This is a genomic window from Nocardia sp. NPDC056100 (assembly GCF_042266325.1).
Classification (GTDB): domain Bacteria; phylum Actinomycetota; class Actinomycetes; order Mycobacteriales; family Mycobacteriaceae; genus Nocardia.
Map to the genome: position 1 here is coordinate 396,463 of NZ_JBHJVY010000004.1, position 57,671 is coordinate 454,133.

Here is a 57,671-nt window from a genome sequence, read left to right on the forward strand (position 1 = left end):
CACCGATGTCGTCGCCCGGCACGAGATCCTGCGCACCATCTACCCGCAGACCGAACAGGGTCCGGTCCAGGTCGTGCTCCCCGCCGCGCAGGCGGTCCCGGAGTTCGAGGTGCGCACCGTCTCGGCCGATGAGGTCACCGGCGCGGTGGTGGCGCTCACCTCCACCGTCTTCGACGTCACCACCGAGGTGCCGCTGAAGGTCGCGCTGTTCCGCATCGGCTCCGACGAGTCCACGGAATATGTACTGGCACTGGCGATTCACCACATCTCCGGTGACGGCTCCTCCGTCGCGCCGCTGACCCGCGATCTGATGACCGCCTACGCCGCCCGCTCCTTCGGCGAGCGGCCGGGCTGGTCCAAGCTCGCGGTGCAGTACGCCGACTACTCCATCTGGCAGCGCGATCTGCTCGGCAGCGAGGACGATCCGGAATCGCTGTCCGCCAAGCAGGTCGCCTACTGGAAGCAGGCGCTGGCCGAGCTCCCGGATCAGCTGGATCTGCCGTCCGATCGCCCGCGCCCGGCCGTGCAGACCTTCGCCGGTGACCGGGTCGAGGTGCGCATCGATGCCGAAACGCACCGTGCGCTGGTCGATTTGGCGCGCGCCGAGGGTGCGACGCTGTTCATGGTCGTGCACACCGCGCTCGCGGTGCTGCTGGCCCGCCTGTCCGGTACCGATGACATCGCCATCGGCACCCCGATGGCCGGTCGCGGTGAGGCCGTCCTGGACGACCTCATCGGCATGTTCGTCAACACCCTGGTGTTCCGCACCCGGGTCGACGCGGGCGCGCCGTTCACCGAACTGCTGGCCCGCCAGCGCGAGACCGATATCCAGGCGTTCGCCAATGCCGATGTGCCGTTCGAGCGCCTGGTCGAGGTGCTCAACCCGGTGCGCTCGACCGCGCGGCATCCGCTGTTCCAGGTCGGCCTGTCCTTCCAGAACCTGGCCCAGTCCAGCCTGGAACTGCCCGGCCTGACGGTGTCCGGTCTGGATATCGACACCCAGATCTCGCAGTTCGACCTGCATCTCATCGCCACCGACCGATACGACGAGTCGGGTGCGCCGGTCGGCATCACCGGCCTGTTCACCTACGCCACCGATCTGTTCGATCAGGCGACCGTGCAGGGCTTCGTTGACCGCTTCGTGCGACTGCTCGGCGCGATCACCGCCGCACCGCGCACCGCGGTCGGCGATATCGAACTGCTCGCGGGTGACGAGCGCGCCGATCTGGTGCTGGCGCGCAACGCCACCGCGCACGAGGTCGACCGCTCCGCGACCCTGGTGTCGCTGCTCGATGCCACCGTGGCGGCCATCCCGACCGCCGTGGCGCTCATCGGCCCGGACGGCGAGGTGCTCACCTACGCCGAGCTCAGCGCTCGGGTGAATCGCCTTGCGCGGCAACTGATCTCGATGGGTGTGGGTCCGGAGTCCCGGGTGGCGCTGGCGCTGCGGCGTTCGGTGGATCTGGTCGTGGCCATGTACGCGGTGTCCGTCGCCGGTGGCGCGTACGTGCCGGTCGATCCGGATCAGCCTGCCGAGCGCACCGACTACATCCTGGAGACCGCGGCACCGGTCTGCGTGCTCACCAATGCCGAAGCCCGCTTCACGACCGAGGCCGCACCGCTGGTGCGCCTGGATCAGCTGACGCTGGAAACCGTTGCGGCCGAGCCGATCACCGATGCCGAGCGGGTCGCCCCGCTGCTGCCCGCGAATACCGCGTATGTGATCTTCACGTCCGGTTCGACCGGTCGCCCGAAGGGTGTGGCGCTGCCGCATGCCGCAGTGGCGAACCAGTTGCAGTGGAAGACAGCCGAGTTCGGTCTCGGTGCGGACGATGCGGTGCTGCTCAAGACCGCCGCGACCTTCGACCTCTCGGTCTGGGAGTTCTGGTCCGCGGCCGCGAGTGGTGGCCGTCTGGTGATCGCCTCGGCCGATGGTCATCGTGATCCGGCGTACCTGAACGAGTTGATGGCGCGCGAGCTGGTCACCACGCTGCACGTGGTGCCGTCGATGCTCGATGCGCTGTTGACCGAATCCGGTGGGGCACTGACCGGTTCACTGCGTCGCGTGCTCGCGATCGGTGAGGCGCTGCCCGCCACGGTGGCGCAGCGCTTCCGTGTCGCGAACCCGGCCGCGCAGCTGTTCAACCTGTACGGCCCGACCGAGGCCGCGGTCTCCATCACCAACCACCTGGTCACCGACGCCGACAAGGGTTCGGTCTCCATCGGCCTGCCCGAGTGGAACAGCCAGGTGTACGTGCTCGATGCCCGCCTGCACCCGGTCGCGGCCGGGGTCGAGGGTGAGCTGTACCTGGCCGGTGCGCAGCTGGCGCGCGGTTACTACGGTCGCGCGGATCTGACCTCGGATCGCTTCGTGGCCAACCCGTTCGCCACCGGTGAGCGCATGTACCGCACCGGTGACCTCGTTGCCTGGGCGGGCAATGGGGAGCTGGAGTACCGGGGCCGCACCGACTTCCAGGTGAAGATCCGCGGTTTCCGTATCGAGCTGGGTGAGATCGAGGCCGCGCTGCTGGCGCTGCCCGGTATCGCACAGGTCGCGGTGCTGGCCAAGTCCGATCAGCGCACCGGTGACCGCCTGGTGGCCTACCTGGTGCCGTCGGATCTCACCGCGGGCGTACAGATTTCGCAGGCGAAGGCGGCGTTGTCGGCGGGTCTGCCGTCGTACATGGTGCCCTCGGCCTTCGTGGTGCTGGACGCGTTGCCGTTGAACGTCAACGGCAAGCTGGATCGAAAGGCGTTGCCGGAACCCGAGTTCGAGACCACGGCATTCCGTGCGCCGTCCACCCCGATCGAAGAGATCGTGGCGGGCGTGTTCACCGAGGTGCTCGGTACCGAGCGCATCGGCGCGGACGACGACTTCTTCGCCCTCGGCGGTAACTCGCTGCTGGCGACGCAGGTTGCGGCCCGGCTGGGTGCGGCCCTGGACGCTCGCGTCCCGGTCCGCCTGCTGTTCGAGGCGTCCACCGTCGCCGGACTGGCCGTGAAGCTCGAGGTGCACGCGGGCAGCGGCGATCGGCAGCCGCTGGTCGCACAGGAGCGCCCGGCCGCGGTGCCGCTGTCACTGGCACAGCAGCGCATGTGGTTCCTGAACCAGTTCGACACCACCTCGGCGGCCTACAACATCCCGGTCGCGGTCCGTCTCACCGGCGAATTGGATACCGCCGCACTGCAACAGGCGGTCGCCGATGTGATCGCCCGCCACGAAACCCTGCGCACCATCTACCCGCAGGTCGACGGTGCGGCATCGCAGGTCATCGTGACCGCCGCACAGGCGGTCCCGAACCTCACCCCGATCGAGGTCGGGGCCGAGACGGTGCGCGATCGCATCGCCGAACTCATCTCCACCGGATTCGACGTGACCACCGAGGTGCCGTTGCGCGCCAAGCTGTTCCGCGTCGAAACCCCGGTCGTGGAGGAGCTCGGCGCGCACGAAGCCGCGGTGCTGGATGTGGCCGACGCCTTCGAGGCCGCGACCCTGCGCGCCGTCGGCGCACAGGCCGCCGGTGTGGTCGGCGTCCGGACCAAGGTCCCGGCCGCGCCGCTGATCGAGCATGTGCTCGTATTCGTGGCGCATCACATCAGCGCGGACGGCTGGTCCATGGGCCCGCTCACCCGCGATGTGATGATCGCGTACGCGTCCCGGGCCGCGGGTGTGCAGCCGGGCTGGGCTCCCATGCCGGTGCAGTACGCCGACTACTCGATCTGGCAGCGCGCGGTGCTCGGCTCGGAAACCGATCCAGAGAGCCTCATTTCGGGTCAGGCCGACTACTGGCGGACCACGCTGGTGGATCTGCCGGACGAGCTGAACCTGCCCTCGGATCGCCCGCGCCCCAATGCGCAGTCGTTCCGCGGCGGTAAGGTGCACTTCCCGATCGGGGCCGGACTGCATCGCGGCTTGCAGGCCATCGCGCGTGAGCAGAACGCGACCATGTTCATGGTCGTGCACGCCGCGCTCGCGGTCTTCCTGGCGCGCCTGTCCGGCACCCAGGACATCGCCATCGGTACGCCGATCGCGGGTCGCGGTGAGGCCGAGCTCGACAATGTGATCGGCATGTTCGTGAACACGCTGGTGCTGCGCACCGACGTGCACCCGGATCTGACCTTCGCGCAATTGCTCTCGAACGCCAAGGACGCCGACCTCGGCGCCTTCGCGCACGCGGACATCCCGTTCGAACGACTGGTGGAAATCCTCAACCCGGAGCGCTCCACCGCTCGTCACCCGCTGTTCCAGGTGGTGCTCTCGTTCGAGAACCTGCCGGACAGCACCTTCGAACTTCCCGGATTGCGGGTCGCCGCCGTCGATTTCGAGAACGACACCGCGAAATTCGATCTGTCGCTGACCATTACCGAGGCCGGTACCTCGGGCGAGGGCATGTACGCCGAATTCGCGTATGCCCGTGACCTGTTCGACGACGCCACGGTGCAGAAGTTCGCGCAGCGCTTCACCCGCCTGCTGGAGCAGATCACCGCGCGGCCGCAGCAGGCGGTCGGCGATCTGCAACTGCTGTCCGCGGCCGAACGCGCGGATCTGCTGTCCCGCAATGGCGCCGCGGCGGTCGAGCCCCGGACGCTGCCGGAGATCATGGCCGCGGCCGTGGCCGCCAACCCGGTCGGCGAGGCCGTGGTGTTCGACGGTCAGGTGCTCGGTTACGCCGAACTCGACGCGGCGTCCTCGCGACTGGCGCGCATGCTCATCGAGCGCGGTGCGGGACCGGATATGCGGGTGGCCGTTGCCATTCCGCGCTCGTTCGAATCCGTGCTCGCGGTATGGGCGGTGGCCAAGTCCGGTGCGGCGTTCGTACCGGTCGATCCGGCCTACCCGGCCGATCGCATCGCGCATATGATCTCCGACTCCGGTGCCATGCTCGGCCTGACCACCAATGCCGAACTGGCGGCGCTGCCGCCGGTGGCGAGCCTGGCCGGCTGGATCTCCCTCGACGACCCGATGGTCATCGCGGAGATCGAATCGCATTCGCCCGCGGCGGTTTCCGATACCGAGCGCTGGGGTGCCATCCGGGCCGCGCACGCCGCCTACGTCATCTACACCTCGGGTTCGACGGGCCTGCCCAAGGGCGTCGTCGTCACCCACGCGGGTCTGGCGAACTTCGCCCGCGAGCAGGTCGAGCGCTACCGTCTCGACTCCTCCTCGCGCGCACTGCATTTCGCCTCGCCGTCGTTCGACGCCTCCATTCTGGAGCTGTTGCTGGCGCTCGGCGCGGGCGGCACGCTCGTGGTGGTGCCGCCGGGCACCTACGGTGGCGATGAACTGGGTGAGCTGATCGCCCGCGAGCGGGTCACCGCCGGTCTCATCACGCCGTCCGTGCTGGCCTCGCTGGAACCGTCGCAGCTGGCGGGCATGGAGGTCATCATCGCCGGTGGTGAGGCGGTCTCGGCCGACCTCGTCGCCAAGTGGTCGGTGAATCCGGCTGGCCCGCGACGCTTCCACAACGCCTACGGTCCGACCGAGGCCACCATCGCGACCAATATCAGCGATGCGCTGAACCCGGGCGACAAGGTCGTCATCGGCGGTCCGGTGCGCGGTATGCGGGCGCTCGTCCTCGACGCGCGGTTGCAGCCGGTCGCCGAGGGCGTCGCCGGTGAGCTCTACGTCGCCGGTCAGCAGCTGGCGCGCGGTTACCACGCGCGTCCGGGTCTGACGTCCGAGCGCTTCGTCGCCAACCCGTACGGTGAACCGGGCTCACGCCTGTACCGCACCGGTGACGTGGTGCGCTGGACGCGCGACGCCAAGGGCGCTCCGGCCGTGGAATACGTGGGCCGCAATGACTTCCAGGTCAAGGTGCGCGGTTTCCGTATCGAACTCGGCGAGATCGACGCGGCGCTGATGGCGCACGAGACCGTGGACTTCGCGGTCACCGTGGGTCATAAGACCGAGGTCGGCACCACCATGCTGGCGGCCTACGTGCTGCCGGTCGCCGGTGCCGTCATCGATATCGCCGCGCTCACCGAGCACGCCGCCGCGCGACTGCCGGAATACATGGTGCCCACCGCCATCACGGTGCTGGATCAGATTCCGCTGACTCCGGCGGGCAAGCTGGATCGGCGCGCACTGCCCGAACCGGTGCTCGCACCGCGCGAATTCCGGGCTCCGGTCAGCGATATCGAAGCCGCCATCGCCGAGGTCTTCGCCGAGGTGCTCGGCGTCGAGCAGGTCGGCCTGGACGATTCGTTCTTCGCGCTCGGCGGCGACTCGATTCTGTCGATCCAGCTGGTGTCGCGGGCCAAGGCACGCGGCATCCTGTTCAGTCCGCGCGAGGTCTTCGAGAAGCGCAGCGTGGCCGGACTGGCCGAAATCGCTGTGCTGGGCGGAGATAACGAGCAGGAGCGGCTGGCGGAACTGCCCGGTGGCGGGGTCGGCGATATTCCGCTGACGCCGATCATGACGGCGATTCTGTCGAGTGGTTCGACGTACCAGCGGTTCTCGCAGTCCATGGCCTTGCGCCTGCCGGACAATATCGACCGGGCACTGCTGATCGGCACGCTCTCGGCGGTCTTCGACCACCACGATGTGCTGCGTTCGCGCCTGCGCGGAAACGCAACGGCGGGTTGGGAATTCGAGGCACTGCCGCGCGGCGGCGTCGACGTGGACGCGCTCGTGCATCGCGTCGAGGTCGCGGCCGATATCTCCGACGAGGAGCTGTCGCGGGTCGCGAGCGCTCAGCTCGACGCGGCCCTGGGCCGACTCGATCCGGCCAATGCCTCGATGATCCAGTTCGTGTGGTTCGCCTTCGGTGCGGGCCGCCCGGATGTGCTGCTGCTGGCCGCGCACCACTTCGTGGTCGACGGCGTGTCCTGGCGCATCCTGATTCCGGACTTCGCGGTGGCGTGGTCGCAGCTGGCCTTCGGTCAGCCGGTCGCGCTCCCGGCCAACGGCACCTCCATGCGGCGCTGGGCGCACGCCCTCGTCGATGCGGCGTCCGCACCGGAACGCGTTGCGGAACTGCCGTTCTGGCAGGGCGTGGTCGGCACCGCCGATCCGCTGCTGGGCTCGCGGGCCTTCGATCCGGCGGTGGATACCTTCGCCACGGTCGAACGCGTCGAGGTCACGGTGCCCGCGGCGGTCACCGACGCGGTGCTCACCTCGATTCCGGGGCGCTACCGCGGTGGCGTGAACGACGGTCTGCTGTCGGCGCTGGCCATGGCGGTCGCGCGCTGGCGCGGCGACGGCAGCGATGCCGCCCTCATCAAGCTCGAGGGTCACGGTCGTGAAGAGGAAGTCGTTCCGGGCGCGGATCTTTCGCGCACCGTCGGCTGGTTCACCAGCGCCTACCCGGTGCGGCTGGATCTGGCCGGGGCCGATCTCGACGATGCGTTCGCGGGCGGAAAAGCCCTGGGCCACATCGTGAAATCGGTGAAGGAGCAGCTGCTCTCGGTGCCGGACAAGGGTCTGGGCTTCGGTCTGCTGCGCTACCTGAACGCCGAGACCGCGCCGCGGCTGCGCAGTGTCGGGCAGATCAGCTTCAACTACCTCGGTCGCGTATCGACCGGTGAAGTGCCGGAACAGCTTTCGGAGCTGGGCTGGGTGCCGGTCGCCGATCTCGGGCAGCTGGACGCGGACATGGATCTCGATATGCCCGCCAACGCGACCCTGGACATCAACGCCATCGTCACCGATGGCGAGGACGGCCCGCAGCTGGGCGCGGCCTTCGCCTTCCCGACCGGGCTGCTCTCGCGCGAGCGGGTGCAGGAGTTCGCCGATCTGTTCGTGGCGGCACTGACCGCGCTGGCCGAACACGCCAGGCGGCCGGACGCCGGCGGCTATACGCCGTCGGATATGGCGCTGGTCAAGGTGACCCAGGGCGATATCGAGGTCTGGGAGCGGGCCTACCCGGCCATGACCGAGGTGTGGCCGCTGTCGCCCCTGCAGTCCGGTCTGCTGTTCCAGGCGCTCATGTCGCAGAGCCGGGAGGCGATCGACGTCTACACCATGCAGGCCGTCCTGGACCTGCACGGCACCGTGGACACCGATCGGCTGCACGCGGCCGCGCAGGCCATCGTCGACCGGTACGCGAGCCTGCGCACCGCGTTCGTCACCGATGCCGCCGGACAGGCGCACCAGGTCGTACTGGATCGCGTCGAAGCGCCGTGGAGCATCGTCGATCTCACCGATCTGCCCGAGGGCGAACGGGTTCCGCGTATGCGTGAACTCATCGACGTCGACCGGGCGCGGCACTTCGACATGGCCGCAGCGCCGCTCATGCGGTTCACGCTGTTCCGCACCTCGCCGGAGCAGTACAACCTGGTGATCACCACCCACCACATCCTGGTGGACGGCTGGTCCATGCCGTTGCTCATGCGCGATCTGCTGGTGCTGTACGCGGTGCGCGGTGATCTGTCCGCCCTGCCGCGCGCGGTGTCCTACCGGAACTACCTGGCCTGGCTGGCCGGGCGGGACCGCCAGGAATCGTTGCGGGCGTGGGCGCGTGCGCTCACCGGTGTATCCGAGCCGACCCAGCTCGCACCCGCCGGACGCGCGGACGAGCAGTACGAGGTCGGGCGGCACGTGCTCGAAATCGACGCCGAGCGCACCCGTCAGCTCAGCAAGCGGGCCGCCGAACTCAGCGTCACGGTGAACACGCTGGTGCAGACCGCGTGGGCCATCCTGGTTGGAAGGCTCACCGGCCGTGGCGATGTCGTGTTCGGCGCGACCGTCTCGGGCCGCCCCGCCGATCTGGCGGGCGTGGAATCCATGGTGGGCCTGTTCATCAACACCGTGCCCGTGCGCATTCGCATCGACGACCGCCTCACCGTGGGCGGCATGCTGGAGCGGGTGCAGCACGAGCAGGCGGATCTGCTGGATCACCACTACATCGGCCTGGCCGAGATCCAGCAACTCGCCGGTGCCGCAGCGGAATTCGACACCCTCGTGGTGTTCGAGTCCTACCCGGTCGACAAGGACGCCATCGCCGCCGCCAGCTCCATCGACGGCATGTCGGTGAACGGCGTCGGCATCAACGACGACACCCACTACCCGATGACGCTGGTGGTCATGGCGGGCGAGACCATCGAGATCTCCATGCGCTACCTGGACACCCGCTTCACCGCCGACGAGGTCGAAACCCTCGCCGCGCGCCTGAACCGGGTGCTGGAATCGCTGCTGGGTGAACCGTCCGCACTGGTCGGCGATATCGATATCCTCGATGCCACCGAACGCGCCCGCATCCTCGCCGAAAGTGCCGTCACCCCGGCGGATTCGGCGGCGGAACCGGCCCGCGTCGGTGCTCGCACCGTGGCCAATGTGCTCGCCGAAGTGGTGGAAGAGGACCCCCAGGCCCCGGCCCTGCTCGATAACGGCCAGGAACTCGCCTACCACGTCCTGGACCGCCGCTCCTCCCAGCTCGCGCGACTGCTCATCGATCGCGGTGCGGGCCCCGGCGATATCGTCGCCGTCGCCCTGCCGCGCTCCGCCGATGCGGTCGTGGCGGTCTGGGCCATCCAGAAGGCAGGCGCGGCAACGCTGTTCGCGGAGGGTCTGTCCTTCGGCGATATCCTCGCCGCGGGTGCGAACTTCGGCATCGCCCAGGACCCGGCGGCCAGCTCGGTGCGCTGGCTGGTCCCGGCCGACCCCAAGGTCCAGGCCGATCTCGCCACCCGTCCCGCCCACCCGGTCACCTACACCGACCGGGTCCGTCCCCTCACCGAATCCGATCCGGCCTTCATCTACCGCGACGCCTCCGACACCTGGGCCACCCTCACCCAGGCCGAAGCCCTCGATCGCGCCACCGCGCTGCGCACCGAGAATGAGATCGACTACGAATCGACCACATTCACGACCGCGACCGTCGGCCTGCCCGCGATAGACGAATTCCTCACCTCCGCGACGGCGGGCGCGCTGTCGGTCCTGCCCACCGAGGACCTGGCGGCCGATCTCGACGAAGGTGAAGTCACGCACTGGTTCACCACGGCCGCCGACTCCACCGACGTGGCTCCGGAAGAAGTGCGCATCATCCCGGCCCCCTAGCCGGGTAGCCGAAACGACGACGCCGGGAGGAGGACGGTCCACACGGACCGCCTCCGCCCGGCGTTCGCCATATCCGGGGGAATCGGGGATCGAACCCGGCGCGGTGCCGGTCCGTATCGTGAAGCGAGAACTTTGGCTTCGGCGGGCTTGGAGGGGTTATGACCGCAGCGGGCACTGAGTGGGCGCTCGAGCTGGGCGGATTGTTCAAGGCTTTCGGGGGACCCTGGGTGGTGGAAGGGGTCAGCCTCGCGGTGCCGCCCGGCTCGTTCTTCGGGCTGGTCGGGCCGAACGGGGCCGGGAAGACGACCACATTGTCCATGGCCGTGGGGTTGTTGCGACCGGATCGCGGGACGGCTCGAATCTTCGGAAATGACGTCTGGGCGGATCCGGTGGCGGCGAAGACCGTGGTCGGGGTGCTGCCCGATGGGCTGGCCCTGCCGGAACGGCTGACCGGGCGAGAGTTGCTGACCTACACCGGATTACTGCGCGGGATGGATAAGGCGACCGTGGGGGAGCGGGCGTCCGAGCTGCTCGCGGTGCTGGAGTTGACCGGTGCGGAGAACACCGTCGTCGTTGATTATTCGGCCGGTATGCGGAAGAAGATCGGGCTGGCCACCGCGCTGCTGCACGCCCCCAAACTGCTGGTGCTGGATGAGCCGTTCGAGGCCGTGGATCCGGTGTCGGCGGGGACCATTCGGACCATCTTGCAGCGATTCGTGGCGGCCGGTGGGGCGGTGGTGCTGTCGAGTCATGTGATGGCGCTGGTGGAGAACCTGTGCGATCGGGTGGCGGTGATCAATCGCGGGCAGGTGGTCGCGGGCGGAACCGTGGCCGAGGTGCGCGGGGAGGGGACGCTGGAGGAGGCGTTCGTGCGGCTCGTCGGCGGGCATGTGGGCGGGGAGGAGGGGCTGTCGTGGTTGGCGTCCTGATCCGAATGCGGTTGCGGCTCACGGCCAGAGCCATGCGCGAGGGGCGAGCGGCCGTGAATTTCTGGGTGGGGAGCCTGTTCGGGCTCGCCGCCGCACTGGTCACCGCGGCGTTGATCGGGTTCGCGCATGAGAGCTTTCACGGCGGAATCACCATCGCCGCAGCGCTTTTCGCGGGCTGGACGCTGGGCTGGATCTGCGGGCCGGTGCTCACCGGAAGCAGTGACGAGACCCTGCAACCGGAGCAGTTCCGGTTGCTGCCGCTGACCGATCGGCAGTTGGCGTACGGGCTGGCGGCCGCCGCGTTCGCGGGTCCGGCCGCGGTCATCAATCTGCTCGCGTTCCTCGGGCTCGCGGTCCTGGCCGGGCCGAAAGGCATTGTGCCGGTGCTGATCGCGCTCATCGGCGCGGTGCTGCAATTGATCTTCGTGGTGCTGCTGTCCCGGGTGATGGTGGCCTGGCTCGGCGCGGCCATGCGGTCGCGGCGCGGGCGGGATCTGGGCGTGCTGCTGGCGGCGCTGCTCGGCCTCGTCTACTACCCTCTCAATCTGCTGATCACCAATCTCGGTCCGGCACTGGAGAATTCGTCGGGCGGGCTGCCCACCGCGCTGCGCGCCGCACCGTCGGGCTGGGCGCCGTACGCGGTGGAATCCGCCGTACGCGGCGATGCGCTGTGGGCGGTGCTGCCGCTGTTTGGGCTGGCCGCGCTCTGCCTGGCGCTGTGGCAGGCGTGGGCGGTGCTGCTGCATCGACGGCTCACCCTGCCGCCCGCACCGGCGGGGCAGGTGCTCGACAGTTCCACCGGACTGCTGGACCGCTATCTGCCCGCCACGCCCGTCGGCGCGGTGGTCGCCAAGGAACTGCGCAGCTGGTGGCGGGACGGTCGCCGCCGGGCCGCGCTGCTGCCGCTGCTGCTCATCGGTTTCGCGCTGCCCGCGTTCCTGTCCTTCCAGAACAATGGCACCGGGACCATCGCGTTCTCGGGCGGTTTCGTGGTGTGGATGGCGACCATGGGCTCGGCGAATCTGTACGGCTTCGACGGCACCTCGGTCTGGCAGACCATCGTCACCCCGGGTGCGGCGCGCGCCGATGTGCGCGGGCGGGCCATTGCCTGGACGGTGCTGGTCGCCCCGGTCGCGCTGCTGGCCGCGGTCATCCTGCCGGGTGTGCTCGGTCAGCCGCGGCTGTACCCGTGGGTGCTGTGCACCCTGCCGGTACTGCTCGGCGTCGGCGTCGCGGTGGTGGTGTTCCTGTCCACGCACGCCGCGTTCGCGCTGCCGCCGCAGCGTGGAAATCCGTTCGCGGGCAATGGGAATCCCGGTTGTGCGAAGGTACTCATACAGTTGACCGCGGGGCTCGGGCAGTTGCTGATATCGGTCCCGGTGCTGGTGATTCTGGGAGTGGGCACGGCCCTGGACAATCCATTCGTACAGTGGGCGGCGCTACCGGTCGGTCTGATCATCGGCGGGTTAGCCGCGACCGCCGGAATCCGCCTCGCCACCACCCGGCTGGAGGCTCGCGGCCCCGAACTGCTGGCCGAGGTAAAGCCGCGCTGAGCAGCCATTTCCCTTGAACAGACCGATGATTCGGTGCTACTCGCCCGAAGTGCCCGCACCGCGCGGTATTCGGGTAGCGCACTACTGCCGCAATTCGGGCGGCGAACCCGCACGCTGAAAACGGCGAGCGGTGGACTCGGCCCCGCTCGCTCGGACAGTACTGGGAGACAGCGGAAGTGGATCAGATCCTGTATTGGAATTCGGTGGCGCTGGAATCGGACCGCGTGGCGCACACCGAAATCAAACCCGTGGAACGCGGGTCACGCGGTCCGGTAGGCAGTTCCCGGGCGCTCGCCATGGTGCACCTGGCCATGCACGACGCCTACTTCAGCATTATCGGCGCGGCACACGGGACCTGGCTGGCGTCCCCGCCGGTGGCGGCCAACGGCTCGTCCTATCAGGCGGCCATCGCGGTCGCCGCGCACAGCACGCTCACCGCGCTCTATCCGGCGCAGACCGCACGATTGGACCGGGCGTTGCGCGAGGCCGGATTACACGGACCCGGCATCGGACGGGGCGGGGCGCACGGGCAGGCCATCGGCGGCGCGGTGCTGCGGGCGCGCATGGGGGATCCCGGGCTCGGGGACCACGACTATCAGCCGGAGGTCGCGCCGACCGGTCACCGGCCCGATCCGGCGCAGCCGCGACAGGGGTATTACGCACCGCATTACGGGTCGCGCTCACGGTGTTTCGCGGTGACCGACCGCTACACACTGGACGCCCCGCCCAAGGCCAATGACGCCGCCTATCTCGCGGCGCTGCGCGAGGTGCGCGCCAAGGGCATCACCGTGGAATCCATTGCGGCACAACCGGCTCGATCCGCCGCCCGTACCCCCGATGAGAACCTCACCGCGCTGTTCTGGGCGTACGACGGCGCGAAACACATCGGCACTGCGCCCCGGCTCTACAACCAGATCGCCCGCGAACTCGCACTGGCGCAACCCAATACCGTGGAGCAGAACGCCCGGCTGTTCGCCCTGATCAATGCGGGGATAGCGGATGCGGCCATCCTGTGCTGGGATGAGAAGTACCGGCACAATCTGTGGCGGCCGATTCTCGGCATCCGCGAATACGATCCGGCCACCGGTCCCGATGCCGTGCCCGGACATGATCTCGATCCGGATTGCGATCCGTTCTGGCAGCCGCACGGCTCACCGCGCAGCAATGAGATCGCCCCGAATTTCACGCCGCCGTACCCGTCCTACCCCTCCGGGCATGCGGCGCTCGGTGGTACCGCATTCCAAATCCTCAGGCGTTTCTACGGTTTCGACGCGGACGGGCCCGACACCCTCACCAATGGCATGGGATTCGTCTCCGATGAACTCGACGGTCTGGCCGCCGACAATCGCGGCGTCGTGCGCACCCGGCATGTGCGCTGCTTCCCGGGCGGGCTCTGGCAGATGATGCGGGAGAATGCCCGCAGTCGGGTATTCCTGGGCGTGCACTGGTCTTTCGACGCCTATGCCGCCGATGCCCGGGGCGGAATGGATCTGACCCGGAATATAGGCGGCGTCCGGCTCGGTCGCGAGGTGGCCGACAATGTGTGGGCGAACGGCCTGAAACAGGATCGCGCCGCGGCCGCGCGCCTGTCCTGACCTGCGGGGTCTCCCGCTGGGGCACTCGGCCGCGCAATGGCGCGTGGCTCCGTGTGCGCCGATCAGCGATGTGCCGTCAGCGCCGCGATATCCACGGCCCCGGCCATGGCGCGGTGTCCGTCGTCATTGAGGTGCAGGCCGTCGCCGCTGTCGAATTCGGCGCGAATGAAATCGCCGGTCTCCGAATCCTGCACCGCCGCGGCGATATCGAAGACGGCGTCGAAGACATCGGTGTGGCGCAGCCAGTCGTTCACCTCGCGGCGGACCCGGATGCCTTCTGCGACACTGAGATCCGGGTAGATCACGCCCGCGAACGGGCCGATGGTGTTGGCGTAGATGGGCAGACCCGCCGCATGCGCCAGCCGCGCCAGTTCGACGTATCCGGCGATGAGTTCTTCGGCCGGAGTGGTGCCGCCGACGATCAGATCGTTGATGCCGAAGTTCGCCCACACGCCCGCCACGCCGGGCACCGAGAGCACATCCCGCTCGAAGCGATCCAGCCCGGATTCGCCGACTTCCGCTGTGACCAAACGGTTTCCGCCGATGCCCTGGTTCACGGCCCAGCCGGTGGCCAGCTTCTCATCGACCACGTCCACCGAGCGCCGGTTCGCGCCCGGGGTGGAACCGACGCCTTCGAACCAGGAGTCGCCGAAGGCCACCAGCACCGGGGCGACGGCGTCGGTCAGCACGTCGATGCCGGTGAGGAAGAAACGGGAGACGGTCTCCTGGGCGTCGGGCCAGGCGGTTTCGCCGGTCCGATCGCCGGGGACGATCCAGCCGGGCTGGGCGGGCAGGTGCGCGTAGGCGGCGAAGCCGGTCGGCTCGGGCAGGTAGAGGCTCAGTGCCAGTTCATCACCGGCGGCGACCGGCAGATGGATGGGGTCGCTTACCAGATCCGCGCCCGCCGGAACACGGGCCTCGGGGGATCCGTCGAAGCGCAGTTCGATATCGGTCTCGGCAGCGATCTCCGCGCCGCTCTTGCTCAGCGCGATGCGGGCGGCTCCGATGACCAATGCCCGGTCGGAGTACCGGTTGGTGAGTCGCACCCGCAGTTGCGATCCGGCCCCGGCCACCCGCACCACCTGGCGCAGGGACTCCGCGGCGAATTCGCGGGGCTCCGCGAGCCGGATCTGTTCGGCCGGATTCACCAGCGGTGCACGGAATCCGGCCACCCAGCGCTGTGTGCTCATCGTCTTCTCCATTTTGTTGCGGTGCGGAATATTGCGTTGGCAACAACATACTGGATTTGTTCCGCGTGTCAACTATCCGCATTGCAGTCATGTGGTTTACGCTGCTCAGCGTGGATCCCAAGCATCTGTTCGACGACCCCCGTCTCACCGCGGTCGGCCTGCTGTACGAGGCGCACGACGGTTTGCTCGCTCGGCTCGAACCGACCTGGAAGGGCAATGGACTCTCCGGGCTGGACCTGAATGCCCTGATGCGGCTGAGTCGTTCGCCCGGCCGCAAACTGCGCATGACCGATCTCGCCGTGCAGACCAATCTCTCGACCAGCGGTGTCACCCGCCTGGTGGACCGGCTCGAACGCAATGGCTTCGTCCGCCGCGAAGCGGATCCGGGCGACCGCCGCAGCTCGTACGCCGTGCTCACCGCCGCCGGGGCGACCCGCGTCGCACGGGTGCTGCCCGCGTATCTGGCAGGCGTGGAGCAGTGGTTCACCGGACTGTTCGAACCCGAACAGCTCGACGCCCTCACCGCGGCGTTGCGGGTCATCCGCGACACCACCAACCCCGAAGCCACCCACACCTCGGACTAGCGGCGCGCATCACCCGCCGTCGCTAGGCTTTTCGGCATGATCAACAGGTCGATCGACACCCCCGACGCCGACCGTTGGAACACCAATATCCAGTACCACGGCCTACTGGTCGACGCGGTGGCCGGATCCGACACGGTCCTGGACGTGGGCTGCGGCGAAGGCATGCTCAGTCGCCGTCTGCGCCAACACATCCCACACGTCACCGGCATCGACCTGCACGAGCCCAGCATCACCCTGGCCCGCACCCAACCCCCGGCGGACATCACCTACCTCCACGCCGATTTCCTGACCCACCCCTTCACCCCCGAATCCTTCGACGGCATAGTCTCGGTGGCCACCCTCCACCACATGGACCCCACCGCGGCTCTGACCCGAATGGCCGAACTCCTAAGGCCCGGAGGCACTCTCGCCCTGACCGGCCTGGCCAAACCCAACTGGCCCGCCGACCTCCCCCGAGAACTGGCGGCAGGCATCGCCTACAACTGGTACCGCTTCACCAAACCCCGCTGGGAACACCCTTCCCCCATAGTCTGGCCCCCACCCCACACCTACACCGAAATCCGCACCCTCGCCCACTCCCTCCTCCCCGCCGCCACCTACCGCCGCCACCTCTACTGGCGCTACTCCCTCACCTGGACCAAACCGCAGTAGCGCCAGAGGTTCTCGCGGATCAGAGCGCGCCGGCGGCGAGGGCGGCTTTCCAGCCGCCGTATTCGCTGATGTCCTTGGCGGTGGTGGCGGCCGCGCCGGTGCAGCTGAAGCCGGTTGTCCAGGTGGTGTCTTCGAGTTCTACCGCGCCCAGTTGCATGGGGGTGGGGAGGGTGGTGAGGAAGGTGCCGAGGGCGGCGGGGGAGAGGAGCCAGCGTTCGGCGGCTACCGAGATGCCCTGTTCGCCTTCGGGGACTCGGGTTACGGCGGGTTTGGGTGGGGTGGTGTCGAGGGCGGCGAGGCGGTAGTTGGGGGAGGTGCGGACGGGGCCTGCCCAGCGGGCTCCGAGGGTGGTGAGTTGGTGTTCCAGGGGCTGGCCGCGCAGGTGTGCGCCGAAGACGATCAGGTCTCGGACGGGGGCCACCGTGAGGGGCCAGGCGGGGGCGGGGAGGGAATCCTGCTGGGCCGCAATGAGAGTGGCGATGTCGTAGGCTACGGCGTCTTCGAAGGGGCGGGCCAGGATCGTGACGCCGAAGTGGGCGTCTCCGGCGGTGCCCGCGGGGACCGCCACCGCGCAGAGGTCGAAGAGGTTGCAGAAATTGGTGTAGGTGCCGAGGCGGGAGTTCACGGCTATCGGGTCGGCGGCGACCTCGGCGATGGTGGGGTGGCCGGGGACGGTGGGGGTGAGCAGGGCGTCCGCGCCCGCGAGGCTCGCCATGGCCCGGGTGCGCAGGCGCTCCAATTCGGCCAGGTCCGAAACCAATTGGTGGGCGGGGATATCCCGCGCGGCCTGGACGATCGAGGCGACGGTGGGATCGATGGAGTCGGGGTGAGCGTCCACGAATTCGCCTACGGCGGAGTACCTTTCGGCCACCAGTGCGCCGTTGTAGAGGAGTTTGGCGGCGGCGAGGAAGGGTTCCGGGTCGATTTCGATGATGCGTGCGCCGCGCTCGCGCAGCCCGGCGACGGTGCGTTCGAAAGCACTGTGCCACTCCGGATCCAGATCGGGCAGTTCGCTGAAGATCGCCACCACCGGATTGGGCGGGGCGGCCAGGCGGACATCGGCGGGCCAGGGGCGGTGGGGTGCGCCCGATGCCATGACGCCCATGGCGCGGTTCGCGAGTTCCAGGGTGGCGGCGAAGATGGTCACGCAGTCGTAGGAGCGGCAGGCGGGGACGACGCCGTCGGTGGCGACCGTGCCTATCGTCGGTTTGATGCCGACAAGGCCGTGCAGGGCCGCCGGGACGCGGCCGGAACCGGCCGTATCGGTGCCGATGGCGATATCGGCCGCACCGCGCGCCACCGCCACCGCGGAGCCCGAACTCGAACCGCCCGAGACGTATCCGGGGCGCGACGCGTTCTCCACCGCACCGTAGGGCGAGCGGGTGCCGACCAGACCGGTGGCGAATTGATCGAGATTGGTTTTGCCGACCACCACCGCACCGGCGGCGCGCAGCGCGGCGACCACCGCCGAATCCTGTTCCGGCGTATAGGCGTAGTCGGGGCACCCGGCGGTCGTCGCGAACCCCGCCACATCCACATTGTCCTTCACGGCCAACCGTAAACCGGCCAATGCACCGGTGGCGGAAGCGATTTCGGCCGCCACCTCGGAGTCGGGGCGGCGCTGGATCCATACGGACATGCTCGATCTCCTCTTATGCTTCGAGTTCAGGGCGTTTCGGTGAGCTCGCCCGCTTCACGCCACGAATTACGTTCCGCCGTAAAGGCTTCGGCCTGCATGGCGCGGAACGAATCGATGGACGCGGCATTGTCGGCGAGGAAGCGGCGATAGTCGGCGATCTTGAACTCGCCGTCCTCGGCCCGCAGTTCACCGCGCCCGGCGGCCACATCGGCGCGCAGGTCCAGCAGCTCTTCACCGCTCACCGGATACCAGCTGATGCGATCGAAATACCGCAGCAGCCAAGGATCTTCGCCGATACCGGTGGAGCGGTGATTCCACACCTGGGTGGTGCGGCCGACGAACTGATAGCCGCCCGGCCCCTCCATCCCGTAGATGCACAGGTACGCCCCGCCGATACCGACCGCGTTCTCCGGCGTCCAGGTGCGGGCCGGGTTGTACTTGGTGGTGACCAGCCGATGCCGCGGATCGGTCGGAGTGGCGACCGGCGCGCCCAGATACACATCGCCGAGTCCGAGCACCAGGTACTCGGCCGCGAAGACGGTATCGAAAACCTCGTCCACCGTGGCCAATCCATTCATCCGGCGGATGAACTCGATATTCCACGGGCACCACGGCGCATCGGCGCGCACACCGTGCATATAGCGGGTGATCGCCTCCCGGGTCGAGGGATCGTCCCAGGACAGCGGCAGCGAGACGGTGCGGCTCGGCACCACCAGCTGATCGGCAGAGGGCAGTTCGGCCTCCACCTCACCGAGCAGATCCAGCAGTTTGCCGGTCGGCAGGCGATCCGGATCGGTGCGCACCTGCAACGATCGCACGCCCGGGGTCAGCTCGGTGACCCCCGGTTCGGCACGCTCGAGCAATGCCTGGTGCAGTGCGTGCACGCGGGCGCGCAACTCCAGATCCAGTGTCATATCACCGTATTCGATGAGCATGCCGTCATTGCCCGCCCGGCGGTAGGTGACCGCGGTCTCGGAGCCTTCGCGGCGCGCCAGCACCCCGTCATCGCCGTCACCTCCGGCGGAGAGCACCACCGGCCAGGCCGCGCGCCGCTCGGCCCCCAGTTCACGCAGCGAGGCCGCGCGATCCGCGCGCACCGGCACGAACCGCACCTTATCGCCCGGCGTGAGCTGACCCAGCTTCCAGCGATCGGCCGCCACCACGGTCACCGGGCAGACGAAACCGCCCAGGCTCGGACCGTCCGGGCCGAGCAGAATCGGGGTATCGCCGGTGAAGTCCAGGGCACCGATGGAATACGCGGTGTCGTGGATATTCGACGGATGCAGTCCGGCCTCGCCGCCGTCCTGGCGCGCCCACTGCGGCTTCGGCCCGATCAACCGCACCCCGGTGCGATCGGAATTGAAATGCACCTCGTAATCGGTGCCGATGATCGTGTCGAAATCGCCGCGCGTGAAGAACTCCGGGGCACCGTGCGGCCCCTCGGTGACCGCCAGTTCCCAGCGCCGCGTGAACACCGGCTGATCGTCACCGGGCACCCCGGCGGTGACCCGCCCGGTTCCGCCGGGCGCGGGTACACCGTGAACGCCGAGCGCGAGGGCGTCACCGGCGGCCAAGGCCCGCCCGGTGCCGCCGCCGAACTTGCCGAGCGTGAAAGTCGAACGGCTGCCCAGGTATTCGGGCACTTCGATACCACCGGCGATCAGAATGTACGACCGCATGCCCGGACCGCGCACCATACCCACGTCCAGCACGCCACCGGCGGGCACGAGCACGCTGCGCCACTGCCGCACCGGCCCACCGTTCACCGTGACCGGTACCGGTGCGCCCGTAACGCACACCCAGGTCGGCGCATCGAACCGCAGAGCCGGTCCGCCCAGCGTGCATTCGAGCCCCGCCGCACCCTCCGGATTGCCGAGCGCCCGATTGCCGAGCCGGAACGACAGATCATCCATCGGCCCGGACGGCGGCACGCCCACGTGCCAATAGCCGATCCGCGCGGGCCAATCCTGCACCGTGGTCTGCATACCCGGCCGCACCACATGCATGGAAGCCGTTGTGACAGCGGGTAGTTCGGTATCGAGGGCGATGGCGTGCGGTTCGGGCAGCAGAGCGGTCATCGGGTCACCACCATGCGCACCGGGGTGGGGTCGAAACCATTGCAGGGGTTGTTGATCTGCGGGCAGTTCGAGACCAGCACCAGGGTGTCGATCTCCGCGCGCAGTGTGATCTTCTTACCCGGCGCGGAGAGCCCGTCCACGATGCCGAGCGTGCCGTCGGCCTCCATCGGAACATTCATGAACCAGTTGATATTCGAGACCAGATCACGCTTGCCGAGGCCCCATTTCATGCCCTCGGCGAGGAAGTTCTCCACACACGCGTGCTGATGCCGGGTGTGATGGCCGTAGCGCAGCGTATTGGATTCCTGCGAGCACGCCCCGGCGACGGTGTCGTGATTGCCGACCTCATCGGCGACCACCGTCATGAGCGCGGTGCCGCCGTCGGTGAGCAGTACGCTGCCGGTGCTCAGGAAGATATTGCGCTGCGCGGTGACGGTGGCCTGCGCGCTGTACCGCTCGGTGTGATCGTCCGCCGCGTAGAGCAGGCAGTCCACCGCCTGATTGCCGTGCAGATCGATGATCTCCAGCAGGTCCCCGGCGCGCACCACGGTCGACCAGGGGGCGCGGGCGGGTACGGTCTCATCGAGCACGACGGTGCGAGCGGCGGCGATGGTGTCCGAAGAGATGGTCATGCGATTGCCTCCAGCGTGCGTGCGTGCCAATCCAGTTCGGTGTTCTCCACCGCGCGCAGATACTCGGGATCGGAATTGAATTGCCCGGCAAGGTCTTCCGGGGCCGCCCAGGCCACCAGATCGATGTCCGTGGTCGGGGTGGGGTCGAGCGGATGCTCGGCATTGGCGAGCAGCAGCGTCACCGGCAGGTGAATGAGCAATTCCACCGCCGCACCCGCACCGGCGCTGCCGGTGGCTGTCAGCCCGCCATCGGATTCCACCCGGACACCCCGGAAGAACGAAATGGTCTGCGCGATATCGCGCGGCTCCAGTCCCTGTTTGACCCCGGCCATCCGCAGCCGGTCCCGGGCCTGTGCGGAAGTCCCGCACAGGGTGTCGTGGTGTCCGGAGGAATCCGCGACCACCGTGGCCAGCACCCGCCCCTGATCCGACAGCAGCGGATGCCCGGACCCCAGGTACGCCTGCCACGGCACCTTCACCGTATCGGCGACATTCATTCGCTCCCAGGGTGATTCGGCGCGCACCAGCAGCAGATGCGCGCAGCCCGAACCCGCCGGATCCGAGATTCGCACCCGGGTGCCCCGGCCGAGCACCACATTGGCGTAGCCGCCGGACGGAATCCGTTGTGCGAAGGTGATTTTCGCTGTTTCGACGCCTTCCGGCAGTGCCGGACCGGCTATCGCGGCGGCGGCGGCCTGCGACCTCGCATGCGCTCGCGCTCCCGAGGTGTCTGCGGTGGTTGTCATCGGTACTCCTTCCGTCGGCCGCCGCGGGCGGCCGGTGCGATGCTCTGCCGGGTGTCGCTCAGGCGGGTTGGATGATCGGCTCGGTAGCGGTGGCCGTACGCGCGGCCGTCACCAGCCGGTACACCAGCACGCCCGCCGCGACCGTCACGATCACGAAAAGCGGTGCGGCCCACTGCATCCACCAGCTGCCGCCGGTCGGGATGTAGACCTCGGCGCGCGGCCAGGCCAGATTCACCGCCATGGCGATGCCCCACACCACGGCCAGCGCGTTGATCGGAATCCCGTAGCGGCCCAGCCCGAACAGCGGTTTGCCGTTCTCGGTGGTGGCGTCATCGGCGGGCCAGCCCTTGATTCGCCGCACCAGCAGCGGCACCGTGACCAGCAGGTACGCCAGGTAGAGGGTGACGATGCAGACGCTGGCCAGGGTCGCGAAGATGGCGGCGTTGCCCAGATTCAGCACCAGCAGGCCGATGCCGAGCACACCGATCACCACCGCGGGCAGCACCGGGGTGCCGAAACGCGGGTGCACGGCGGCGAGCTTCGCGGCGAACGGCAGCTTGCCGTCCCGCGCCATGGAGAACATCAGGCGCGAGCCCGCGGTCTGAATCGCCAAGGTGCACACCGTGATAGCGCACGCCACGCAGGCGAGCACGACCTTGCCCGCCGGGCTGTCCAGCTTGGCCTCGATCACGTACGCGAGGCCGCCGGTGCTCAGCGATCCATCGGTGAGGCTCGGGGCCGCCATCAGCGCGCCGAGCAGAATGAGCCCGCCGCCGATGCCGGATACCGTCAACGCCGTCAGAATGGTGCGCGGCGCGACCTGGCGCGGATTCTTGGTCTCCTCGGAAAGCTCACCGGCGGAATCGAATCCGACCATCACGTAGGCGGCCATCAGACCGGACACCAGGAACGCGGCCCAGTACGGTCCCGGCGCGGCCTGATCGGTCTGGGTGACCACGCTCGGTCCGCGATCGGCGTGCGTGAAGAACACCGCGATCACCGCGAGCACGCCGACGATCTCGATGGTGACGCCGAGCGAATTGATCCGCGCCATCCAATCGATGCCAACCACATTGATGAAGGTGGTCACCACCAGCAGAATGCTGCCCAGCACAACGGCATTCACCGCACCGTCATGCGAGGTGAGCGCGCTGTCGGTGCCGACCAGCTGGAAACCGCTCCAGATCGTGGGCAGCACCACCTGCAGTGCGATGGCCGCCGCCGCGGCGGTGACGATCTGCGCGATGATCATCATCCAGCCCGCGAACCAGCCGACCAGCTCGCCGGCCAGATGCCGCGACCACTGGTAGATACAGCCCGACAGCGGATAGCGCGCCGCCAATTCCGCGAAGTTCAACGCCACCAGCAGCTGACCCGCGAACACGATCGGCCAGGTCCAGAAGAAGGCCGCGCCGCCGAACGAATAGCCCAGTCCGAAGAACTGGAAAATCGTGGTCAGGATGGAGACGAAGGAGAACCCCGCGGCGAACGAGGCATAGCGCCCGAGCTTGCGATGCAGCACGGGCTGATAGCCGAAGCTGGCCAGATCGGCGCTATCGGCGCTGGTCGCGCCGTTGTTCGGCGGGTGGGTGGGAACGATGGAATCGGCGGAGGCAACCATGGCGAATCCTTCGGGCGGCGAATATCTATCGATTGAAAGTTTTCCAATCCCGATCGCTCGCCCGGTGACGCCGATGTATCCGGCGGATGGCCCGCCGTAACTTCTGCATTGCCGGTATTTCTATCGAGTGACAGAAACCTCACATCGGCGCGGTAGGACAGAATGAACCGCGTGACCCAACTCGGACCTGGACGTCCCCGCCTGGAACCCCGCCGCAGGGCAGGGCAGACGCCGCGCGCCGAGATCCTCGACGCGGCAGCCGAACTGTTCACCGGCAACGGTTACGGCAGCACCTCGACCCGCGCCATCGCCGATGCCGTCGGCATTCGGCAGGCATCGCTGTACCACCACTTCGCGTCCAAGGACGACATCCTCGACGCGCTGCTCGGCGAAACCATCACCGGACCGCTGGAACTGGCCGAACGCCTGGCCATCACGGACGCACCCGCCGCCGTGCGGCTCTACGCGCTGGCTCGATTCGACGTGGACCAGCTGTGCGCCGCACGCTGGAATCTGGGGGCGCTGTACCTGCTACCGGAATTGCGCAGCGAACGCTTCGCCGCCTTCCGGGCACGGCGCGACGAACTGCGCCGGCACTACGAAATCCTGGCCGCCGCGGTCATTTCCGAGGCCGGGAACCCGACGGTGCCCGGCGCGGACCTGCTGCCGTTCCGGCTCGTCGAATCGGTCATCAATATCCGATCCGACGAGGGCGCGCCGCCGGAGTACGCCGAGCGGCTCATCCCCGACGCCATGCTCCGGCTACTCGGTTTCTCGGGCGATTTAGGTGAGACCCGCTCAGCTGCAATCGAACTCGGCTGAGCTCTCCGTCATCCCGGCATGTTTTTGGCCGGGATCCATCGGACCGGTGTGTATCCCGGCCAAAAGCGCGCCGGGATGACGAAGTGGTGGTCCTGATTCAGGACTTGCCCTTCGAGGTGCCCCACTTGAGTTCCCAGCGGTACGCCTGATCCACCGCGAGTTTGCCCCAGAAGCGGTGGCCGTCCGGCGGGCGCACGAAGACGCCCTCGCGGCGAACCACCAACTCGCCGTTCACATTCTCGATCAGCGCCAGCACCATTTCGCGGGAGTCGTCGACGCAGCCGCTGACCTCCATCTCGATGGGCGGGGAATTGCGCGGGTAGAGCGTCGCGGTGGCGTGCACGCCCCGGAAATCCTCCGCGCCCTCGTACAGCGAGGCGAACACCAGGATCCGGCGGAACTGCGCGGTGTTGTCCAGATTGATGGACAGGTTCTCGCCGCCCTGGCTCGCGCCCGTGCGATCGTCCTGATCCAGTTCGATGAACGGCGCGCGATGCAGATTGCCCATGGTGTCCAGCGGGCTGATGCAGCCCTTGGAACCATCGGTGAGCTCCCAGAAGCAGCACAGATCCAGGTCCAGGCCGCCATTGCCGCCGCGCTTGCGGCCGAACAGCCCGCTCGACGCACCCGGCACCGACCAATTCAGATTGACCCGCATGATGCCGCCGGTCGCGCCCTGCTTGGTCAGCGAGACCGCCGGGGCCTCCTTGGTGAGCGAGATCTTGCCCAGATTCACCTTGGGCTCCGCACTACCGGGACCCTGCTGGAACTGCTGCGGCGGAACCGGATTCGCGCCCTGATACGGCGGGGGCGGCGGCTGGTTCCCGCCCGGCTGGAACGGCGGCACCGGCGCGCCACCCTGCTGATACGGCGGAATCTGGTTCCCGCCGGACTGATACGGGTTCGGCGGTGCGGGATACGGCGGCTGCTGCGGCGGCTGATATCCGCCGGGCGGCGGGTACTGACCACCGGGCGGGTACTGCCCGGCCGGATCCGGATACTGCCCCGGCTGCGGCGGATACTGACCGGCGGGCGGATAACCCTGCTGCTGACCGCCAGGCGGATACTGTCCGGCCGGGTCCGGGTACTGGCCCGGCTGCGGGGCATAGCCACCGGGCGGCGGGTACTGCCCGGGCGGCGGCGGGTACTGACCCGGTGCGCCGAACTGCTGATTCTGACCCGGTGCGCCATACGGCTGCTGATCCGGGGTGGGTGCGCCGTACGGCGGTGGATTCTGGCCCGGCGCAGCGTAATTCGGCTGGGGTGCGCCGGTCTGCTGCGGCGGTGCGCCATAGGGCGGCGGGGGAGTCTGCGGCGGCACCGGCGGCGGCGGAGTCGCCTGCGACGGCGCGGCGGGCGGGGGCGTGCCGAAGGACGGCTGCGGTGCGGACGACTGCGCGGGCGCGTCATCGACGGAGATGCCGAAATCGGTTGCCAGCCCGGCCAATCCGGTCGCGTAGCCCTGACCGACCGCGCGGAACTTCCAGGCGCCCTGGCGGCGGTACAGCTCGCCGAGCACATAGGCGGTCTCGGAGGAGGCGTCGGTGGGATCGAAGCGCGCCACCTCGGCGCCGCTGCTCGCATCCACCAAACGCACGTGCAGACCGGGCAATTGGGCGAAGGTGCCGCCGTCGGCGGAGGCGGCGATGACGATGGTCTCGATCTGCGGCTCCACCTGCCCCAGATTCACCGACAGCGCGTCGACGATCGTCGGCCCCTGTCGCTTACCTTCGTGCCGGACCGCGCCGGACCCGTGCTGCGGCTGGTTGTAGAAGACGAAATCACTGTCCGAGCGGACCCGGCCGCCGGATAGCAAAAGCGCCGAAGCATCGGCGTCCGGAACGCCTGGACCCGACTGCCACCCCAGCTCGACCCGAACCGCGGACGCCGCCACCGGAACGTTGGAACCCTTCATCATCGACACGCCCTCAAACGTATCCGATTCGGACATGCGCTGTCCCGGTTCGGTCCTGGTGATCCGGTCGGCGACGCGGGTGTCCGCCCTGCCCGGCGTCAGCCCCCTGAACGCAGTGGCAAATATTCGGCATCGATCGTCTCGTTGCTCGCCGCGCCGCAGTTACCCGGTCTACTTCGGTCATTGACAGTGCTCTGAACTGGCTATTTTCCGGAAACAGGTAACCGTCTCGTCACCTTGGGCCGCTGTCCAACGGGTTGCACATACACTTATCAACGGCCATGCGGCACCTCGATGGCTACTGCGAGATACCGATTTTTCGGACGGCTGTCCCATGCGCGGCGGGAGCGACGGATGACGGAAATGCAGCTGGACCTGGGTCGCAAGAAATGGATCACGCTCGGTGTACTGGCGCTCGGGCTCTCCATGGTGGTGCTGGACGGCACCATCGTCTCGGTCTCACTGCCGGTCATCATCGATCAGCTGAGTTTGAATTTCACCCAGGCGCAATGGGTTACCAGCATCTACGCGGTGGTGCTGGCCGCACTGCTGATCACCGCCGGGCGACTCGGCGACCGCTTCGGGCGGCGCAATATGTTCGCCCTCGGCGTGCTGATCTTCCTGATCGGCAGCGTGCTCTCGGCCTCGGCGACCAGCGCCTGGCCGCTGCTCTGGGGACGCGTCGTACAGGGCATCGGCGCGGCCGGTGTCATGCCGGGCACCCTGGCCACCATGAACGCGCTGTTCCGCGGCCGGGACCGGGTCATCGCCTTCGCGGTGTGGGGTTCGGTCATCTCCGGTGTGGCGGCCATCGGACCGCTGCTCGGCGGTTGGCTCACCACCTCGTTCACCTGGCCGTGGATCTTCCTGGTCAATATCCCGCTCGGCGCGGTGGTGCTCATCGGACTGTTCCTGTTCGTGCCGGAGACGCGCATGGGCAAGGCCGCGCCCGGGCTCGATGTGGACGGATTCCTGCTCAGCGCCGCCGGTTTCGCGCTGCTGGTATTCGCGCTCATCGAAGGCCAGACCTATGGCTGGTGGAAACCGCTGCGCGAGTTCCCGATGCCAGGCTTCCACTGGTCCGAGACCGCGTGGATCTCGCCGATTCCGGTGTTCATCGCGCTCGGGGTGCTGGCGCTGGTGCTGTTCATCCGCTGGGAGCAGCATCGCAATCTGATCGGGCGTTCGGCGCTGCTGGATCCGAAGTTGTTCCTGATCCCCAGCTTTCGATGGGGCAATCTCACCGCGTTCGCGGTATCGCTCGGTGAATTCGGATTGCTGTTCGTACTACCGCTTTTCATGGTGAACGTGCTCGGATTCTCCACGCTCGGTGCGGGTTTCGTACTCGCGGCGATGGCGGTCGGCGCCTTCCTGGCGGCGGGCATCGCCGAGGGCATCGTGCGCAAGGTCGGGCCGGTGCGGGTGGTGCGGCTCGGTCTGGCCTTCGAGGCGATCGCGATCGCGCTGGCGGCGCTGTTCGTCACCCCGCACATCTCCGGCTGGTGGCTGGCGGTGCTGCTGATCGGCTACGGCATCGGATTGGGTATGGCCTCGGCGCAATTGACCGGAATCGTGCTCGCCGATGTGCCGCCCGCCAATTCCGGTCAGGGCTCGGCGACGCAGAGCACCGTGCGACAGGTCGGCTCCGCCTTCGGTATCGCGGTGATCGGCGCGCTGCTCTCGGTGGCGCTGGGCAATGATCTGCCGAAACGGCTCGACGACGTCAAGGATCTGCCCGCAAGCGCCGCCGACACCCTCGCCACCGCCACCCGGGAATCCGCGGGCGGCGCGATCTCCGGGGTGCGCGATCACGACGGCGCGGCCGCGGTGCTGGACGCGCTGGAACGCGGCTTCACCGACGCCACCCGCACCACTCTGCTTGCGGCGGCGCTGTTCCTGTTGATCGGCTTGGCCGCGGCCACCCGCATTCCCTACCGCTCGCCGGACGCGCTGACCGACAGCGACACCGACAGTGCCGAATCAGGCGTCGATCAGGCCGAGGGCGTGCAGCCGCTGAAAGACCAGGAGTGAACCCGGCGCGACATGATCCATCGCCCGGTATTCGGCGACGGTGAAATAGCGCAGCTCCGCGATCTCCCCGGACGGCCGCGGCTCCTCGGTGAGCTCACCGAGGAAACAGGTCATATGCAGGCGGGTGCCGGGCGCGTGCCCGTACGCCTCCGCCTCGAAGATTCCGAGTTCGGCGACCTGGACCGCGCCGACGCCCAGTTCCTCGCGAATCTCGCGGTGCAGCGCCGACTCCGGGGTCTCACCCGGATCGATCTTGCCGCCCGCCATGTAGAAGACGTCCTTACCGGTGGACCTGGTCTGCAGCAGACGACGATCCCGGATATAGGCCAGTGCCGCTGTGCGAATCACGGCATCGACCCTACCGAGGCGCGATTCAGCGCGTCGGCGGGGCCAAACGCCAGTGCACGGTGAGCGCGTCGGCGATCTCCGGCAGTACGGTGATCGGAATGCGCTTACTGCGCAGCATGCCGCGAATCTCATTGACCTGCTCGCGTTTACGCATGTCATAGGCGCTGCCGACGGGCTTCACCACCGGCGGGATGGACAGCAGCACCAGTTCGTGATGCGGCTCGTCACCGTCATTGAGGTCCAGTGCCAGCGACCAGCGCGCGTTCTCATCGAGCGCGAACCGGCCCGCCACCACCCGATCCCAGGCCAGCGTCGAGGCGCTCCACGGCGTGCGCCGCACGATCGACTGATCGGTCAGCACCACGCCGTCGCGCCCGAACAACAGGAACAGCAGCGAAATCCCCGCCGCGACGCCCAGCAGCAAACCGGTGAACACCCGATTCACCCCGAACAACCCGACCACGATCCCGCAGATCCCCGCGGTGACCAGCACCCCGGCCACCCCGTACCAGGCGGCCCGCCGTCCCGGCACCACCCCGGCCCGCACCATCGTCATCCCGCGCCTCCACCTCATGTGCTGCGCGTCACGGTACCCGGAATAGCGCGGTCGGGCCTCCCCGAGCTACCCGCCGCAAAAAGCGGTCGGCCCCGTGCGCGTTTCGCGCACGGGGCCATTCGTCTTTCTCGCTCACGCCTCCAGGGCGACGGCTGCTTCGGCGGTGTAGACGAGGAAGGTCAGGCTCTCCTGGAAGTAGAGCTGCACCGATTCCGCGTCGTGCGAGAGGTAGCCGATGGACAGGTCCTGGCCGATCTGGAGATCGAAATCGCCACCGCGGGTGGAGAGTACGAACGCGCCGTCGATCGCCGGGGCCCAGATGATCTCACCGTCGATGAGCCGCTCGATATGGGTGCGGATCGGATGACCGTGATCGGAGGTCTCGCTGACCGCCGTGTACAGATCGGCCGACAGCAGCACCGAATACGGCCCGTCCACGCCCGCCAGCCGCAGCTTGCTCAGCGCCTGGGTGACCGCCTCGGGAGCCAGCTTCGGATCACCGGGCAGTTTGACCGGCTCGCACGAGGTGCTGGCCCGGATGCCGACGATCCCGGCGGCCGGATAGCCCTCGAACAGCGCCCGGTCCTCGGCGAAGGCGATGCGCTTGGCCGCCTCCTTCACCGCGTCCAGATCGGTGTCCTTGGCCCCGCGCTCCACATTGTCGAGCTCATCGCGGGACAGCGTGAACGGCACCCGCAGCTCCACCAGCGGCACCACCACACGCTGGCGCGCCTGCACCCCGTCGGCGGGGGCGGTGATCTCGGCGGTGCGGCCCACGCCGACCGCGGAGTAGTCCGGACCGTGCGGGCCGGATACATCGACCACGCGCCGACCGGCGATATGCCGCTTGAAGGTTCGCGTCGCTTCCTCTTCGATCGCCGTCCAGGCGGAAGAGGTTATCGGCGCGAGTTCCCGGTGGAGGTTGTTCATGCTTCAGCTCCTTTTCAACGTGCCGATTCCGAGGGAACCATCGTGGGAGACAACACCATTGGTTGCCGGTGATTCCCGGTCTGCCACGGCCGCGGGCGCGGGTGCGTCCGGCAGCGCGTCGAAGAACGCCAGGGGTGGCGCGAAGAACGAGGTACCCGTTATTGCCGTGGAGAAATCGAGGATGCGGTCGTAGGCGGCCTCATCGGTGCCCAGGAACATGCGCTCGAGCATCAACTCGGTGACCGCGGGGGTGGCCGAATACGCGATGTAATAGGTGCCGAACTCGCCGTCCTTGACGCTGCCGAACGGCATATTGGCGCGCATGACGGTGCCGTTGTCATCCTGATCGTTCACGGCCACATGCGAATTCGCGGGCTTGTCGGCATCGGAGAGCTCATAGTCGTCGAGTTTGGTGCGGCCGATAACCCGCTCCTGCTCCTCGACCGAGAGCGCCTTCCAATCGCCGAGATTGTGCAGATACTTCTGCACGATCACATAACTGCCACCGGCGAATTCGGCATCCTCGTCACCGACCAGCGCGGAGGCTACGGCCAGCTGACCCTCGGGATTCTCTGTGCCGTCCACGAATCCGAGCAGATCGCGCTGTTCGAAATACCGGAAGCCGACCGTCTGATCGACGATCGCCCCCGCACCGGCCAGCCGGTCGCCGATGGCCATCGCCAATTCGAAACAGGCGTCCTGGTTTTCGGCCTTGATGTGGAACAGCAGATCACCCGGGGTGACGGGGGCCTGATGCTTATCGCCCACGTATCCCGGAAACTCGTGCAGCTCAGCCGGTTTCGCACCGGCGAAAAGACGATCCCAGGCATCCGAACCGATACTGGTATTGCAGGCCAGTCCGGAACCCGGCACCCGGAAGCCGATGGATCGGCGCAATCCGGGCAGATCTGCGAGCAGGTCGCGTACCGCCGCCTCGCCACCCTCGTCGATCGTGGCGACGAGAAAGATAGCGGCGGGCGTAAGCGGGTCGAGGATTGGCTGCGGCTCACCCATGCGCTCAAGCCTAGAGCGCCGGGCCGACGGACCGCCCGCCCGGTTGCCCCGTGTCTGCCCGATAGCCGCAAACCCGCACGGTACCGCCAGGTCGCGGCATCAGTGGCGGGGCCGGGTGCCGTCGGTCACTTGGCCACCGTGAGCAGGAACGCCACATCGTCGATGGCCTTCACGCTGTGCCGCGCGTTCGGGATCACCAGCAGATCGCCGGCCGAACCCTTCCATTCGTTCGTACCGCTGATCAACGACAGCACCCCGCTGAGCACCACCATGGTGGCCTCACCCGGGTTCTCGTGCTCCGCCAGGCTCTGCCCGGCGGTCATGGCGATCACCGTCTGGCGCAGGCTGTGCGCGTGCCCGCCGTAGATGGTGAGCGAACTGCGTCCGCTCGATGCGGTCGCGGCCAGCTTGAGCTGCTGACGAGCGACCGCGGTCAGCGACTTCTTGTCCATGGACTGCCTTTCGCCGGAGTATCCGTGAGTATGCCGGACTACTTCCGGAGCGACCGGCAGATTGGGCCGTTCGTTGCAGGAATTGGCAGAGGTGGAATGCGTGCGTTATCGGTGATACCGCCGGAAGCGGAAACGCGGACCCTTCGCCGATTCGCGCCACGGCTCCGGTGCTGCGGACCATTCCGGGCCGATGGCGGGGGCGTAGCAATCGCCCTCGATCTTCGCGTCCACCTCGGTGACCATCAGTTCGGTGGCGAAAGGCATTGCGGCACGGTAGATCTCGCCGCCGCCCATTACCCACACCGGACCGTCGCCGCTCGCTTCCAGTGCCTCCTCGAGGGAACCCGCGCGTTCGGCTCCCGATGCGGCCCAATCCGTTTGCCGGGTCACCACGATATTGCGGCGACCGTCCAGGGGGCGGAAACGCTCGGGCAGCGAATCCCAGGTGCGCCGTCCCATCACCACGGGATGACCCCAGGTGACTTCCTTGAAATGCGCCATATCCTCGGGCACCCGCCAGGGAATGGTGTTGTCCAAACCGATTACCCCGTCCGGGGTTTGGGCCCAGATCAGCCCGACCCGTCTGCTCACACCGCCACCGCGGCCTTGATGGCCGGATGGTGTTGGTAGCCCTGGATTTCCACATCCTCGTAGGCGTAGTCGAACAGCGTCGGCGCGGGGCGCAGACGCAGGGCCGGGAACGGATACGGTTCGCGGGTCAGCTGTTCCCGCACCTGCGTGAGGTGATTGTCGTAGATGTGCACATCGCCGCCGGTCCAGATGAATTCGCCGGGCTGCAATTCGGTCTGCTGCGCCACCATCAGGGTCAGCAGCGCATAACTCGCGATATTGAACGGCACGCCCAGGAACAGGTCCGCGCTGCGCTGATACAGCTGGCAGGAGAGTTTGCCGTCGGCCACGTAGAACTGGAAGAACGCGTGGCACGGGGCCAGCGCCATCTTGTCCAAATCGGCCACGTTCCACGCCGATACGATCATCCGCCGCGAATCCGGATCGGTGCGCAGGGTTTGCAGCACCTGCGAGATCTGATCGATATGGGTGCCGTCCGGCGTCGGCCAGGACCGCCACTGCACGCCGTAGACCGGGCCCAGATCACCATCGGCGTCGGCCCATTCGTCCCAGATGCTGACCCCGTGGTCCTGCAACCACTTCACATTCGAATCGCCGCGCAGGAACCACAGCAACTCGTAGACGATGGATTTGAGATGCACCTTCTTGGTGGTGATCAGCGGAAAGCTTTCGGACAGGTCATAGCGCAGCTGATGCCCGAAAATACTGCGGGTACCGGTACCCGTGCGATCCGCTTTCGGGGTGCCGGAATCCAGCACCAGCCGCAGCAGATCCTCGTATTGGGTGTCATGCGGGGCGATGCTCTGGGGGTCTAGAGAGGCGCTGTCCACGCTTGCCAACCTTACGCACGCCCCGCCCTCGCGTATGACACCCTTCCCGCCTGGCATGCTGTGGCGCTGTGCGCAAGCTCTATGTGATCGGAATCGGCGCCGGTGATCCGGACCAGGTGACGGTGCAGGCCGTCAAGGCCATGCGCCGCGCGGACGTGTTCTTCGTGATCGGCAAAGGGGCCGAGAAGCGGGAACTCGAGGATGTCCGGGCGACCATCCTGGCCGAATACGCGGATCAGCCGCACCGGGTGGTGCAGGTGCTCGATCCGCCGCGTGATCGCAGCGTGCCCGGGGTCGGCGCGGACAGCGCGTATCGCGGGGTCGTCGAGGACTGGCACGAGGCGCGGGCCGGACTGCTGGAACAGGCCTTCGCGGAAACCGAAGGCGTGGGCGCGATTCTGGTGTGGGGCGATCCCTCGCTGTACGACAGCACGCTGCGCGTGGTCGAACGGGTGCTCGAGCGCGGGCGGATCGGCTTCGACTACGAGGTGATTCCGGGTATCACCAGCGTGCAGGCGCTGGCCGCCGCGCATCGCATGGTGCTGCACGAGATCGGGGAACCGCTGCACATCACCACCGGGCGGCGATTGCGCGAAGAGGGTTTGGTCGCAGGGCAATCCACGCTGGTGATGCTGGACGGGGACTGTTCGTTCACGCAGGTTCCCGGTGATGACATCTACATCTGGTGGGGCGCGTACCTGGGCATGCCCGATGAGGCGATCATCGAGGGCCCGTTGCGCATCGTGGAGGGTCGCATCACCCGCCGCCGCGCCGCGCTGCGCGAATCCAAGGGCTGGATCATGGATATCTACGCACTGCGGCGCAACGGCTGAGCGGATGCGACGGTTGAGCGGCGCGACCGAGGCTGTGTCTCGCGGCTAGATCTGCGCCGCCGAGGTCGCGGTGATCAGGCCGCCGTCGACGAGCAGATCCTGTGCGGTGATGTAGGAGGCTTCCGCCGAGGCCAGGAAGGCGACCGCCGCCGCGACATCCTCGGAGGTGCCCAGGCGCGCGGCGGGCACTCCCACCGTGACCGATGCCTGGATCTCGGGCGACGCCTCGGCGAAGAAGGCCGGGGTGGCGGTGTACCCGGGGCTCACCGAATTGACCCGGATACCGCGCGGGGACAGCTCCGATGCCAGGGTGCGGGCCAGATTGTGCACGGCCGCCTTGGTCGCCGAGTAGAGCGCCGCGCCCGGACTGCCGCGGTGCAGTGCGAAGGACGCGTTGATCACGATCGAGCCGTTGTCGGCGAGCAGCGGCAGCGTCTTCTGAATGGTGAAGAAGACGCTCTTGAAATTGATGTCCAGTACGCGGTGGTATTCGGCCTCGGTGACATCGGTGAAGGCTTGGAACGCACCGATTCCCGCGTTCGCGAAGACCACGTCGAGGCGGCCGAAGCGGTCGGCGATCGCGTCGGCGAGCAGCTCCAGATCGGCGATGTTCGCGGCGTCACCCGGTACCGCGAGCACTCGGTCCCCGGCATTCAACTGCTCGACGGCGGCATCGAGCCGCGCCTTGTCCCGCCCCGTGACGACCACGCTCGCGCCCTCGTCCAGTAGCCGCCGCGCGGTGGCCAGGCCCATTCCGCTGCTGCCGCCGGTAATGAGCGCGATCTTGCCGTCGAACCGGGAACCGTTGGCTGACATGGCGAATCCTCCTACTGTTGAATTGTTCAAAGACTTACGTACAGTTCAACTGTTTGTCAACAGTGGAGGTATTCTGGGGCCATGATGACGGCACATCCGGAACGATCGCAGATCCAACTCGCGAACGTCCTTGCCGCCGTGGGGAATCCGCTCCGGCTGCAAATCGTGCAGGCGTTGCAGGACGGCGGCGAACACACCTGCGGTTCGATCATCGACGGAGTTCCCAAGTCCAATCTGACCCACCACTACCGCGTGCTGCGCGATGCCGGTCTCATCTGGCAACGCCCCTGCGGCCGCGAAACCTTCCAATCCCTGCGCCGCGACGACCTCGACGCCCGCTTCCCGGGGCTGCTCGACACCCTCCTGGACGCCGCCCGCCGCGACGCCGAGGTCTGAACTGCCGTTTCTCCGATTCGAGTGATCTGGCTCACCCGCTGTCACAGCGCTCAGCGACGCGGTGTCTTGTGCCCGAACACCCCGAAAGAGGAGAAACGCCATGAACGTCGCACTGTGGATCGCCACCGGCCTGCTGGCCTTCGTCGCCCTGATGAGCGGCACGATCAAAACCGTCATGCCGCAGGCGAAACTGGCCGAAGCCCCGGGCGGGGAATGGACCGCGGGCGTCAGCGCCGGGGCGGTCAAGGCGCTCGGACTGGTCGAGATTCTCGCCGCCGTCGGACTGATCCTGCCCGCGGTGCTCGATATCGCACCGGTAATGGTGCCGGTGACCGCGGTCTGCTGGATCGCGCTCATGATCGGCGCGATCATCACCCACCAGCGGCACCACGACGGGCCCGTGGTGGTGCTGAACTTGATCTACCTCGCGCTCGCCGTGTTCATTGTGGTGGGGCGCTTCGGTATCGCGCCCTTCTGATCGACCTCGAAGAAGGACTCCGCTGTGCGCGACCCCGTCACCGATCCGGCCACCGCGGCCTTCGTCGCGCACCGCAATCTGCTCTTCACCGTCGCCTACGAAATGCTCGGTTCGGCCGCCGACGCCGAGGACATCGTGCAGGAGACCTGGCTCCGCTGGGCCGAGGTGGATCTGGGGCAGGTGCTCGATCAACGCGCCTACCTGGTGCGCATCACCACCAGGCAGGCGCTCAACCGGCTGCGCACGCTGAGCCGCCGCCGGGAGTCCTATGTCGGGCCGTGGCTGCCCGAGCCACTGTTGACCACACCGGATGTGGCGCTGGATGTCGAACTCGCCGAGAGCGTTTCGACCGCGCTGCTGCTGGTTCTGGAAACCCTGTCGCCCACCGAGCGCGTGGTCTTCGTACTGCGCGAGGTCTTCGATATCGGGCATGACGAAATCGCGGAGGCGGTCGGCAAGACCCCCGCCGCCGTGCGGCAGATCGCGCATCGCGCCCGGGAACATGTGCAGGCCCGCCGCCCGCGAGCGGTCGCGTCCCCGAGTCAGACCCGGGCGGCGCTGGAATCGTTCCGGCAGGCGCTGGAAACCGGGAACCCGCAGGGTCTGCTCGAGGTGCTCGCACCGGACGTGGTGCTGTTGAGCGATGGCGGCGGCTTCAAGCAGGCGGCGCTGCGGCCCGTCATCGGCTTCGAGAACGTGTCCCGGTTCATCGTGGGCGGTATCGGCAGATCCACCGCCGTGCTCACCGTCGAACCCATTGTGGCCAATGGCAATCCGGCGCTGGCATTGCACCTGGACGGTGAGCTCGACGGTGTCATGTCACTGCGCGTCGATGGTGACCACGTGGTCGGTCTCTACTACATGCGCAATCCGGAGAAGCTCTCCGGCATGCAGCATGCGACCACGCTGCGCCGCTAGACGACCTTGGCCTCGATCAGCAGGTTCCAGATCTCGCCCTGGTCGACGACTTCCACGCCGAGTTTCTCGGCCTTGGCCAGCTTGCTGTCACCGACGCCCGCGCCGGTGATGAGCATGTCGGTGTTCGCCGAGACCGAGGAAGCCGCTGTGGCACCGGCCTTTTCGCAGAGGCGCTGGAAGGTCGGGCGGGCTACCTTCTCGCCGGAGCGGGGGTCGGCGATCGCGCCGGTGATCACCACGGTCTTGCCCGCCAGGGGTGCGCCCGCGGCGACGACCGGGGGCAGATCCTCTTCGCGCACATCGAGATTGACGCCGAGTCCGCGCAGGCGATCCAGTTCCGGGCGCAGCCGGGTGAGGTGGGCGACCAGCGAGGCCGCGACCTTGGGGCCGATATCCTCGACCGCCACCAGGCGCTCCTCATCGGAGTCGGCGACCTCCTCCAGGGAGCCGAATCCGGATCGGGCCAGGCGGGCGGCGGTGCCGTCCGAGGCCATGGGAATGGCCAGGCCGATCAGGGCGCGGCGCAGGCCGACCTCGCGGCTGGCATCGATGGAATCGATCATGCGCTGCGCGGAAACCTCACCGACGCGGTCGAATTCGAGCAGGCGCTCCTTGGTCAGGGTGTAGAAATCCGACGGGTTCTCCAGATCGCCCGCCTCCGCGAGGCGTTCGATCCACACCCCGCCGATGGCATCGATGTCCGCGGCCGCGCGCGATGCCCAGTGGATGAGCCGCCGCACGGTCTGCGCGGGGCAGGAAACGTTGGTGCAGAACAGTTCTCGGCTATTGCCCTGTTCGGTCACCGGCTGCCCGCAGGACGGGCAGACGGTCGGGGGAACGATCTCGATCTCCGCACCCGTGCGCTTGGCGGCGTCGAGCACGCCCGCGACGAACGGGATGACATCGCCCGCGCGGCGCACCAGCACCGTGTCACCGACCTTGATATCGCGGGCGCGAATCACCTCCTGATTGGCGAGCGTCGCCTTGGTGACCGTGGTGCCGCCCACGAAAACCGGTTCCAGCCAGGCCACCGGTACGATCTTGCCGGTCTTGCCGACATCCCAGATGACCTCGCGCAGCAGGGTGGTCTTCTCCTCGGCGGCGAACTTGAACGCGAGCGCGCCGCGCGGCGAATTCGATCGGGTTCCCGCCGCCGCGTAGGCATCTCGATCGGCCAGCCGCAGCACCGCGCCGTCCAGGTCGTAGTCCAGATCATTGCGGCCCTGCTCGATCGCGGTGATCGCGGCCTGCGCCTGTTCGGCGTCATCACAGTGCCGCATCTGCGCACCGGCGATGCCGAGCGCGCGCAGGCCCTCCTCCAGATCGACCGCGGCGTCATCGGTTTCGGTATCGAGGTCGAAGCCGAAGAATTGCAGGCGTCGCTCGGCCACGGTCGCGGGATCCTTCGCGCGCAGCGTGCCCGCGGCGGCGTTGCGCGGATTGATCAGCGGCTTGTCCGGATGCGCCACGTTGTAGGCGGTGAAGGTCGAACGCAGCATCACCGCCTCACCGCGCACCTCCACCCGCCCCTGCGCGTCGATCTTCTCGGGAACGCCGTCGACCAGGGCACGCACCAGCGGGGTCACATCATCACCGGTGGTGCCGTCACCGCGGGTCACCGCCCGCGCCAGCCTGCCGTCTTCATAAACCAGGGACAGCGACAGCCCGTCGAGCTTGGGCATCACCACCACGGACTGCCCGGGGAAGCGATCGAAGAACGCCACCACCTGCTCCGGCTTGGTCGCCTTCTCCAGCGACAGCATCGGCCGCGCATGCCGCACCGGGGCGTGCAGCACCGACGGCGCGCCCACCTGATCCAGCGGATTCGGATCGGGCGTCAGCTCCGGATGCGCCGCGATCAGCCCCCGTAGCTCATCCTCGATCGCGTCGTATTCGGCGTCCGCGACCAGCGGCGAGCCCTGATAGTAGGAATCGCGCAGCGCCACAATCCGGCCCGCGAGCTCTTCGATACGTTCCCCAATTTCCACAGACCGGACGTTACCGATACCCACCGACGTTTCGCCGCCGCATCGCTGCGGTCGCGCGTGTGACCACTGCGGGTGTCGGTGGAGGTCGGTAGGCTGCGGGGGTGCCTGAGCTACCAGAGATTGTGGCGCTCGAGCAGTTTTTGAGCGCGCATGCGGTGGGTGCGGTCGTGGGACGGGTCGATATCGCGGCGCTGAGCGTGCTGAAGACCTTCGATCCACCGGCGACCGCGCTATCGGGGCGGGATGTCACCGGGGCGGGACACTGGGGCAAACATCTCGGGCTCGACTGCGATGGGCTGTGGTTGATCACGCATCTGTCGCGCGGGGGTTGGTTGCGGTGGCTCGACGATCCGTCCGCGACACCGCCCAAACCGGGGAAGGGGCCGCTCGCGCTGCGGGTGCATTTCTTCACACCGGAGGGGGATACGCCCGCGTTCGATCTCACCGAGGCGGGGACCAAGAAGCGGCTGGCGGTGTGGATCGTGCCGGATCCGCAGTTGGTGCCGAGTATCGCCCGGCTCGGACCCGATGCCATGGTGGTGGGGGAGCCGGAATTCGCGGAGATCCTGAAGGGCACGACGCAGCGGATCAAGAACGCGCTCACCGATCAGACGTTGATCGCCGGAATCGGCAATGCCTATTCGGACGAGATCCTGCACACCGCCAAGCTCTCGCCCTTCGCCAATTCCTCGACGCTGGATCAGGAGCAGGTGGCGCGGTTGTACGCCACCATGCGCGAGATTCTGGCCGATGCCATCGCGCGCTCGGTGGGGCAGGATGCCGCACGCCTCAAGGGGGAGAAGCGATCCGGGATGCAGGTGCACGGGCGCACCGGTCTGCCCTGTCCGGTCTGCGGCGATATCGTGCGCGAAGTCGCGTTCGCGGACAAGTCTTTTCAGTACTGTGCCACCTGTCAGACCGGCGGCAAGATTCTCGCCGACCGGCGAATGTCGCGGCTGCTCAAGTAGATTCGCGGCCGGTCGAGTGACACCGCCGAATCACCCGGATGATTCGGCGGTATCGAAGGTCGGCTAAACCAGCGCGGGCAGGTGAACTCCCTGCCAGGCAAGGCGTTTCGCGCGTTCGGGGTCGTTCTCGACTCGCGACGGGTAGTCGATGATCATGGTGGCGCGGCGGTCCTCGGTATAGGCGGGCCAGTTCGGCAGGGGTGCGCCGGTGCGGGCGAAGGACAGCCAATTGTCTTGGAACTGACGGGAAACCGCGCGGAAGCCGCGGCCGCCACCGGCGGCGGTGAGCGCCCGGCCGACCGGCGTGGTCGTCGCACCGAAGACCGGGATCAGATCCAGGGCGTGCGTCGCGCCGAAACCCGCGAGTTGCATGGTGCGCGGGGCGAAGTCGTAGCGATAGGCGTACGTCGGCGCGAATCGGCTGTGACCCGCCATGACCTCGAGCGACGGCCGCCAGAAGGTGAAATCGCCGCCCATGCGCACCGTCGTCTTGCGGTCCGGGAAGCCCGGATAGGCCGCGGTGACCCGGGATTCGGCATCGCCGCCCACCTGCTTCAGCACCCAGTGCAGGCGTTCGGGCGTGGTGGGCAGGGTGTCGTCGAAGCGCACGAAGAGCGTGCCCTCATCGCGGTTGGTGCCGATGATCAGCGGCACTCGATGCGCGTTCCCGCTGGTGAAGGCATCCGGAATGGATTGCGGTAGGAAATCGCCGTCTATCTCGGGTGCGGCCGGGAAGATGCCGGGCTGATTCCGCATCACCTCGTTGACCGCGCGATCCACCGCGCGGCGAATGTCATTGGGCCGCGCGCTGAGCAGCGCTTCGGCCGCCGTGCCGGAATCCGCGCCGAGTTTGGCCAGACAGCGCTGTGCGAACAGTTTGGCATCGGCCTGCGACGGCCCCCAGTCCGCGGGCGGACTCTGCGCGATGCCCCGATGGAACAGTCCCGCGGCGGCGGGCGCGGCCATCAGCGCGAGCACCGCGTGCGCCCCGGCGGATTCACCGAAAATGGTGACATTGCCCGGATCGCCACCGAACGCGGCGATATTGCGCCGCACCCATTCCAGCGCCGCCACCTGATCGCGCAGGCCCAGGTTGGTGTCGAATTGTGCGGTGGCGGTGGAGTATTCGCTGAAATCGACATACCCGAACGCGCCCAGCCGATAGTTCATCGACACCACGATCACATCACCGCGCACCGCCAGCCGCGCACCCGAATACAGGCCCAGCGCGGAGGTGCCGATGAAGTAGCCGCCGCCGTGAATGAACACCATGACCGGGCGCGGTGTGGACGAAGGCGCGTTGGGCGCGGTGACATTGAGCGTCAGGCAGTCCTCACCCGTCGGCTGCTGCTGCCGCGCCCCGATCTGCGCACCGCGCCGGTGTTGCATTGCGGCGAAACCGAATTGGGTGGCGTCCCGCACCCCGCTCCACGGTTGCACGGGCTGCGGCGCCCGGAAACGGAGTTCGCCCACCGGGGGAGCCGCGAAAGGAATGGACCGCCAGCGTGACACGCGGCGGCCCTGGGAACCGCGCACGACGCCGTCCGCGGTTTTGATATCGACTGTTGCCACCATCAACCGATGGTAGCGGGGTGCGCGGGTGCGCCGACCGCGAAATTCGGCCAGCTCCACCCTCGGGCTACTGCAGATAGCCCTCTACCTGGCGGGCGGAGTTGGACTGCGCCTCCTCCGGATTGCGGCCCTGGTCGAGGCGGGCGCGGCGCTGCCGCAGCAGGTCCCAGCACTGATCGAGGGCGACCTCGAGCTCGGCGAGCTGACGGCGTTCGGTCTCCGGGTCGATCTCGCCCTGCGTGTTCTTGGTGCGGAGCTCGTGTTCCTGGTCAACCAGGGTTTTGATGCGCGCGAGGATGTCCTGTTCGCTCATGGGCTCCACTGTACGACGTGCGCCAGCGCATCCCCGGCCAACCGCACCGCGACCGGGAGTTCAACCCGGGACAGGGCGGCATAGCCGAGCGCGATACCGAAGTTCTGGCGCGGGCCGCGGGTGTAGCGGCCCAGCCCGTCGAGGTAGACCCCCGCCTGCGCCGCCGCGGCCACCACGGCCTCCTCCTGGGCGGCCGTCGCCAGCGGTACCAGCAGATGGGAGCCCGCGTCGTCACCGCGCACCTCCAGGCCGCGGCGGCGCAATTCCTCGGCGACGAGTGCGCGGCGCGGCGGCATCTCGCGGCGCAACCGGCGCAGATGCCGGGCCAGATCGCCATTGCGGGCGAATTCCGCCACCACCTGCTGACCGGCGGGTGACGGGCCGGTGCCGGTCAGTTCGCGATGCGCGCGGATCGCGTCGGTCACGGCCGGGGCCGCCACCAGCCAGCCCACGCCGAGGGTCGGGGTGAGGATCTTGCTGGTGGTGCCCAGGTGCACGACCAATTCCGGGGCCAGGGCCGCCAGCAGCGGCAAAGGTGAGGTGTCATAGCGCAATTCGCCGTCGTAGTCGTCCTCGATAATGAGAGCGCCGGTGCGCCGGGCGAATTCGACGAGTTCGATGCGGCGGGCGGCGGGCATGCGCGCGCCCATCGGAAACTGGTGTGCCGGAGTGCAATACACCATTTTGGCATCCAGCGGCAGTTGATCGACCCGCAATCCGTCGGCATCCACCGGGACCGGTACCAGGCGAATGCCCGCGGCCTGGAAGGCCCCCGCGGCCCGCGAATATCCGGGATCCTCGATGGCGGCCACATCGCCGGGACGCAGCAGGGCGGCCGCCAGTTCGCCGACCGCCGTACTGGTTCCGGCCGTCGCCAGCACTACGCTGCCGCTCCCGGCCACCAGCCCGCGATGCCGGAGCAGATGCTCCGCCACCGCCGCGTGATAGTCCGGTTCCCCGGCACGGTCCCTGCGCACCAACGGATTTCGATCCGCGACCGCGCGCCAGGCCCGTCGCCAGGCAGCCGGATCGATCACCTCCACGCAGGGTGCGCCCGCACCCAGATCGAGGAGTCCGACGGTCGGATCGGCCCGCTCGGCGGTGGCGGCCTGCGCGGCCACCGGTTCCGGCGCGGCCGTCAGGTATGTCCCGGAGCCGTGCCGACCGCTCAGCCAGCCCTCGGCGTGCAATTGGTCGTAGGCGGCGGTGACCACGGTTCGGCTCACGCCCAGGCGGGCGGCCAGCTCGCGTGAGGACGGCAGCCGATCTCCGCCGCGCAGCGCACCGGTGGTCGCCGCACCGCGTAAACCGTCCGCGACCTGCACCGCGAGCGGCACGCTCGAATCGCGGTCGACAACCAGCGGTAGGTCGTCGACCACCACCGCACGGTTTTTGCCCGCCTCCGTCATGAAAGTGGTCTCCCCGTTGTCCGGAATCCAGTCGGGTTCAGCTTGCCACTGCCGAGGGTGGTCTGGTTCGAGCGCGGGGCGGTGTTTCGCGGTTCGAGCGCGGTGCGGCCGCGCGATCCACAGCGGGTGTGTACAACGAAATCCATTGGGGTGCCGAACGGCAGCTGTGGATGACTGTGGAATCTTCTGGTGTGCAGGTGTTTACGGAACCGAGTTGGTTCACTCCGGCACGGTGACGGTGTTTCGATCGGGCCGAGTCGCGAAACGCCGCTTGCGCCAGTCGCTTACGGTGACGAGCACTACCCAGGCGATGAAAAGTAGTGCCGCGCCTCGCATTGCGCCGACCAGCAGGTGTCGGACGCAGTCGTAGAGGCTGATGTCCACGACCGGGTCGGTGGCGGCGATGGCGGCACCTATCGCCGCCGCCGTCGCGATTCCCGTGACCACCCATTTCCGTTGCGCTGCTGTCGGTCCGGGCTCGGCGCGGCGGAACCAGCGCAGGGTGAACCAGGTGAGTATGAGCAGTCCGCCGACGGAGGAGAGGTAGCCGATGACGTTGTACACGCGATGCGGGCCGATAACGGACTCGCGCATCGGCTCCCAGTGCTGGACCACCACACCGTCCGTATGGGTGAACGCGTCCCAGGCGAGATGAGTCAGCGCGCCGACCAAGATCGCGGCGCAGGCGCGCCACCAGCTGGTTCGGCTCGGCGCGGCCGACCGGCCGAGCAGGGACAGGACCGGGCGGCGGAGTATCCGGCCCAGTGCGAGCAGGGCCACTCCGAGCAGCAGATCGATCGGGAGCCCGACGGGTGAATGGGTCAGCTCGCCATCCACGCCGATCGGGAGGTAATACGGCATATCGGGAGCGAGACTGCCCGCCACCAGGCCGGGGAGCCACAGCTTGCGAGCCAGCGGCAGCACCGCGGCCGGATGCGCGAGTGTGAACGGCACGAGTGCTCCCCCGAAAAGTGGTCTTTCATTCTTGCTTCGAATTGGATATTCAGTAATGCCAATGCGCGCGCGATGCTGGACGTATGACCGAGCCAGCCACCCGGACGCCATTGTCACCCACCCCGCGCAGTGCGCTCAACCGCTCCAGGGAGCGCGGAGCCACCGACCGCGCCGAACTCGACGCGGTGCTCGACGCCGGGCTGCTCTGCCACCTCGGCGTGGTGCTCGGCGGCAGCCCCGTCGTGATTCCCACAACCTATGGGCGCGAGGGGGACACGCTGTACCTGCACGGCTCCACCGGTGCGGGCAACCTGCGCGCCGCCATGACCGGGGACGTATCCGTGGCCGTCACGCACCTCGACGGCGTGGTCTACGCGCGGTCGGCCATGCACTTCTCGATGAACTACCGGTCGGCCGTAATCCACGCCCGCCCGGTCGAACTCACCGATCCGGAGGAGCGCATGCACGGCCTGCGCGTGATCGTGGAACACGTGGCTCCCGGTGCGTGGGATGCGGTGCGCTCACCGAACAAGAAGGAAATGGCCGCCACCATGGTGCTCGCCCTCGACCTCACCGAGGCGTCGGTGAAAATGCGCACCGGCGGACCCCGCGACGAGGAGTCCGATATCGCCGCCGGGGCGGCCTGGGCGGGCGTGCTGCCACTGCGTCAGGTGTGGGACGCCCCGATCGATTCAGCCGACCTCGCGGCGGGAATCGAAGTGCCGGAATATGTTCGGGCGCGTTCGGCGGAGAGCGTGAGCGCGGGATTCTGACGCGGCGGGCTTCATTCGCGGGTGTGGATCCCGGCCGAAAGCATGCCGGGATGACGGGGGGCTCGGTGGATTTGGGGAGCTACCAGCGAGTTCCGGTGAGACCGAGGTCTGCCAAAGCCTTGTCCGCCAGGGCGGCGGGTGATTGGGCGGCGTCGGGGTCGAGGCTTACTACCGAGAGGGTGTAGGCGTCGGCTATGCGGGTGAGGTAGCCGGAGAGGCGGGTGCGGGGGAGGCGATCGGGGCGCAGGCCGGGGTGGATGGCGCGGGCGGCGACGCCGGTGCAGGGGTGCGGGCCGAGGGACAGCAGTGAGTCGGGGAGGGTGCCGATGTTGGAGCACAGGATGTCTCGTTCGCCCGCACCCTTGGCCAGGGCGTAGGCCCAGCGGTCGGGGATGACCTGGAGGAGTTCCTCCGGGATGCCGCCGGGGCTGGTCATGCGGTGTTCGTAGGCGGTGCGGGCCTTGCGGCGCAGGGTGGCGGGGGTGTCGTCGCGGGTGATGACGATTTCCGTCATGGCCATGTCATTGTCGACGCGCGGTTCGTCACGGGTGTCGACCGGGAGGCTGGCCGTGATGGTGGATTCCTGGAAACCGCTGTCCCACAGCATATTCGCGATGATGTGCACGAAGAGGCTATTCGCGGTGCCGTCATGGGCGACCGCGACCCGATTCCAGTCGCGGGCGGATACCTGCGTGATCGCACTGCGGGTGACCGGCACGGAACGACCATCGGACCACGGTGCGGTCCGATCGCGCGGGGGTTCCGGGCGTTTCGGCAAACCTCGGCGCAGGGCGCGGGCGGTGCCGCCGATGACGGTGGCCCACTGTCGGCGGGCATCGGCCCAATCCGTATGTCCCGCAACGGGTGCGGCCAGCGGGGTGCCCGCCAGTGCGTGGTCGATGGCCAGGGTCAGTGCGCGGCCGTCGGCGAGGGCGTGCGAGCAGGTCAGTGACATCACGCAGCCGCCCTCGAGCAGTTCGGTCGCGGACACCCGCCATCCCGGGCCGATCTCCGGGTCGAGGTCGTCGCCCTGTGCGTCGGCCCAATCCAGCAGTGCCGCAGCGGGAATCGCAGTCTCCGTGAGTGCGGGCGGATGCGCCCACTCGGTGGTCTGCCAGCGCGGCCGCGCTCCCGGCACCCGGGATCGGATCACCCGCCGCCCCAGCGGTCCGGTCCGCAGGGCCGCGTGAATCCGCGCCAGCAATTCCCGATCGACCGGATCGGCGGTACGCCAAAGACCCTGCAACGCGATCGGGGTACCCATGCCCCGATGCGCGCGCAGGAACATCTCGTCCACCACGCTCAGCCGATCCATCGCAGCGCAGCGTACCGGTCCGGGCCGCGGATCCGCCCGCCCGCGGCCATCGGCGGCTCGCCGGTATCGATGAGCCGATTCGGACGCGCTTCCCGCGCCGGGAAGTCAGCTGGGCTGACCGTGCCGTCCCGCGCCGGAGGCGAAGCGCTGTGCGCCCTCCAGCGCGCCGTCGGCCAGGGCTTTCAGGCCGTGGCGGAGTTCATTGGTGATGGCGGTCGGCTCGTCCAGGCCGTCCTGTTCCAGGGCGGACATGCGGTCCGAGCGGAGGCAGGTTTGCGGGAGGGCGGCGAGTTGCAGGGCGAGTTCCTCTGCGGCGCGGCGGGATTCGCCGTTCGGCACCACCTGGGTGGCCAGGCCGATCTGCAGCGCCTCGGTGGCGGAGACGGCGCGGCCGGTGAGGATCAGGTCCATGGCGCGGCCGTGGCCGATGATGCGCGGCAGCCGGACGGTGCCGCCGTCGATGAGCGGGACGCCCCAGCGGCGGCAGAAAACGCCGAAGGTGCTGTCCTGCTCCGCGATTCGCAGATCGCACCAGAGCGCGAGTTCCAGTCCGCCCGCGACCGCGTAGCCGGAGACCGCGGCGATGACCGGTTTGGACAGGATCATGCGGGTGGGGCCCATGGGGCCGTCGCCGTCCTCGGTGACGACATTGGAGCGTTCGGTGCCGAGCCCCTTCAGGTCGGCTCCGGCGCAGAAGGTGCCGCCGTCGCCCCAGAGCACCGCGACCGCCGCGTCGGGATCGGCGTCGAAGTCGCGGAAGGCGTCGGCCAGGGCCTGGGCGGTGGGTCCGTCGACGGCATTGCGGGCCTCGGGGCGGTGCAGGATCACGGTGGTCACGGGGCCATTGCGTTCGACTCGTACGCTCACGGGCTCGACCATACGCCGTAAATACGGGCGGCGAACAGGTCTTGCGCAAAGAAATGAATCAGTGGTTCACTTCTTGCGTGGCCTACCGCAGAACCCCCGCCGTACAGGCCCGCCTCGATGCCCAGGCCGGATCGATCGTGCGGGCCGCCATGACGGTGCTCTCCCGCGACGGCTTCGCCGGACTGTCCATGGCGGCGGTCGCCGCCGAAGCGGGTGTCGCCACCGGCACCGTCTACAAAACCTTCAGCGGCAAAGCCGAATTGGTCACCGCCGTCTTCCGTGAGGTGGTCACCCGGGAGGTCGCGGAAGTGGCCGCGGCGGGTGGTGCGAGCAGCACCCGAGCCGATGCCGACACCGCGGACGGCGGGTCGATCACCGCCATCGCCGCTGATCCCGACCTCAGGTCGGCTCGGCAGCGGGTCATCGCCGCCGTCGAAACCTTCGCCGGACGCGCGCTGAAGAACCCCAAATTGGCCTACGTACTCCTCGCGGAGCCGGTGGACGCCGCCGTCGACGCGGAGCGGTTGCGCTTCCGCCGTGCCTTCGCGGAGACCTTCGAAGCCGCGGTGGCCGAGGGCGTGGCCAGTGGTCAACTGCCGCCGCAGGATCCGCGCACCAGTGCCACCGCGCTGGTCGGCGCGATCGGTGAAGTGCTGGTCGGACCGCTCGCCGAACAGTTGGAGAGTGAATCGGTGGTGCCCGAACTCGTCGCCTTCGCGCTGCGCGCGCTCGGCGTGCCCCAGGAATAAGGAGTCCTCGCATGCATACGCATGATGTGTTCAACCAGGCCCCGGACATCGTGCCGTTCGACAATTCGCGCAACCCCGCGCTCATCGAGGGGCTGCATCGCGAGGGCGCGGGCTGGGCCGAGGCCGAAGTGCGCGAACTCGGCGCGCTCGCAGGCGGTGTCGAGGCGCAGGAGTGGGGACGGCTCGCCAACGCGTACCCGCCCGTGCTGCACACCCACGACCGGTTCGGCAATCGCGTGGACGAGGTGGAATTCCACCCGCACTGGCACGATCTGATGAAAGTCGCTGTGGCGCATGGCCTGCACGGCTCACCGTGGCAGGACGAACGGTCCGGCGCGCATGTGGCGCGCGCGGCCAAGTTCTACACCTGGGGTGTGGCCGACGCCGGGCATATGTGCCCGATCTCCATGACCTACGCGGTGGTGCCCGCGCTGCGGCACAATCCGGAGCTGTCCGCGCGCTTCGAACCGCTGCTGGCCTCGCGCGAATACGACTACGGGCTGCGTGAGCCGTCCTCGAAAGCCGGTCTGATCGCCGGTATGTCGATGACCGAGAAGCAGGGCGGCTCCGACGTCCGCGCCAATACCACCACTGCCACACCGCTTTCCGACGGCACGTACCGCATCGTGGGCCACAAGTGGTTCACCTCCGCGCCCATGTCGGATATGTTCCTGACCCTCGCGCAGGCGCCGGGCGGGCTCTCCTGTTTCCTGCTGCCGCGCGTGCTGCCGGACGGTTCGCGCAATACCCTTCGGCTGCAACGCCTCAAGGACAAGCTGGGCAATAAGTCCAACGCGTCCTCGGAGATCGAATACGAGAACGCCATCGGCTGGCTGGTCGGCGCGGAGGGCGCGGGCGTGAAGACCATTATCGAAATGGTCAATATGACCCGCCTGGACTGCGTGATCGGCTCCGCCACCGGTATGCGCGCGGGCGTGGCTTTCGCGGTGCACCATGCCCGGCATCGAAAGGCGTTCGGGGCCAACCTGATCGATCAGCCCGCCATGCGTAATGTGCTGTCCGATCTGGTGGTCGAATCCGATGCCGCCACCACCGTCATGATGCGGCTGGCCGGTGCCACCGATCGCGCCGCCGCAGGTGACGAATCCGAGGCCGCGTTCCGGCGCATCGCCTTGGCGATCACCAAGTACTGGGTGTGCAAGCGCGCCCCCGCGCACGCCGCCGAAGCCCTGGAATGCCTGGGCGGCAACGGATATGTGGAGGAGTCGGGCCTGCCCCGCCTCTACCGCGAGGCCCCGCTCATGTCCATCTGGGAGGGCTCGGGCAATGTGGCGGCCCTGGACGCGTTGCGCGCCATGGCCCGTCAGCCCGAGAGCGTACAGGCGTACTTCGACGAGGTGTCGCTGGCGCGCGGCGCGAACGCCGCCCTGGATACCGCCATCGACCGCATCGGCAAGGAACTCACCGATCTCGCCGATATCGAATACCGCGCGCGCCGGGTCGTCGAGCAGATGGCGCTGGTACTGCAGGGCTCCCAGCTCGTCCGGCACGGCAACCCCGCCGTGGCGGATGCCTTCTGCGCCACCCGATTCGGCGGCGACTGGGGCATCGCCTTCGGCACGCTGCCCACCGGCGTCGACACCGCGGCCATTATCGAACGCGGCTTCGTCGCCTGATTCGCTGGATCAGCCGAATGCCAGGCCCTGCTCCGCGAGCGCCGCACCCAGCAGGCGAATCGCCTTGGGTCCGACGCCGTGCAGGGCCAGCAGTTCGGCCTCGGGCACTCCCGCGAGTTGTTCGAGCCGCGAATAGCCCGCAGCGGTGAGGGCTCGGGTCGCCGGCGCACCGATGCCGCGCGGCAGGGGCGAATCGCTCATGGCCCGCAGTGTAGGCCGGGGGACCCGATACGCGTTCGGTTCCCAATGCGACCAAGCCCACGCTTCCGGCCCGGCCCCAGCGGTTATAGCGTCGGTGTATGCCTCGTACAACGATGTACAGCCAGTGGGTCGCCCTTCCGCCCGAGCGGATCTGGGCCGTACTGGGTGATCCGGCTCGCTGGCCCGAATGGAATCCGGCCGTCACCTCGGTGACCCTGCACGCCGCGCCGGGTGCCGGGAGTACGGGCGACTATCTGCCGCGCGGTCGTGCGAGCGAGGCGGTGCACGGCCGATTCGCCAAACCGTTCACCATCGCCACCTTCGTGCCCGAGCGGGAACTGACGCTGGAACAGCCCGAACCCGCGGGCACCATGCGATTGCGCTGGACGCTGACCCCGCGCGACGGTGGCACCGAGGTCACCCAGCAGCTCACGTTCAGCGGAGCGTCCGCGGCGGTCGCGCGCAAGGTGGTCGGCGGGCTACTCGAGACCGACGCGCACACCTGTTTCGCCCGGCTGGCCCGCCTGGCCGGATTGCGTCCCGCCGCGGACGCGCTCACCGTGGTGATCGCGGGCGGCACCGGCGCGCTCGGCCGCACCCTGGCCGCAGACCTCACCTGCCGCGGGCAGCGGGTGCGCATCCTGACCCGGCGCGCGGTCGCCGAACTGCCCTACGCGCAGTTCGAATGGGATGGTCGCTCGATCGGGGAATGGGCTGCGGCACTGCGTAATCCGGGACCGACGGCGATCATCAACCTGGCGGGCAAGCTGGTGGACTGCCGTCCCACCGAACGCAATGTCGCCGAATTACGGCGCAGCCGAGTCGATTCCACCGCGGTACTGGTGGAGGCGTCGAAAACCCTGGAACGGCCGATCGCCTACTGGGTGCAGGCGAGCACCACCGCCATCTGGTCCGATGCCGGTGAAATCCGCTGCACCGAAAGCACTCCGCTGCCGGACCCGGGACTGCCGCAGATGACCGGCGTCGCACAACCGTGGGAGGAAGCCTTCGAAGGCGCGAACGCCGAACATCGCACCGTCCTGCGCACCTCCATCGTGCTCGATCCGGACGCACCCGCCATGAAGCGACTGGTGGCCCTCACCAAGGCCGGACTCGGCGGCAGCGTCGGCCCGGGCACCCAGTGGTTCAGCTGGATCCACCTCGACGATTGGCTGGGCATCGTGCGCGCCGCCTTGGGCCTGGATCCGACCGTGACCCTGCCCGATGGAATCGTGGTGGCCGCCACCGACTTCCCGGTGCGCAATAAAGAGCTGATGACCGCGCTGCGCCGTCAGCTGCGCCGCCCCTGGTCACCGCCCACCCCGGCGGCGGCGCTCACCATCGGCGCGATCTTCCTGCGCACCGATCCGGCGCTGGGCCTGACCGGACGGCACGCGACCTCGGAGGTGCTGCGGCACAGCGGATTCCGCTTCCGCTATCCGACCCTGGACGAAGCGCTGAGCGATCTGCTGCCCGCGCGCACGAAATAGCGGCGAACCAGAACGCCCCCGGACATCGAGATGTCCGGGGGCGTTCCGGTTTCGGGGAAGGCGGCCGGAATCCCAGGCACCCGAGCGGGATTCGACCGCTGCCGCCTCCATAACTATCGGCTATGGCGAACCGGATCGGAGGGTTTCGCCGGGATTGACACCCGATCGGACTGCTTCCGAGGGCAGTGACCTGCCAGATTAAGGCATTCGTCCGATACCGCCCCGGCCCCCGCGCCCCTAGCGTTCACGGTGCGGTACACCGCCCCGATCGGGCCCATCGTGCCGCTGTTGTGAGAGAAAGGGTTTGGCCGATGGACATCGCCGCCCAGCGTGATCCGCGCCGCTGGCTCATCCTGATCGTGCTGTGCCTGAGCACCATGGTGCTGGTCATCGACACCATGTCGCTAACCGTGGCGGTCCCGGCCATCGCGCGTGAGCTGGACGCGGACGCGGCGCTGATCCAGTGGGTGCTGGACGCGTACACGCTGGTCTTCGCGGGTCTACTGCTCACAGCGGGCAGCCTGGGCGATCGCTACGGGCGGCGCCGGGTCATGATCATCGGCCTGCTGCTGTTCGGCGCGGCCTCGCTGGCCGCCGCCCTGGCCGCGAATCCGGAACAGCTGATCGCGGCGCGAGTCGGCATGGGCATCGGCGCGGCCATCATCATGCCGGGCACGGTATCCATCCTGACCACCGTCTTCGCCGCGGACGAACGCTGTCGCGCCATGGCGGTCTGGGGCGGTGTCTCGATGCTCGGGCTCATCGGCGGACCCATCCTGGCGGGTGCGCTCATCACGCAATTCGGATGGGGCGCGGTCTTTCTGATCAATGTGCCGATTACCGTGGTGGCGGGCATCGGGGCGCTGGCGCTGCTGCCCGAATCCCGGGGGCCGTGGCGTACGCCCGATCCGATCGGCGCGGTGCTGTCCGTGCTCACCACGGTGACCTTCGTCGCCGCCGTCATCGCCTGGCCGCGGCACGGTTTCGACGGCCACACCGCACTGCTGCTGGTCACCGCGTTCGCCGGTGCGATCGGCTTCATCGCCTGGGAGCAGCACACCACCGCGCCCATGATCTCGCCGCGCCTGTTCCACGAGCGGAACTTCACCGGCGGCGGGATCTCGCTGCTGCTGGTGCAGCTCGGCAATGGCGGACTGCTGCTGGTGCTCACCCAATATCTGCAATTCGTGCGGAACTACTCGCCCGCCGAGGTCGGGCTGACCTTCCTGCCTATGGCCCTGGCCTCCCTGCTGTGCAACGGCATCGCGGTCCGGCTGGGTGCGCGGATCGGCGGCGGCACGCTCATCGGCGCCGGAATGCTGGCCATGGCGGCCGGATCGGCGCTGCTGGCCGAACTCCCCGAACACGGACCCGGCTTCACCGTGCTGGCGCTGTGCGTACTCGGCGCGGGCAGCGGACTGGCCGTACCGGCGGCGGCCGCCATGCTCGCGGGCACCCTCCCGCCCGCCGACGCCACGCTCAACGACAGCGTGCAGCAGGCGGGCGCGGCCCTCGGCGTGGCCCTGCTGGGCAGCCTGCTCGCCGACCGCTTCAGCGCGCGCATGCCCGAGAACGCCCCGGAAGCCGTGCGGCACTCGCTCATCGGCGCGCTCTCCGAGGCCGCGCGCACCGAGGACACCGGCCTGACCGCCCTCGCGCACCGGGCCTACGGCGCGGCCGTGCACAGCACCTTCCTGACCGCCGCCGCCGGAATCGCGGTCGCCGCCATCGTCGTGCTCACCGTGCTGCGCGAACGGAAACCGCAGAGCCAGTGCGATTTCGAGAACGCCGGCGTGCCACGGGCGGCGCACCTAGCGGGCTGAACCGCACACGACCGCCGAGAGGGGCGAGACCATGAGCATCAACCACCACATCGTGGTGCTGGGCGCCGGATACGCGGGCATGATGAGCGCGCTGCGGCTGTCCCGCCGGATGCGGTATCGCGGCGATGTGCACATCACGCTGGTCAACCCGTCCCCGCGCTTCACCGAACGCCTGCGCCTGCATCAGCTCGCCGCCGGGCACACCCTGCACGACCTGCGGATCGAACACCTCGTCGACGGCACCGGCATCGAATTCATCTGCGGCACCGCGACGGTCATCGACACCGAGATCCGGCAGGTCCGCGTGGAAACCCTCGGCCGGGTGCGCGTGCTCGACTACGACACCCTGGTCTACACGCTCGGCGGCATCACCGAGGTGAACGCGGTGCCCGGCGCCGATCAGCACGCCTACCCGCTCGATACGGTGCGACAGGCCGCGACGGTGGCGCGGCGGCTCGCCGACCTGCCCGCCGGCGCCGCGGTCACCGTCTGCGGCGGCGGGCTCACCGGTGTCGAGACCGCCGCCGAAATCGCGGAAGCCCATCCCGGACTGCGGGTTTCGCTGATCAGCGACGGCGAGCCCGCCGCCACGCTGAGCCCCGCGGCCCGCGCGCACGTGTACGACCGCTTCGACCGGCTCGGCGTACGGGTGCGGCGCGGCATGGTGACCAAGGTGCTACCCGACGCCGTCGAACTGAGCGCGGGGGAAACGACCGACCTGCTGTCCTCGGACCTCACGCTCTGGACCACCGGGGTGCGCGCGCACGCGCTCGCGGCGGAGTCCGGAATCGGCACGGACGCGGCGGGACTCATCGTCACCGATCCCAGTCTGCGCGCGCGGACGCATCCCGATATCTACGCCGCGGGCGATGCCGCCGCCATCCGGCAGGCCTGGGGACAGGTGGACGCGACCGCGCAGAGTGCGGTGCCTTCCGGTGCGCACGTGGCGGATTCGATCGCCCGGCAACTGAACGGCAAGGAGCCCAAGCCGTTTCGCTTCGGCTACCGGTATCGAGCGGTCAGCCTCGGCCGCGGCGACGGCGTCGTCGGATTCGTGCGCGCCGACGGCGCACCCCGCCGCCGGGTGCTCACCGGTGAGTCGGGGGTGCGCTACAAGGAGCTCATCAGCGCCCGGCCGCCCCGGGTGTTCGCGCACACCACGGGGCTTTTCGGCCTGCTCCGGCCCACGGGGGCGACCAAGGGCGGCCGGGCCACCCGCAAGCCCGCCGACGGCCGGTGATGCGGTATTCAGTCCAGGCGCAACCGGGCCAATTCCACCCGGCTGGTGACGCCGAGCTTGCGGAACGTCCTGGACAGATGGTGACCGACGGTCTTGGGCGACAGGAACAGTCCCGCGCCGATCTCCTTATTGGTCGCGCCGGTGGCCGCCAACCGCGCCACCTGCAACTCCTGCGGGGTCAGATCGGCGACCGGACCGCGCGAACCCTCCGGAATCGCGCTCGCGCCCGCCGCCCGCAATTCCTGTCGGGCCCGCTGCGCCCACGGCTGCGTCCCCAGCCGCTCGAAGATATCGAGCGCCTCGCGGAGTTCGGTGCGCGCGGCGTCATTGCGCCGTTCCCGCCGCAGCCATTCACCGTAGAGCAGGCCCGAGCGCGCGCGATCGAACCATCGGGTGCCGATATCATGCAGATCCATTGCGCGCGCGAAGGATTCGGCGTCATTGTGCAGCAGCCCGATGCTGCGCCGCAGCAGCGCCTCCGCCCACGGCGCCTCCAGCGCCTTCGCCCACAGCCGCAGCTCATCGAGCGAATCCGTCACTCGCTCCGGCTGATTGAGGCGAACCGCGCATTCGATGCGATCGGCCCGCACCACCAGCCACTGCGCGGGCTGACTGGTGGGCACCTCGAGCAGCGCGTCCAGCCGGTCCAGCGCCTCGGCCCAGCGGCCCGCGCCCATATCCGAAAGCGCCAGCGCCCAATCGAAGTGGGCGCGATGCGTGGACGCCAGATCGGTGCGCGCGAACGCCGAATCGGCGAGTTCCCGGCAGCGCTGCTCGGCACCGGACACCGCCGCGAGCATGGCCAGGTTCATATCGGCGTGCACCATTCGAATGGGCTGATCGGTGTTCTCGGCGATCCGCCTGCCCTCCGCGGAGAGCAATTCCGAATCGCGGAACCGGCCCGCCAGGAATTCCACCTGCCCCAGCATCAATTCGACCGGGGCCAGCCAGCCCAATCTGCCCTGCGCACGGCACAATTCGCTCAACTCCACCAGAATCCCGCGCGCGACCTCGACGTCGCCGATCACGATCGCCTGGGTGGCCAGCACGAAACGCACCGCCGGTTCATGATGCCGAATCTGCTCCGGCAGCAGGCTATTGCCGCGCAACAGGGCGATACCCGCCGACGGATCGGGTTCCAGCAGGGCCAGCGTGCCGTCATAGGCGCCCAGGAACTTGTCCCGGTCCGGACTCGGCGGCAAACCCGCGAGCATGCCCCGCGACACCCGCATCCCCGCGATATCACCGTTCGTCCAGGCCACCCGGCCCGCGTCCAACAGCATGGCCGCGGCCCGCAATGGTTCGGCCACAGCGGTTTCCGCCGCACCCTCCTGCAACAGCCGCAGCGCGGTGGCGGGGGAGCCGTGCTCGAATTCGATATGCGCGAGCACCGAGTACAGCCGGGCGTGATGCACCGGATCCCCGGTCAGCTCCCGGGCCTGCCCGGCCAGCCGCCGCGCCCGGGCGAACTGCCCGGCATCCGCGGCGGTCTCCACCGCCCGCACCAATCTGCGAGCGCGATCGGCCGGATCGGGGGTGAGCCGCGCCGCCCGCTCCCACGCGGTCGCCGCCGCACCGTGCCCGGTCCGCACACAGGCCCGCTCGGCAGCGGCTTCCAACAGCGCCGCAACGGATTCCACCGGTCCGGTGGTCGCGGCGGCCAGATGCCAGGCATGCCGATCCGGATCCGCCGCCAGCGCGACGGCCAGGGCCGCGTGCACGGTGACCCGATCGGATTCGGTCGCCGAGCGATAGGCCGCGGCCCGCAACAGCGGATGCCGGAAGGCCACGGACTGCCCGGTCACCGTCAACATGGTGCTGTGCTCCGCCTCGGCCAGCGGCTCCGGGCCGATACCCAGGGCGGAAAGCACCCGCAGCACCACGCCGAGCTCACCCCCGGCATCCGCGGCCGCCACCAGCAGCGCCAGCCGTGCCCGCGCCGACAGATGCGCGATATGACCCTGATAGCCGGACAGCAGCCGCTCGGACAGCGCAGGCGGACCCACCGGCACCGAATCCAGGTTCATACCGGGCAATTCCAGCAGCGCCAGCGGATTACCCGCCGACTCCTCCACCACCCGATCCCGAATCTCCATGGGCAACTGCGGCATTCGATCCGCCAACAGTGCCCGGGCCGCCTCGGTGTCCAGGGGCGAGAGCGTCAACAGCGGCAGCGCGGGCGCGGAGAAATCCGGGCGACCCGCGAAAAGTATGGCCACACCCTCGTTTCCGAGCCGCCGCGCGGTGAACATCAGGGCGTCGATGGACGGCTGATCCACCCACTGCGCGTCATCGACCAGAACCAGCACCGGTCCCAGCGCCGACAACTCCGCCAGCAGCGACAGCGTCGCCAGGCCGACCAGGAACCGCTCCGGATGCGCCGCGTCCTCCAGACCCAGCGCACCGCCCAGCGCCAGCCGCTGCGGCTCCGGCAGCAGATCCCGCAGATGCAGCGCGGGCTCCAGCAACTGCCGCAAGCCCGAGAACGCCAATTCCGCCTCGGTCTCCATCCCGGTGCAGCGCAGAATCCGCCACTGCGGGTCCACCAGCTCCCGCGCCCGCGCCAGCAGCGCCGACTTACCTTCCCCGGGACCGGCGATCAACGCCAGCACCCCGCTCCGCCCCCGCCCGGCCTCCGAAAGCACCGCTCCGATCCGCTGTTCTTCCCCCATCCGGCCGTACAGCACCCAGAAAACCTATCCGCTCGGCCCGACACCATTCGCCGCGAGGCTCCGGCCGGCCGCCGCGGCTGCCTACCGCGCCGGTCGATCACCGAAGTCTCGAAGCACTCTCATCGCGGCCCGATGTGGCCGTATTCGCGACCACGGGGCCCCTCGGTTATCGCGGTCGGCGCGGTAACCCGTTAACGCCGTTCACGATTCGGCGCGAGCAGTTATCGCGCCCTGGTCGCGGGGCCGTCCGGTGCACGTCCAGCTCAGGACCTCGCGAGGTGATGACCGTGCGGCGGGAGAGTGTCCGGTCTCTCATATCGGCCGTGGACGGGGTGCTGCGGCACCCGTGTGATGTGCGACGCCGGTGACCCCCGAGCGGGTCGCCCCGGCGAGTCGGATCCGACTCGCGGCCCGGGGGTGAAAGCCGTTGTGCCGGTCGTCATCCAGTGCGCACCGCACCGCGCGCAGCGGGTCAGGCGGGTATTCGGCCGGGTCGCGGTCGCCGCGAACCGCAGCGCAACCGTCCGATTTCCGGACGTATCGGGTTTGCCGAATCGTCACACGATGCATAGGTTGTCGCATGTGCTGTACGGTCGCTTCCCCGAAGTGCAGCAGATCGGAACGCTGCTCGCCGCCGCGCGAAAGGGCCGCAGCGGCGCGCTGGCCCTGTCCGCCGAGGCGGGCGAAGGCAAATCCGCCCTGCTGCAGTACGCCGCCGCGCAGGCCGCCGAGTGGCGAATCCTGCGCTGCTCCGGCATCGAGAGCGAATCCGAACTACCCTTCGCCGGACTGCACCTACTGCTCGGCACCGCCCTCGATCGCCTCGATACGCTGCCCGAACCACAGCGCAAGGCACTCGGCGGCGCACTCGGACTCGGCCCCTCCGACGGCGCCGACCGCTTCCTCATCGGCGTCGCCACCCTGACCCTGCTCGCCGAACTCTCCGCCGACGGACCCGTGCTCTGCCTCATCGACGACGCGCACTGGCTGGACCGGCCGTCGGCCGACGTGCTGCGCTTCGCCGCCCGTCGACTCGGCGCCGAAGGCATCGTCATGCTCTTCGCCGGGCGCAAGGAATTCGAGCTCAGCGGTCTGCCCGCACTGCGACTCGGACCGCTCGACGCCGCCTCCGCGGCCGCCATGCTCGCCGAATGCAGTCCCGGACTCAGCCCCGACCAGCGCGACCGCGTACTGGCCGAGGCCGCCGGAAACCCGCTCGCCCTGCTCGAATTCCCGCGCATGAACCGCGACGCCTCACCCGCCGCGCCCCTGCCGCTGCCGCTGCGACTGCGCAGCGGCTACGAACGCCAGATCGCCGAATGGACCATCGGCGCGCGGACCGCACTGCTCGTCGTGGCCGCCGAGGAAACCGGTGACCTCGGCGTCGTACTGCGCGCGCTGGAGCTGCTGGGCCACCCGCCCGCCGCGCTGGACGAGGCCGAACAGTCCGGCATGGTCGCCGTCACCGAACACACGGTGAGCTTCCGGCATCCGCTCAAACGCTCGGCCGCCTATCACGGCGCGTCGTTCACCCAGCGGCTCGCCGTGCACGCCG

Annotated in this window: 44 protein-coding genes (2 of these 44 only partly in view); 20 read left to right on the forward strand and 24 right to left on the reverse strand. The window is 68.5% G+C overall.

Features of this window, described 5'->3' with window-relative positions; all coding sequences use genetic code 11:
- From ACFC0O_RS32185 to ACFC0O_RS32200, 4 genes are all read left to right on the forward strand, one after another.
- Positions 1–9,997, forward strand: partial view of a non-ribosomal peptide synthase/polyketide synthase gene (locus ACFC0O_RS32185; protein WP_375964570.1) — the final stretch only. 34,400 nt of this gene lie to the left of the window's left edge; only the last 9,997 of its 44,397 coding nucleotides appear in the window; the start codon falls outside the window, past its left edge; its stop codon occupies positions 9,995–9,997.
- A 158-nt stretch (positions 9,998–10,155) separates the two neighbouring features.
- Positions 10,156–10,926, forward strand: coding sequence for an ABC transporter ATP-binding protein (locus ACFC0O_RS32190; RefSeq protein ID WP_364642559.1), 771 nt, complete (start codon positions 10,156–10,158; stop codon positions 10,924–10,926).
- Complete coding sequence (locus ACFC0O_RS32195; RefSeq protein ID WP_375964574.1) at positions 10,911–12,479, forward strand: hypothetical protein; 1,569 nt, start codon at positions 10,911–10,913, stop codon at positions 12,477–12,479. The genes ACFC0O_RS32190 and ACFC0O_RS32195 overlap by 16 nt, the downstream gene beginning before the upstream one ends.
- A 176-nt stretch (positions 12,480–12,655) precedes the next feature.
- Positions 12,656–14,074, forward strand: coding sequence for a hypothetical protein (locus ACFC0O_RS32200; RefSeq protein ID WP_375964576.1), 1,419 nt, complete (start codon positions 12,656–12,658; stop codon positions 14,072–14,074).
- A 62-nt stretch (positions 14,075–14,136) separates the two neighbouring features.
- Here the strand turns inward: ACFC0O_RS32200 and ACFC0O_RS32205 are convergent, their stop codons facing one another.
- On the reverse strand, positions 14,137–15,264 hold the full coding sequence (locus ACFC0O_RS32205) for a GDSL-type esterase/lipase family protein (RefSeq protein ID WP_375964578.1): 1,128 nt from the start codon (positions 15,262–15,264) through the stop codon (positions 14,137–14,139).
- A gap of 110 nt (positions 15,265–15,374) precedes the next feature.
- On the opposite strand from ACFC0O_RS32205, the gene ACFC0O_RS32210 reads away from it, so the two are divergent.
- Positions 15,375–15,848, forward strand: a complete 474-nt coding sequence (locus ACFC0O_RS32210; RefSeq protein ID WP_364642547.1) for a MarR family transcriptional regulator — start codon at positions 15,375–15,377, stop codon at positions 15,846–15,848.
- Between the two features lie 36 nt (positions 15,849–15,884).
- Positions 15,885–16,499 carry a class I SAM-dependent methyltransferase gene (locus tag ACFC0O_RS32215; RefSeq protein ID WP_375964581.1) on the forward strand — a complete coding sequence of 205 codons (615 nt, stop codon included), beginning with the start codon at positions 15,885–15,887 and terminating at the stop codon, positions 16,497–16,499.
- A gap of 19 nt (positions 16,500–16,518) precedes the next feature.
- Here ACFC0O_RS32215 and atzF read toward each other — a convergent pair whose 3' ends face one another.
- The 5 genes from atzF to ACFC0O_RS32240 all read right to left on the reverse strand — a co-directional run bounded on the left by atzF (position 16,519) and on the right by ACFC0O_RS32240 (position 23,215).
- Positions 16,519–18,168, reverse strand: coding sequence for an allophanate hydrolase (gene atzF, locus ACFC0O_RS32220; RefSeq protein WP_375966373.1), 1,650 nt, complete (start codon positions 18,166–18,168; stop codon positions 16,519–16,521).
- Positions 18,165–20,144: a 5-oxoprolinase/urea amidolyase family protein gene (locus ACFC0O_RS32225; protein ID WP_375966375.1), complete on the reverse strand. Its 1,980-nt coding sequence runs from the start codon at positions 20,142–20,144 to the stop codon at positions 18,165–18,167. The genes atzF and ACFC0O_RS32225 overlap by 4 nt, the downstream gene beginning before the upstream one ends.
- Before the next feature lie 68 nt (positions 20,145–20,212).
- Positions 20,213–20,848: an urea amidolyase associated protein UAAP2 gene (locus tag ACFC0O_RS32230; protein WP_375964584.1), complete on the reverse strand. Its 636-nt coding sequence runs from the start codon at positions 20,846–20,848 to the stop codon at positions 20,213–20,215.
- Positions 20,845–21,594, reverse strand: a complete 750-nt coding sequence (locus ACFC0O_RS32235) for a DUF1989 domain-containing protein (RefSeq protein WP_375964586.1) — start codon at positions 21,592–21,594, stop codon at positions 20,845–20,847. Before ACFC0O_RS32235 ends, ACFC0O_RS32230 begins: the two co-directional genes overlap by 4 nt.
- A gap of 58 nt (positions 21,595–21,652) precedes the next feature.
- Positions 21,653–23,215 carry an amino acid permease gene (locus ACFC0O_RS32240; RefSeq protein ID WP_375964588.1) on the reverse strand — a complete coding sequence of 521 codons (1,563 nt, stop codon included), beginning with the start codon at positions 23,213–23,215 and terminating at the stop codon, positions 21,653–21,655.
- A 171-nt stretch (positions 23,216–23,386) separates the two neighbouring features.
- Between ACFC0O_RS32240 and ACFC0O_RS32245 the strand changes: the two genes are divergently transcribed.
- Positions 23,387–24,037 carry a TetR/AcrR family transcriptional regulator gene (locus ACFC0O_RS32245; protein WP_375964591.1) on the forward strand — a complete coding sequence of 217 codons (651 nt, stop codon included), beginning with the start codon at positions 23,387–23,389 and terminating at the stop codon, positions 24,035–24,037.
- A 97-nt stretch (positions 24,038–24,134) separates the two neighbouring features.
- Here the strand turns inward: ACFC0O_RS32245 and ACFC0O_RS32250 are convergent, their stop codons facing one another.
- On the reverse strand, positions 24,135–25,955 hold the full coding sequence (locus tag ACFC0O_RS32250; protein ID WP_375966378.1) for a TerD family protein: 1,821 nt from the start codon (positions 25,953–25,955) through the stop codon (positions 24,135–24,137).
- Between the two features lie 351 nt (positions 25,956–26,306).
- On the opposite strand from ACFC0O_RS32250, the gene ACFC0O_RS32255 reads away from it, so the two are divergent.
- On the forward strand, positions 26,307–27,983 hold the full coding sequence (locus ACFC0O_RS32255; RefSeq protein WP_375964594.1) for an MFS transporter: 1,677 nt from the start codon (positions 26,307–26,309) through the stop codon (positions 27,981–27,983).
- Here the strand turns inward: ACFC0O_RS32255 and ACFC0O_RS32260 are convergent.
- The 7 genes from ACFC0O_RS32260 to ACFC0O_RS32290 all read right to left on the reverse strand — a co-directional run bounded on the left by ACFC0O_RS32260 (position 27,933) and on the right by ACFC0O_RS32290 (position 32,674).
- Positions 27,933–28,331 (reverse strand): NUDIX domain-containing protein, encoded by a 399-nt coding sequence (locus ACFC0O_RS32260; RefSeq protein WP_364642525.1) that lies wholly within the window; start codon positions 28,329–28,331, stop codon positions 27,933–27,935. The two genes, ACFC0O_RS32255 and ACFC0O_RS32260, sit on opposite strands and share 51 nt — an antisense overlap.
- Before the next feature lie 25 nt (positions 28,332–28,356).
- The gene (locus ACFC0O_RS32265; RefSeq protein ID WP_364642522.1) at positions 28,357–28,887 is read right to left on the reverse strand and encodes a hypothetical protein; all 531 of its coding nucleotides are present in this window, start codon (positions 28,885–28,887) and stop codon (positions 28,357–28,359) included.
- Positions 28,888–29,019: 132 nt separating this feature from the next.
- Positions 29,020–29,817: a family 1 encapsulin nanocompartment shell protein gene (locus ACFC0O_RS32270; protein WP_375964596.1), complete on the reverse strand. Its 798-nt coding sequence runs from the start codon at positions 29,815–29,817 to the stop codon at positions 29,020–29,022.
- A gap of 3 nt (positions 29,818–29,820) precedes the next feature.
- Positions 29,821–30,831 (reverse strand): Dyp-type peroxidase, encoded by a 1,011-nt coding sequence (locus ACFC0O_RS32275; RefSeq protein ID WP_375964599.1) that lies wholly within the window; start codon positions 30,829–30,831, stop codon positions 29,821–29,823.
- A 125-nt stretch (positions 30,832–30,956) separates the two neighbouring features.
- Positions 30,957–31,283 (reverse strand): cupin domain-containing protein, encoded by a 327-nt coding sequence (locus tag ACFC0O_RS32280; RefSeq protein WP_364642514.1) that lies wholly within the window; start codon positions 31,281–31,283, stop codon positions 30,957–30,959.
- A gap of 105 nt (positions 31,284–31,388) precedes the next feature.
- Positions 31,389–31,874 (reverse strand): dihydrofolate reductase, encoded by a 486-nt coding sequence (locus tag ACFC0O_RS32285; RefSeq protein WP_375964602.1) that lies wholly within the window; start codon positions 31,872–31,874, stop codon positions 31,389–31,391.
- On the reverse strand, positions 31,871–32,674 hold the full coding sequence (locus ACFC0O_RS32290) for a thymidylate synthase (protein WP_364642979.1): 804 nt from the start codon (positions 32,672–32,674) through the stop codon (positions 31,871–31,873). Before ACFC0O_RS32290 ends, ACFC0O_RS32285 begins: the two co-directional genes overlap by 4 nt.
- Before the next feature lie 98 nt (positions 32,675–32,772).
- Here ACFC0O_RS32290 and cobF point away from each other — a divergent pair, with 98 nt between their 5' ends.
- Positions 32,773–33,537, forward strand: a complete 765-nt coding sequence (gene cobF, locus ACFC0O_RS32295) for a precorrin-6A synthase (deacetylating) (protein ID WP_375964605.1) — start codon at positions 32,773–32,775, stop codon at positions 33,535–33,537.
- A gap of 45 nt (positions 33,538–33,582) precedes the next feature.
- On the opposite strand, the gene ACFC0O_RS32300 is transcribed toward cobF, so the two are convergent.
- The gene (locus ACFC0O_RS32300; protein ID WP_375964607.1) at positions 33,583–34,353 is read right to left on the reverse strand and encodes a glucose 1-dehydrogenase; all 771 of its coding nucleotides are present in this window, start codon (positions 34,351–34,353) and stop codon (positions 33,583–33,585) included.
- Between the two features lie 81 nt (positions 34,354–34,434).
- Here ACFC0O_RS32300 and ACFC0O_RS32305 point away from each other — a divergent pair, with 81 nt between their 5' ends.
- From ACFC0O_RS32305 to ACFC0O_RS32315, 3 genes are all read left to right on the forward strand, one after another.
- Positions 34,435–34,749: a helix-turn-helix transcriptional regulator gene (locus ACFC0O_RS32305; RefSeq protein ID WP_364642502.1), complete on the forward strand. Its 315-nt coding sequence runs from the start codon at positions 34,435–34,437 to the stop codon at positions 34,747–34,749.
- 100 nt (positions 34,750–34,849) lie between these two features.
- Positions 34,850–35,227 carry a DoxX family protein gene (locus ACFC0O_RS32310; protein ID WP_375964609.1) on the forward strand — a complete coding sequence of 126 codons (378 nt, stop codon included), beginning with the start codon at positions 34,850–34,852 and terminating at the stop codon, positions 35,225–35,227.
- 24 nt (positions 35,228–35,251) lie between these two features.
- A complete protein-coding gene (locus ACFC0O_RS32315; protein ID WP_375964611.1) occupies positions 35,252–36,145 on the forward strand; it encodes an RNA polymerase sigma-70 factor in 894 nt (297 codons plus the stop codon).
- On the opposite strand, the gene ligA is transcribed toward ACFC0O_RS32315, so the two are convergent.
- Positions 36,142–38,133, reverse strand: coding sequence for an NAD-dependent DNA ligase LigA (gene ligA, locus ACFC0O_RS32320; RefSeq protein WP_375964613.1), 1,992 nt, complete (start codon positions 38,131–38,133; stop codon positions 36,142–36,144). The genes ACFC0O_RS32315 and ligA overlap by 4 nt on opposite strands.
- A 101-nt stretch (positions 38,134–38,234) precedes the next feature.
- On the opposite strand from ligA, the gene ACFC0O_RS32325 reads away from it, so the two are divergent.
- Positions 38,235–39,101: a DNA-formamidopyrimidine glycosylase family protein gene (locus tag ACFC0O_RS32325; RefSeq protein ID WP_364642490.1), complete on the forward strand. Its 867-nt coding sequence runs from the start codon at positions 38,235–38,237 to the stop codon at positions 39,099–39,101.
- Positions 39,102–39,164: 63 nt separating this feature from the next.
- Here ACFC0O_RS32325 and ACFC0O_RS32330 read toward each other — a convergent pair whose 3' ends face one another.
- The 4 genes from ACFC0O_RS32330 to ACFC0O_RS32345 form a co-directional block, all read right to left on the reverse strand.
- The gene (locus ACFC0O_RS32330; RefSeq protein ID WP_375964616.1) at positions 39,165–40,676 is read right to left on the reverse strand and encodes a carboxylesterase/lipase family protein; all 1,512 of its coding nucleotides are present in this window, start codon (positions 40,674–40,676) and stop codon (positions 39,165–39,167) included.
- A gap of 64 nt (positions 40,677–40,740) precedes the next feature.
- Positions 40,741–40,986: a DUF2630 family protein gene (locus ACFC0O_RS32335; RefSeq protein WP_364642484.1), complete on the reverse strand. Its 246-nt coding sequence runs from the start codon at positions 40,984–40,986 to the stop codon at positions 40,741–40,743.
- Complete coding sequence (locus tag ACFC0O_RS32340) at positions 40,983–42,395, reverse strand: PLP-dependent aminotransferase family protein (RefSeq protein WP_375964618.1); 1,413 nt, start codon at positions 42,393–42,395, stop codon at positions 40,983–40,985. Before ACFC0O_RS32340 ends, ACFC0O_RS32335 begins: the two co-directional genes overlap by 4 nt.
- A 219-nt stretch (positions 42,396–42,614) precedes the next feature.
- A complete protein-coding gene (locus ACFC0O_RS32345) occupies positions 42,615–43,349 on the reverse strand; it encodes a DUF4184 family protein (RefSeq protein ID WP_375964620.1) in 735 nt (244 codons plus the stop codon).
- An 83-nt stretch (positions 43,350–43,432) separates the two neighbouring features.
- On the opposite strand from ACFC0O_RS32345, the gene ACFC0O_RS32350 reads away from it, so the two are divergent.
- A complete protein-coding gene (locus ACFC0O_RS32350; RefSeq protein WP_375964623.1) occupies positions 43,433–44,122 on the forward strand; it encodes a pyridoxamine 5'-phosphate oxidase family protein in 690 nt (229 codons plus the stop codon).
- A 79-nt stretch (positions 44,123–44,201) separates the two neighbouring features.
- On the opposite strand, the gene ACFC0O_RS32355 is transcribed toward ACFC0O_RS32350, so the two are convergent.
- Both ACFC0O_RS32355 and ACFC0O_RS32360 read right to left on the reverse strand, forming a co-directional pair.
- On the reverse strand, positions 44,202–45,437 hold the full coding sequence (locus tag ACFC0O_RS32355; protein WP_375964625.1) for a hypothetical protein: 1,236 nt from the start codon (positions 45,435–45,437) through the stop codon (positions 44,202–44,204).
- Positions 45,438–45,542: 105 nt separating this feature from the next.
- The gene (locus tag ACFC0O_RS32360) at positions 45,543–46,316 is read right to left on the reverse strand and encodes a crotonase/enoyl-CoA hydratase family protein (RefSeq protein WP_375964627.1); all 774 of its coding nucleotides are present in this window, start codon (positions 46,314–46,316) and stop codon (positions 45,543–45,545) included.
- A 65-nt stretch (positions 46,317–46,381) separates the two neighbouring features.
- On the opposite strand from ACFC0O_RS32360, the gene ACFC0O_RS32365 reads away from it, so the two are divergent.
- Positions 46,382–47,053 carry a TetR/AcrR family transcriptional regulator gene (locus ACFC0O_RS32365; protein WP_375964629.1) on the forward strand — a complete coding sequence of 224 codons (672 nt, stop codon included), beginning with the start codon at positions 46,382–46,384 and terminating at the stop codon, positions 47,051–47,053.
- 11 nt (positions 47,054–47,064) lie between these two features.
- Entirely contained in the window at positions 47,065–48,690 is a 1,626-nt protein-coding gene (locus ACFC0O_RS32370; protein ID WP_375964632.1) for an isovaleryl-CoA dehydrogenase, read from the forward strand.
- A gap of 9 nt (positions 48,691–48,699) precedes the next feature.
- Here the strand turns inward: ACFC0O_RS32370 and ACFC0O_RS32375 are convergent, their stop codons facing one another.
- A complete protein-coding gene (locus ACFC0O_RS32375) occupies positions 48,700–48,891 on the reverse strand; it encodes a DNA-binding protein (protein ID WP_375964634.1) in 192 nt (63 codons plus the stop codon).
- Positions 48,892–48,989: 98 nt separating this feature from the next.
- On the opposite strand from ACFC0O_RS32375, the gene ACFC0O_RS32380 reads away from it, so the two are divergent.
- The 3 genes from ACFC0O_RS32380 (at position 48,990) to ACFC0O_RS32390 (ending at position 53,444) form a co-directional block, all read left to right on the forward strand.
- Positions 48,990–50,381, forward strand: coding sequence for a DUF1731 domain-containing protein (locus ACFC0O_RS32380; protein WP_375964637.1), 1,392 nt, complete (start codon positions 48,990–48,992; stop codon positions 50,379–50,381).
- A 311-nt stretch (positions 50,382–50,692) separates the two neighbouring features.
- A complete protein-coding gene (locus tag ACFC0O_RS32385) occupies positions 50,693–52,204 on the forward strand; it encodes an MFS transporter (RefSeq protein WP_375964640.1) in 1,512 nt (503 codons plus the stop codon).
- 31 nt (positions 52,205–52,235) lie between these two features.
- Positions 52,236–53,444, forward strand: a complete 1,209-nt coding sequence (locus tag ACFC0O_RS32390; RefSeq protein ID WP_375964642.1) for an NAD(P)/FAD-dependent oxidoreductase — start codon at positions 52,236–52,238, stop codon at positions 53,442–53,444.
- A gap of 8 nt (positions 53,445–53,452) precedes the next feature.
- Here the strand turns inward: ACFC0O_RS32390 and ACFC0O_RS32395 are convergent, their stop codons facing one another.
- On the reverse strand, positions 53,453–56,131 hold the full coding sequence (locus ACFC0O_RS32395) for a LuxR C-terminal-related transcriptional regulator (RefSeq protein ID WP_375964644.1): 2,679 nt from the start codon (positions 56,129–56,131) through the stop codon (positions 53,453–53,455).
- Between the two features lie 549 nt (positions 56,132–56,680).
- On the opposite strand from ACFC0O_RS32395, the gene ACFC0O_RS32400 reads away from it, so the two are divergent.
- On the forward strand, positions 56,681–57,671 hold the beginning of the coding sequence (locus ACFC0O_RS32400; protein ID WP_375964647.1) for a LuxR C-terminal-related transcriptional regulator. Its footprint extends 1,706 nt past the window's final position; the window shows 991 of its 2,697 coding nt (coding positions 1–991); it begins with the start codon at positions 56,681–56,683; its stop codon lies off the right edge, out of view.

Bases quoted from the DNA above. Each gene is read 5' to 3' on its own strand.
- ACFC0O_RS32275 (WP_375964599.1), bottom strand. From the start codon at position 30,831: ATGGGTGAGCCGCAGCCAATCCTCGACCCGCTTACGCCCGCCGCTATC.
- ACFC0O_RS32280 (WP_364642514.1), bottom strand. From the start codon at position 31,283: ATGGACAAGAAGTCGCTGACCGCGGTCGCTCGTCAGCAGCTCAAGCTG.
- ACFC0O_RS32335 (WP_364642484.1), bottom strand. From the start codon at position 40,986: ATGAGCGAACAGGACATCCTCGCGCGCATCAAAACCCTGGTTGACCAG.
- ACFC0O_RS32300 (WP_375964607.1), bottom strand. From the start codon at position 34,353: ATGTCAGCCAACGGTTCCCGGTTCGACGGCAAGATCGCGCTCATTACC.
- ACFC0O_RS32340 (WP_375964618.1), bottom strand. From the start codon at position 42,395: ATGACGGAGGCGGGCAAAAACCGTGCGGTGGTGGTCGACGACCTACCG.
- ACFC0O_RS32240 (WP_375964588.1), bottom strand. From the start codon at position 23,215: ATGGTTGCCTCCGCCGATTCCATCGTTCCCACCCACCCGCCGAACAAC.
- ACFC0O_RS32360 (WP_375964627.1), bottom strand. From the start codon at position 46,316: ATGGTCGAGCCCGTGAGCGTACGAGTCGAACGCAATGGCCCCGTGACC.
- ACFC0O_RS32370 (WP_375964632.1), top strand. From the start codon at position 47,065: ATGCATACGCATGATGTGTTCAACCAGGCCCCGGACATCGTGCCGTTC.
- ACFC0O_RS32230 (WP_375964584.1), bottom strand. From the start codon at position 20,848: ATGACCATCTCTTCGGACACCATCGCCGCCGCTCGCACCGTCGTGCTC.
- ACFC0O_RS32255 (WP_375964594.1), top strand. From the start codon at position 26,307: ATGACGGAAATGCAGCTGGACCTGGGTCGCAAGAAATGGATCACGCTC.
- ACFC0O_RS32350 (WP_375964623.1), top strand. From the start codon at position 43,433: ATGACCGAGCCAGCCACCCGGACGCCATTGTCACCCACCCCGCGCAGT.
- ACFC0O_RS32190 (WP_364642559.1), top strand. From the start codon at position 10,156: ATGACCGCAGCGGGCACTGAGTGGGCGCTCGAGCTGGGCGGATTGTTC.
- ACFC0O_RS32375 (WP_375964634.1), bottom strand. From the start codon at position 48,891: ATGAGCGATTCGCCCCTGCCGCGCGGCATCGGTGCGCCGGCGACCCGA.
- ACFC0O_RS32355 (WP_375964625.1), bottom strand. From the start codon at position 45,437: ATGGATCGGCTGAGCGTGGTGGACGAGATGTTCCTGCGCGCGCATCGG.
- ACFC0O_RS32265 (WP_364642522.1), bottom strand. From the start codon at position 28,887: ATGACGATGGTGCGGGCCGGGGTGGTGCCGGGACGGCGGGCCGCCTGG.
- ACFC0O_RS32390 (WP_375964642.1), top strand. From the start codon at position 52,236: ATGAGCATCAACCACCACATCGTGGTGCTGGGCGCCGGATACGCGGGC.
- ACFC0O_RS32225 (WP_375966375.1), bottom strand. From the start codon at position 20,144: ATGCATGTGGTGCGGCCGGGTATGCAGACCACGGTGCAGGATTGGCCC.
- ACFC0O_RS32330 (WP_375964616.1), bottom strand. From the start codon at position 40,676: ATGGTGGCAACAGTCGATATCAAAACCGCGGACGGCGTCGTGCGCGGT.
- ACFC0O_RS32250 (WP_375966378.1), bottom strand. From the start codon at position 25,955: ATGATGAAGGGTTCCAACGTTCCGGTGGCGGCGTCCGCGGTTCGGGTC.
- ACFC0O_RS32385 (WP_375964640.1), top strand. From the start codon at position 50,693: ATGGACATCGCCGCCCAGCGTGATCCGCGCCGCTGGCTCATCCTGATC.
- ACFC0O_RS32235 (WP_375964586.1), bottom strand. From the start codon at position 21,594: ATGACAACCACCGCAGACACCTCGGGAGCGCGAGCGCATGCGAGGTCG.
- ACFC0O_RS32310 (WP_375964609.1), top strand. From the start codon at position 34,850: ATGAACGTCGCACTGTGGATCGCCACCGGCCTGCTGGCCTTCGTCGCC.
- ACFC0O_RS32205 (WP_375964578.1), bottom strand. From the start codon at position 15,264: ATGAGCACACAGCGCTGGGTGGCCGGATTCCGTGCACCGCTGGTGAAT.
- ACFC0O_RS32270 (WP_375964596.1), bottom strand. From the start codon at position 29,817: ATGAACAACCTCCACCGGGAACTCGCGCCGATAACCTCTTCCGCCTGG.
- ACFC0O_RS32380 (WP_375964637.1), top strand. From the start codon at position 48,990: ATGCCTCGTACAACGATGTACAGCCAGTGGGTCGCCCTTCCGCCCGAG.
- ACFC0O_RS32215 (WP_375964581.1), top strand. From the start codon at position 15,885: ATGATCAACAGGTCGATCGACACCCCCGACGCCGACCGTTGGAACACC.
- ACFC0O_RS32305 (WP_364642502.1), top strand. From the start codon at position 34,435: ATGATGACGGCACATCCGGAACGATCGCAGATCCAACTCGCGAACGTC.